General features: G+C 67.1%; 52 protein-coding genes (2 of these 52 running past the window's edge). 21 read left to right on the top strand and 31 right to left on the bottom strand.

The window, feature by feature from the left end; genetic code table 11:
• A protein-coding gene (locus IEV87_RS09835) for a TetR/AcrR family transcriptional regulator (protein WP_188477516.1) crosses the window boundary here: on the bottom strand, nucleotides 1-202 show its 5' end (the start). The gene continues 389 nt to the left of window position 1, outside the view; only the first 202 of its 591 coding nucleotides appear in the window; it begins with the start codon at nucleotides 200-202; its stop codon lies off the left edge, out of view.
• Nucleotides 203-295: 93 nt separating this feature from the next.
• On the opposite strand from IEV87_RS09835, the gene IEV87_RS09840 reads away from it, so the two are divergent.
• Both IEV87_RS09840 and IEV87_RS09845 read left to right on the top strand, forming a co-directional pair.
• Nucleotides 296-757 (top strand): (2Fe-2S)-binding protein, encoded by a 462-nt coding sequence (locus IEV87_RS09840; protein ID WP_188477517.1) that lies wholly within the window; start codon nucleotides 296-298, stop codon nucleotides 755-757.
• 3 nt (nucleotides 758-760) lie between these two features.
• Nucleotides 761-3004 carry a xanthine dehydrogenase family protein molybdopterin-binding subunit gene (locus tag IEV87_RS09845; RefSeq protein ID WP_188477518.1) on the top strand — a complete coding sequence of 748 codons (2244 nt, stop codon included), beginning with the start codon at nucleotides 761-763 and terminating at the stop codon, nucleotides 3002-3004.
• 141 nt (nucleotides 3005-3145) lie between these two features.
• Here IEV87_RS09845 and IEV87_RS09850 read toward each other — a convergent pair whose 3' ends face one another.
• Together IEV87_RS09850 and IEV87_RS09855 are read right to left on the bottom strand one after the other, a co-directional pair.
• Nucleotides 3146-3925 (bottom strand): gamma-glutamyl-gamma-aminobutyrate hydrolase family protein, encoded by a 780-nt coding sequence (locus IEV87_RS09850; RefSeq protein ID WP_188477519.1) that lies wholly within the window; start codon nucleotides 3923-3925, stop codon nucleotides 3146-3148.
• Between the two features lie 238 nt (nucleotides 3926-4163).
• Entirely contained in the window at nucleotides 4164-4358 is a 195-nt protein-coding gene (locus tag IEV87_RS09855) for a hypothetical protein (protein ID WP_188477520.1), read from the bottom strand.
• Nucleotides 4359-4542: 184 nt separating this feature from the next.
• Here IEV87_RS09855 and pepN point away from each other — a divergent pair, with 184 nt between their 5' ends.
• From pepN to IEV87_RS09870, 3 genes are all read left to right on the top strand, one after another.
• Nucleotides 4543-7092, top strand: a complete 2550-nt coding sequence (gene pepN, locus IEV87_RS09860; protein WP_188477521.1) for an aminopeptidase N — start codon at nucleotides 4543-4545, stop codon at nucleotides 7090-7092.
• Nucleotides 7093-7293: 201 nt separating this feature from the next.
• Entirely contained in the window at nucleotides 7294-7521 is a 228-nt protein-coding gene (locus tag IEV87_RS09865) for a hypothetical protein (RefSeq protein ID WP_188477522.1), read from the top strand.
• A gap of 111 nt (nucleotides 7522-7632) precedes the next feature.
• Nucleotides 7633-8097, top strand: coding sequence for a VPLPA-CTERM sorting domain-containing protein (locus tag IEV87_RS09870; protein ID WP_188477523.1), 465 nt, complete (start codon nucleotides 7633-7635; stop codon nucleotides 8095-8097).
• A gap of 54 nt (nucleotides 8098-8151) precedes the next feature.
• Here the strand turns inward: IEV87_RS09870 and IEV87_RS09875 are convergent, their stop codons facing one another.
• Entirely contained in the window at nucleotides 8152-8895 is a 744-nt protein-coding gene (locus tag IEV87_RS09875) for an SDR family oxidoreductase (RefSeq protein ID WP_188477524.1), read from the bottom strand.
• Between the two features lie 241 nt (nucleotides 8896-9136).
• On the opposite strand from IEV87_RS09875, the gene IEV87_RS09880 reads away from it, so the two are divergent.
• Together IEV87_RS09880 and gatB are read left to right on the top strand one after the other, a co-directional pair.
• A complete protein-coding gene (locus IEV87_RS09880) occupies nucleotides 9137-10342 on the top strand; it encodes a hypothetical protein (protein WP_188477525.1) in 1206 nt (401 codons plus the stop codon).
• A 73-nt stretch (nucleotides 10343-10415) separates the two neighbouring features.
• Complete coding sequence (gatB, locus tag IEV87_RS09885; RefSeq protein WP_188477526.1) at nucleotides 10416-11930, top strand: Asp-tRNA(Asn)/Glu-tRNA(Gln) amidotransferase subunit GatB; 1515 nt, start codon at nucleotides 10416-10418, stop codon at nucleotides 11928-11930.
• 203 nt (nucleotides 11931-12133) lie between these two features.
• Here the strand turns inward: gatB and IEV87_RS09890 are convergent, their stop codons facing one another.
• On the bottom strand, nucleotides 12134-12364 hold the full coding sequence (locus IEV87_RS09890) for a DUF2798 domain-containing protein (protein ID WP_188477527.1): 231 nt from the start codon (nucleotides 12362-12364) through the stop codon (nucleotides 12134-12136).
• A gap of 3 nt (nucleotides 12365-12367) precedes the next feature.
• Nucleotides 12368-12664 (bottom strand): putative quinol monooxygenase, encoded by a 297-nt coding sequence (locus IEV87_RS09895; protein WP_188477528.1) that lies wholly within the window; start codon nucleotides 12662-12664, stop codon nucleotides 12368-12370.
• 96 nt (nucleotides 12665-12760) lie between these two features.
• On the opposite strand from IEV87_RS09895, the gene IEV87_RS09900 reads away from it, so the two are divergent.
• The 4 genes from IEV87_RS09900 to IEV87_RS23035 all read left to right on the top strand — a co-directional run bounded on the left by IEV87_RS09900 (nucleotide 12761) and on the right by IEV87_RS23035 (nucleotide 15584).
• Complete coding sequence (locus IEV87_RS09900) at nucleotides 12761-13669, top strand: LysR family transcriptional regulator (protein ID WP_188477529.1); 909 nt, start codon at nucleotides 12761-12763, stop codon at nucleotides 13667-13669.
• A 112-nt stretch (nucleotides 13670-13781) separates the two neighbouring features.
• Complete coding sequence (locus tag IEV87_RS09905) at nucleotides 13782-14291, top strand: acyl-CoA thioesterase (RefSeq protein ID WP_229737513.1); 510 nt, start codon at nucleotides 13782-13784, stop codon at nucleotides 14289-14291.
• Nucleotides 14288-14758 (top strand): thioesterase family protein, encoded by a 471-nt coding sequence (locus IEV87_RS09910; protein WP_229737514.1) that lies wholly within the window; start codon nucleotides 14288-14290, stop codon nucleotides 14756-14758. Before IEV87_RS09905 ends, IEV87_RS09910 begins: the two co-directional genes overlap by 4 nt.
• 157 nt (nucleotides 14759-14915) lie before the next feature.
• Nucleotides 14916-15584 (top strand): DUF4177 domain-containing protein, encoded by a 669-nt coding sequence (locus tag IEV87_RS23035; RefSeq protein ID WP_188477531.1) that lies wholly within the window; start codon nucleotides 14916-14918, stop codon nucleotides 15582-15584.
• Between the two features lie 6 nt (nucleotides 15585-15590).
• Here the strand turns inward: IEV87_RS23035 and IEV87_RS09920 are convergent, their stop codons facing one another.
• Nucleotides 15591-15848 (bottom strand): BolA family protein, encoded by a 258-nt coding sequence (locus IEV87_RS09920; protein WP_188477532.1) that lies wholly within the window; start codon nucleotides 15846-15848, stop codon nucleotides 15591-15593.
• 73 nt (nucleotides 15849-15921) lie between these two features.
• Here IEV87_RS09920 and IEV87_RS09925 point away from each other — a divergent pair, with 73 nt between their 5' ends.
• Nucleotides 15922-16551, top strand: coding sequence for a J domain-containing protein (locus tag IEV87_RS09925; protein ID WP_188477533.1), 630 nt, complete (start codon nucleotides 15922-15924; stop codon nucleotides 16549-16551).
• A complete protein-coding gene (locus tag IEV87_RS09930) occupies nucleotides 16552-17583 on the top strand; it encodes a trans-3-hydroxy-L-proline dehydratase (RefSeq protein WP_188477534.1) in 1032 nt (343 codons plus the stop codon).
• 6 nt (nucleotides 17584-17589) lie between these two features.
• Here the strand turns inward: IEV87_RS09930 and IEV87_RS09935 are convergent, their stop codons facing one another.
• Both IEV87_RS09935 and IEV87_RS09940 read right to left on the bottom strand, forming a co-directional pair.
• Nucleotides 17590-18279, bottom strand: a complete 690-nt coding sequence (locus IEV87_RS09935; RefSeq protein ID WP_188477535.1) for an anti-sigma factor — start codon at nucleotides 18277-18279, stop codon at nucleotides 17590-17592.
• Complete coding sequence (locus IEV87_RS09940; RefSeq protein WP_188477536.1) at nucleotides 18276-18818, bottom strand: sigma-70 family RNA polymerase sigma factor; 543 nt, start codon at nucleotides 18816-18818, stop codon at nucleotides 18276-18278. Before IEV87_RS09940 ends, IEV87_RS09935 begins: the two co-directional genes overlap by 4 nt.
• 135 nt (nucleotides 18819-18953) lie before the next feature.
• Between IEV87_RS09940 and cobS the strand changes: the two genes are divergently transcribed.
• Nucleotides 18954-19937, top strand: coding sequence for a cobaltochelatase subunit CobS (gene cobS, locus IEV87_RS09945; RefSeq protein ID WP_188477537.1), 984 nt, complete (start codon nucleotides 18954-18956; stop codon nucleotides 19935-19937).
• A gap of 132 nt (nucleotides 19938-20069) precedes the next feature.
• On the opposite strand, the gene IEV87_RS09950 is transcribed toward cobS, so the two are convergent.
• On the bottom strand, nucleotides 20070-20675 hold the full coding sequence (locus IEV87_RS09950) for an NADPH-dependent FMN reductase (RefSeq protein ID WP_188477538.1): 606 nt from the start codon (nucleotides 20673-20675) through the stop codon (nucleotides 20070-20072).
• 208 nt (nucleotides 20676-20883) lie between these two features.
• Between IEV87_RS09950 and IEV87_RS09955 the strand changes: the two genes are divergently transcribed.
• The 4 genes from IEV87_RS09955 to IEV87_RS09970 all read left to right on the top strand — a co-directional run bounded on the left by IEV87_RS09955 (nucleotide 20884) and on the right by IEV87_RS09970 (nucleotide 25625).
• Nucleotides 20884-21267 (top strand): hypothetical protein, encoded by a 384-nt coding sequence (locus tag IEV87_RS09955; protein WP_188477539.1) that lies wholly within the window; start codon nucleotides 20884-20886, stop codon nucleotides 21265-21267.
• Nucleotides 21268-21415: 148 nt separating this feature from the next.
• Nucleotides 21416-23290: a cobaltochelatase subunit CobT gene (gene cobT, locus IEV87_RS09960; protein WP_188478396.1), complete on the top strand. Its 1875-nt coding sequence runs from the start codon at nucleotides 21416-21418 to the stop codon at nucleotides 23288-23290.
• Nucleotides 23291-23417: 127 nt separating this feature from the next.
• Nucleotides 23418-25208 (top strand): aminopeptidase P family protein, encoded by a 1791-nt coding sequence (locus IEV87_RS09965; protein ID WP_188478397.1) that lies wholly within the window; start codon nucleotides 23418-23420, stop codon nucleotides 25206-25208.
• 75 nt (nucleotides 25209-25283) lie between these two features.
• Nucleotides 25284-25625 (top strand): DUF427 domain-containing protein, encoded by a 342-nt coding sequence (locus tag IEV87_RS09970; RefSeq protein ID WP_188477540.1) that lies wholly within the window; start codon nucleotides 25284-25286, stop codon nucleotides 25623-25625.
• A gap of 75 nt (nucleotides 25626-25700) precedes the next feature.
• Here the strand turns inward: IEV87_RS09970 and IEV87_RS09975 are convergent, their stop codons facing one another.
• Nucleotides 25701-27389, bottom strand: coding sequence for a chloride channel protein (locus IEV87_RS09975; RefSeq protein ID WP_188477541.1), 1689 nt, complete (start codon nucleotides 27387-27389; stop codon nucleotides 25701-25703).
• 112 nt (nucleotides 27390-27501) lie between these two features.
• On the opposite strand from IEV87_RS09975, the gene IEV87_RS09980 reads away from it, so the two are divergent.
• Both IEV87_RS09980 and IEV87_RS09985 read left to right on the top strand, forming a co-directional pair.
• A complete protein-coding gene (locus tag IEV87_RS09980) occupies nucleotides 27502-28878 on the top strand; it encodes an FAD-binding oxidoreductase (protein ID WP_188477542.1) in 1377 nt (458 codons plus the stop codon).
• 119 nt (nucleotides 28879-28997) lie between these two features.
• Nucleotides 28998-30833: an alpha/beta fold hydrolase gene (locus IEV87_RS09985; RefSeq protein WP_188477543.1), complete on the top strand. Its 1836-nt coding sequence runs from the start codon at nucleotides 28998-29000 to the stop codon at nucleotides 30831-30833.
• A 146-nt stretch (nucleotides 30834-30979) separates the two neighbouring features.
• Here the strand turns inward: IEV87_RS09985 and recN are convergent, their stop codons facing one another.
• The 12 genes from recN to IEV87_RS10045 form a co-directional block, all read right to left on the bottom strand.
• Entirely contained in the window at nucleotides 30980-32626 is a 1647-nt protein-coding gene (gene recN / locus IEV87_RS09990; protein ID WP_188477544.1) for a DNA repair protein RecN, read from the bottom strand.
• A gap of 90 nt (nucleotides 32627-32716) precedes the next feature.
• Entirely contained in the window at nucleotides 32717-33580 is an 864-nt protein-coding gene (locus IEV87_RS09995) for an outer membrane protein assembly factor BamD (RefSeq protein ID WP_373284052.1), read from the bottom strand.
• A gap of 177 nt (nucleotides 33581-33757) precedes the next feature.
• Nucleotides 33758-34681 (bottom strand): UDP-3-O-acyl-N-acetylglucosamine deacetylase, encoded by a 924-nt coding sequence (lpxC, locus tag IEV87_RS10000; RefSeq protein WP_188477546.1) that lies wholly within the window; start codon nucleotides 34679-34681, stop codon nucleotides 33758-33760.
• A 263-nt stretch (nucleotides 34682-34944) separates the two neighbouring features.
• Nucleotides 34945-36609: a cell division protein FtsZ gene (ftsZ, locus tag IEV87_RS10005; RefSeq protein WP_188477547.1), complete on the bottom strand. Its 1665-nt coding sequence runs from the start codon at nucleotides 36607-36609 to the stop codon at nucleotides 34945-34947.
• A gap of 498 nt (nucleotides 36610-37107) precedes the next feature.
• A complete protein-coding gene (gene ftsA / locus IEV87_RS10010; protein ID WP_188477548.1) occupies nucleotides 37108-38442 on the bottom strand; it encodes a cell division protein FtsA in 1335 nt (444 codons plus the stop codon).
• Nucleotides 38442-39401, bottom strand: coding sequence for a cell division protein FtsQ/DivIB (locus tag IEV87_RS10015; RefSeq protein ID WP_188477549.1), 960 nt, complete (start codon nucleotides 39399-39401; stop codon nucleotides 38442-38444). Before IEV87_RS10015 ends, ftsA begins: the two co-directional genes overlap by 1 nt.
• A complete protein-coding gene (locus IEV87_RS10020) occupies nucleotides 39389-40324 on the bottom strand; it encodes a D-alanine--D-alanine ligase (RefSeq protein ID WP_188477550.1) in 936 nt (311 codons plus the stop codon). The genes IEV87_RS10015 and IEV87_RS10020 overlap by 13 nt, the downstream gene beginning before the upstream one ends.
• 78 nt (nucleotides 40325-40402) lie before the next feature.
• Nucleotides 40403-41338: a UDP-N-acetylmuramate dehydrogenase gene (gene murB, locus IEV87_RS10025; protein WP_188477551.1), complete on the bottom strand. Its 936-nt coding sequence runs from the start codon at nucleotides 41336-41338 to the stop codon at nucleotides 40403-40405.
• 67 nt (nucleotides 41339-41405) lie between these two features.
• A complete protein-coding gene (locus IEV87_RS10030; RefSeq protein WP_188477552.1) occupies nucleotides 41406-41699 on the bottom strand; it encodes a hypothetical protein in 294 nt (97 codons plus the stop codon).
• Between the two features lie 220 nt (nucleotides 41700-41919).
• Entirely contained in the window at nucleotides 41920-43317 is a 1398-nt protein-coding gene (murC, locus tag IEV87_RS10035) for a UDP-N-acetylmuramate--L-alanine ligase (RefSeq protein WP_188477553.1), read from the bottom strand.
• Nucleotides 43318-43337: 20 nt separating this feature from the next.
• The gene (locus IEV87_RS10040) at nucleotides 43338-44459 is read right to left on the bottom strand and encodes a UDP-N-acetylglucosamine--N-acetylmuramyl-(pentapeptide) pyrophosphoryl-undecaprenol N-acetylglucosamine transferase (RefSeq protein ID WP_373284040.1); all 1122 of its coding nucleotides are present in this window, start codon (nucleotides 44457-44459) and stop codon (nucleotides 43338-43340) included.
• The gene (locus tag IEV87_RS10045) at nucleotides 44456-45622 is read right to left on the bottom strand and encodes a peptidoglycan glycosyltransferase FtsW (protein WP_188477554.1); all 1167 of its coding nucleotides are present in this window, start codon (nucleotides 45620-45622) and stop codon (nucleotides 44456-44458) included. Before IEV87_RS10045 ends, IEV87_RS10040 begins: the two co-directional genes overlap by 4 nt.
• A gap of 140 nt (nucleotides 45623-45762) precedes the next feature.
• Between IEV87_RS10045 and IEV87_RS10050 the strand changes: the two genes are divergently transcribed.
• Nucleotides 45763-46944, top strand: coding sequence for an NAD(P)/FAD-dependent oxidoreductase (locus IEV87_RS10050; RefSeq protein ID WP_188477555.1), 1182 nt, complete (start codon nucleotides 45763-45765; stop codon nucleotides 46942-46944).
• A gap of 394 nt (nucleotides 46945-47338) precedes the next feature.
• Here the strand turns inward: IEV87_RS10050 and murD are convergent, their stop codons facing one another.
• The 8 genes from murD to rsmH form a co-directional block, all read right to left on the bottom strand.
• Nucleotides 47339-48745 (bottom strand): UDP-N-acetylmuramoyl-L-alanine--D-glutamate ligase, encoded by a 1407-nt coding sequence (gene murD / locus IEV87_RS10055; protein WP_188477556.1) that lies wholly within the window; start codon nucleotides 48743-48745, stop codon nucleotides 47339-47341.
• A 51-nt stretch (nucleotides 48746-48796) separates the two neighbouring features.
• Entirely contained in the window at nucleotides 48797-49645 is an 849-nt protein-coding gene (locus IEV87_RS10060; RefSeq protein WP_188477557.1) for a leishmanolysin-related zinc metalloendopeptidase, read from the bottom strand.
• Nucleotides 49646-49731: 86 nt separating this feature from the next.
• On the bottom strand, nucleotides 49732-50814 hold the full coding sequence (mraY, locus tag IEV87_RS10065; protein ID WP_188477558.1) for a phospho-N-acetylmuramoyl-pentapeptide-transferase: 1083 nt from the start codon (nucleotides 50812-50814) through the stop codon (nucleotides 49732-49734).
• A gap of 24 nt (nucleotides 50815-50838) precedes the next feature.
• Complete coding sequence (locus IEV87_RS10070; protein ID WP_188477559.1) at nucleotides 50839-52269, bottom strand: UDP-N-acetylmuramoyl-tripeptide--D-alanyl-D-alanine ligase; 1431 nt, start codon at nucleotides 52267-52269, stop codon at nucleotides 50839-50841.
• A complete protein-coding gene (locus IEV87_RS10075) occupies nucleotides 52266-53759 on the bottom strand; it encodes a UDP-N-acetylmuramoyl-L-alanyl-D-glutamate--2,6-diaminopimelate ligase (RefSeq protein ID WP_188477560.1) in 1494 nt (497 codons plus the stop codon). Before IEV87_RS10075 ends, IEV87_RS10070 begins: the two co-directional genes overlap by 4 nt.
• Before the next feature lie 18 nt (nucleotides 53760-53777).
• Nucleotides 53778-55571 (bottom strand): peptidoglycan D,D-transpeptidase FtsI family protein, encoded by a 1794-nt coding sequence (locus IEV87_RS10080; RefSeq protein ID WP_188477561.1) that lies wholly within the window; start codon nucleotides 55569-55571, stop codon nucleotides 53778-53780.
• A complete protein-coding gene (gene ftsL, locus IEV87_RS10085) occupies nucleotides 55568-55927 on the bottom strand; it encodes a cell division protein FtsL (protein ID WP_188477562.1) in 360 nt (119 codons plus the stop codon). The genes IEV87_RS10080 and ftsL overlap by 4 nt, the downstream gene beginning before the upstream one ends.
• Nucleotides 55924-56890: the 3' portion of a 16S rRNA (cytosine(1402)-N(4))-methyltransferase RsmH gene (rsmH, locus tag IEV87_RS10090; protein WP_188477563.1), read on the bottom strand. The gene runs 41 nt beyond the window's last position; only the last 967 of its 1008 coding nucleotides appear in the window; its start codon lies beyond the right edge, outside the window; its stop codon occupies nucleotides 55924-55926. Before rsmH ends, ftsL begins: the two co-directional genes overlap by 4 nt.

The raw sequence follows: 56890 nt of genomic DNA on the forward strand, positions 1-56890 counted from the left end.
CGAAGAAGATGCGCACACCGGTCGAAAGGATGTCTTCCTTGTTTCGGAAGTGCTGGTAAAGCGCCGCGCGGGACATGCCGGCGGCCGCCGCGATATCCTCCATCGACGAGCGTTTCAGCCCGTAGGCCGCAAAGACGCCAAGCGCCGCATTCAGGATGCGCGCCTGTTTTTCATCAATGTCATCGGGCAGTTGCAGGAACATCCCTGATGATCTGACAGATCCCGTAGATTTTGTCAATTGACACACTGACACTTTCGCCACATTTTGTCATCACGTTCAACCGGAGGCGATTCCATGGCCAATCTGACGATCAACGGCACCGCGCACAGCGTCGACCTGCCCGACGAGGTGCCCCTGCTCTGGGCGCTGCGCGACGGGCTGAACATGACCGGCACCAAGTACGGCTGCGGCGTTGCGGCCTGCGGGGCCTGTACCGTGCATATCGACGGGGAAGCCGTGCGGTCCTGCCAGGTCGCGCTTGGCGATGTCTGGGGCGAGGTCACGACGATCGAGGGGCTCGGCACGCCGGAAGACATGGCGATCCTGCAGCAGGCCTGGGTGGATCATCAGGTGGCACAGTGCGGCTACTGCCAGTCCGGGCAGATCATGCAGGCGGCAGCGCTACTGGCAGTAACGCCCGAACCGACGGACGAGGAGATCGACGAGGCGATGGCCGGCAACCTCTGCCGCTGTGGAACTTATCCGCGGATACGTTCTGCTATCCACGACGCCGCCAAGCAGATGCAGGGAGCCTGAGCCATGAGCCGCATCGGCAAGATCGCCCGCCGTTCCTTCCTGATCGGATCCGCCGCCATCGCCGGCGGCGTGGCCTTCGGGGTCTACGCCGCCCGCCGCCCCGCGCCCAACCCGCTTGTGCCGGGGGAGGGCGAGGTCGCGCTGAACCCCTTCGTGCTGATCGACGGCGAGGGCGTCACGGTGATCGTCCCCAAGGCCGAAATGGGTCAGGGCGTGCGCACCACCTGGGCCACGCTGGTGGCAGAGGAGCTGGACATCGCGCCCGACGCCCTGCGCATCGAACACGGTCCTCCGGGCAAGGCCTATTACAACCGGGGCATGGGCGCGCAGGCGCTGCCGATGCCGGAATACAAGGTGTCGGGCTGGGCCGAGACGATCGGCAACCAGCTGACCGTGGTCGGCAAGTTCTTCGACATGCAGGTCACCGGCGGATCGACCTCCACCGTCGACGGGTTCGAAAAGATGCGCCACGCCGGGGCCTCTGCCCGCGAGACGCTGAAGGAGGCTGCGGCGCGGCGGTTCGGGGTGTCCCGGTCATCGCTGAAGACCGAGGATGGCGCCGTGGTCGCGCCGGACGGCACCCGCCTGCCCTACACGGAGCTGGCGGTTGAGGCCGCAGAGCTTGACCCGGTGACGGCCGATCTGCGGCCCCGGTCCGACTGGCGCTACCTTGGCAAGAGCCAGCCGCGCGAAGACCAGATGCCAAAGGCGACCGGGACGGCTGAGTTCTCCATCGACGTACGCCTGCCGGGCATGAAGTTCGCGGCTCTCAAGCGGAACCCGTACCAGGGCGGCGCGATGAAGGGCTTCGACCCGGCGGCGGCGCTGGAGGTGCCGGGGGTCGAGCAGGTCGTGGACCTTGGCGACGGGGTGGCGGTGGTCGCGACGAATTCGTGGTCGGCCATGCAGGGGGCGGAGGCTGTGGTCTTCGACTGGGCCGAGGGCCCCTACCCCGCCACGACGGAAGAGATGTACGACGCCTTCGCCCGCGCGATGGAGGGCGACGCGAACTCTGCCCTGCTTGACAACGGCGATGCAGACACGATGCCCGAGGGCGCAACGGAGGTCCTGGCCGACTACCGCGTGCCCTACCTGAGCCATGCGCAGATGGAGCCGCTGTCGGGCACCGCCGTCTACCATGGCGACCGGATGGAGATCTGGTCGGGCAACCAGCTACCCATCCACTGCCGCCGCGCCGCCGCTGCCGAGGCCGGTCTGCCGGAGGAAGCCGTGACCATGCACACCACCCTCATGGGCGGCGGGTTCGGGCGGCGGGGCTACACGGATTTCACCGCCTATGCCGCGCGGCTGGCGGTGAAGCTGCCGGGCGTTCCGGTCCAGCTGCTCTGGTCGCGGGAGGAGGACATGACCCACGGCTTCTACCGGCCCGGCGCGATCGCCTCGTTCCGGGGCGGGGTGAAGGACGGGACGGCCGTGCTGCTGGACGGGAAGATCGCCGGGCAGTCGGCGACGGCGTCCTACATGGAGATCCTCGTCGGCATGGCGCCTCCGGGGCCGGACAAGATCCACGTGGAAGGCGCATTCGACCAGCCCTATGCGATCCCGAATGCGCGGGTACGCGGGTACTTGGCCAAATTCGGCCTGCCGGTCGGCCCGTGGCGGTCGGTCGGGGCCTCGGTCAACGGCTTCTTCCTGGACAGTTTCATGGATGAGATGGCGCATGCCGCCGGAGCCGACCCGCTGGAATTCCGGCTGGCGCTGATGCGGGGCGAGGACGCGCGGTCAGCAGGGGTGCTTGAGGCGGTCAGGGAGGCCTCGGGCTGGACCGGGGCGACGCCGGAGGGCGTGGGACGCGGCGTGGCCTTCTGTTATTCCTTCGGCACGCCGGTGGCGGAGGTGATCGAGGTGCACCAGACCGACGCCGGGATCAGGATTGCCAAGGCCTGGATCGCGGCGGATCCGGGGCTTGCGCTGGACCCGGACAACGTGAAGGCGCAGCTGTTCGGCGGTCTTGCCTACGGGCTGTCAGCGGCGCTGCACCAGCAGATCACCTTCGCGGACGGCGCGGCGGAGCAGCTGAATTACTACGATTATGACGCGATCCGGATGCACACGATGCCCGAGGTTGTGGACATCCGGATCGTGGAGAGCGGCCACCGGATCAGCGGGATCGGGGAACCCGGGACCCCTCCGGCAGCGGCGGCGCTGGCGAATGCGCTGTTCGACCTGACGGGGAAGCGGGCGCGGACCCTGCCGCTCGCGGGGGAATTCGATTTCGTGACGTGAGGGGGTGCCGGGTGCCGGGCTGAAGCCCGGCCTACGCGGAGTGTTGGGGAGCGGGATGGTGGATGGTGGCCTACTGGCCGTCGCGGCGCTTGCCGCATGCGTAGGGTGGGCTTTCAGCCCACCACCGTTCCCGGAACCCGCTCATGCACTCCTTGCCAGCCGCAGGGGCTGGCGGCGTTCCATCCACGCCCGCGCGGCCTCGCCGAACGCGGCGAAAAGCGGCTTGGACACCGGGTCCTCCGCCGCCTTGTATTCCGGGTGCCACTGAACGGAGAGAGTGAACCCCGGCGCGTCCTTCACATAGGCGGCCTCCGGCGTGCCGTCCGGGGCGGTGCCGTCGATGACGAAGCGTTCGCCGGCGCGGATGACGCCCTGGCCATGCAGGGTGTTGGTCATGACCTCCGTCGCGCCGAAGACACGGTGGAAAGGCCCGCCTTCAGTCACCGTCACCTTGTGGCGCAGGGCGAATTTCTCCTCCAGCGTGCCGTCCGGAGGCATGCGATGGTTCATCCGGCCCGGCAGGTCGCGGATTTCGGGATGCAGGCAGGAGCCCATGGCGACCGCGACCTCCTGGAACCCGCGGCATATGCCAAGAAACGGCTGTCCGCGCTCCACGCAGGCCCGGACCAGCGGCAGGGTTATCGCATCCCGGCAGCGGTCGAAGGTGCCATGTGCGGCGGTTTCGCATTCGCCGTATTCCTCGGGGTGCACGTTCGGGCGGCCGCCGGTCAGGACGAAGCCGTCGAAGGTGTCGAGCAGGTCCTCGACCGTCACCATGGCAGGGTCGGCGGGGATCAACAGCGGCATCCCGCCCGAGGCCTCGGCCACGGCGGCAGAGTTCATCACTCCGCCGGCATGGGTGCGGTAGCTGTCGTTGACGATATGCAGATTGGTGATGATGCCGATGCGGGGGCGTGACATGTTGGGTCCGGGGCTGTTTCTGTCACAAAATATATACAGAAACAGGCCTCCGGGAAATGGCCGACACTGTGCGCAGGTGCAGATGCCCCTGTGAAGGCCCGTCAAATGTGCAAAGGGCGGGCGTTCGTGCTTGCGCAGGCAGCTATCGTCCCTTGGGCCGGGAACGACGGGGGATGTGCGTGATCCTCGGGTCGCACCCGAGGATGACTGTTATTCGGGACGAAGTGCGGGCTACCCGTCAATCGGCGGGTTCGGTAGCCCCCGTGCGCCCGTCGATCTGGACATCGGACCCTGAGGGGGCGGAACCGTCGGTTGCGGCCACGGTGATGGCGGCACCCATGATGCCGCCGAACAGCAGCGCGGCGATGATGCCCCAGATCGGTCCGCGGTGGCGGCTGGCCTGACGTTCGACGTTGGTGGTAGGTGCGGACATGGCTGTCTCCTTTGCTCTGTGCTTGGGAGGACAACGCGCGTCGGGGCGATGAGGTCCACCGCCCCCTCGGATCGCGGTATCGTGACAGTACCCCGCCTTCGCCACCCCCCTGCCCGCCGCCCTCCCCTTGCATCCCTCCCGCCGGGCTGGGACAACGGCGCCAACCGACAGCAGGAGCAGCGCCATGAAGGACGCCGAAAGCCCGACGATCTACCTCGCAGACTATACACCTCCGAACTGGCTGGTGGAGGAGGTGCATCTGACCTTCCGCCTCGCCCCGCGTTCGACCCGCGTTCTGTCGCGCGTCCGGTTTGCACCGAACCCTGCGGCCATGTCGCGCGCGTTCTTCCTTGAGGGGGAGGAGTTGACGCTGATCTCCGCCAGGATCGACGGTGCGGAGGTCAAGCCGGAGGTGACGCCGGAGGGCCTGACCTGCGCGGTGCCGGACGGGCCCTTCCTCTGGGAAGCCGAGGTGGAGATCGCGCCGGAGGCCAACACGGCGCTCGAGGGGCTCTATCTCTCCAACGGGATGTACACGACCCAGTGCGAGGCGCAGGGGTTCCGCAAGATCACCTACTACCCTGACCGGCCCGACGTCATGTCGGTCTTCACCGTCCGCATCGAATCCGATCTGCCTGTCCTGCTGTCGAACGGCAACAGGGTGGCGCAGGGCGACGGCTTTGCCGAATGGCACGACCCCTGGCCCAAGCCTGCCTACCTGTTCGCGCTGGTCGCTGGTGACCTGCTGGCGCTGCCGGGGTCATTCACGACGCGGTCCGGCAAGGCGGTGGAGCTGAACGTCTGGGTCAGGAAGGGCGACGAGGACAAGTGCGACTTTGCCATGGAGGCGCTGAAGAAGTCGATGAAGTGGGACGAGGACGTCTACGGGCGGGAATACGACCTCGACATCTTCAACATCGTGGCGGTCGACGATTTCAACATGGGGGCGATGGAGAACAAGGGGCTGAACATTTTCAACTCCTCGGCCGTTCTTGCGTCCCCCGAAACCGCGACGGACGCGAATTTCGAGCGGATCGAGGCGATCATCGCGCATGAGTACTTCCACAACTGGACCGGCAACCGCATCACCTGCCGCGATTGGTTCCAGCTGTGCCTGAAAGAGGGGCTGACAGTCTTCCGCGACGCCCAGTTCACCGCGGACATGCGATCGGAGCCGGTGAAGCGGATCAGCGACGTGCTGGACCTGCGGGGTCGACAGTTCCGCGAGGACGGGGGACCTCTGGCGCATCCGGTACGGCCGGAGAGCTTCAAGGAGATCAACAACTTCTACACCGCGACCGTCTATGAGAAGGGGGCCGAGGTGATCGGAATGCTCAAGCGGCTGGTCGGGGATGACGGGTACGGCAAGGCGGTACAGTTGTATTTCGACCGGCACGACGGGCAGGCCTGCACGATCGAGGACTGGCTGAAGGTGTTCGAGGATGCCACGGGCCGCGACCTGACGCAGTTCAAGCGCTGGTACAGCCAGGCCGGGACCCCGGTCGTGACGATGACGGATTCCTATGCGGACGGCACCTACACCGTGACGTTGAAGCAGACCCTGCCCGACACGCCCGGCCAGACCGACAAGCAGCCGCAGGTGATCCCCTTTGCCATCGGGCTTCTCGACCCCTCTGGGGCGGAGGTGGTGCCGACCACCCTTCTCGAGCTGACCGAGCGGGAGCAGAGCTTTGCGTTCGAGGGGCTGAAGGCGCGACCGGTGCCCTCGCCCCTGCGCGGTTTCTCCGCTCCGGTCGTACTGGATCACGCCACGGATAATGCGGCGCGGGCCTTTCTGCTGGCGCATGACACCGACCCCTTCAACAGGTGGGAGGCCGGGCGGCAGCTGGCAAAATCCGCGCTGGTGGCGATGATCGGCGGCGGGCAGTCGCCGGACGCGGCCTATCTCGACGGACTGCGTGCGCTGGTGACGGATGAAACGCTGGACCCGGCCTTCCGCGCGCTGGCCCTGTCGCTGCCGTCGGAGGACGACCTCGCGCAGGCCTTTGCCGATGCCGGGCGCACCCCCGATCCGCAGGCGATCTGGGAAGGACGCGAGGCAATGCGCTCTGCCGTGGCAGAGGTGCTGGCCGACGCGCTTCCCGCGCTTTACGCGCGCCATCTGGTCACCGGACCCTACAGCCCGGAGGCGGGGCCCGCGGGCAAGCGGGCGCTGACGAACGCCCTGCTGGCCCTGATCTCCCGCACCGACGGGGGCGCTGCGGCACGGGCGCAATACGCCGCTGCCGACAACATGACACAGCAGCTTGGCGCGCTGTCGGCCCTTCTGGGCGCGGGACAGGGGGCGGAGGAACTTGCCGCCTTCGCGGATCAGTGGCGCCACGAACGGCTGGTGATGGACAAGTGGTTCATGATCCAGGTGGCCCAGGCCCGGCCCGAAGCGGCGGCGGCCACCGCGGCCGCGCTGGCGGAGCGGGATGACTTCACCCTGACCAACCCGAACCGCTTCCGCGCGGTCTTCGGTGCGCTGGCGATGAACCAGGCCGGTTTCCACCATGCGTCGGGGGACGGATACCGTCTGCTGGCAGACTGGCTGATCCGGCTCGACCCGCTCAACCCGCAGACGACGGCGCGGATGTGTTCGGCCTTCCAGACCTGGCGGAGATACGATGCGGACCGGAAAGAGATGATGCAGGCGCAGCTGGAACGAATTGCCGCGCTGCCGAAACTGAGCCGGGACACCGGGGAAATGGTCGGACGGATACTCGGGTAATCATTCGATATTCCGACGGGGCGCCGGGACAATGAATCCCGCGCCCCGGCATTGTATCCATTGGAAGAACTGCCGCATTGCAGAAAGACATTTATTGCACATGCATCTTTGCAATTCGAAATATTGATGCATCTCAATTGTCGAATTTACGGTCCTGAGGGTGCATTTGCATTCGAGTAACTTTTATCGGGACAATAAATCATGTTCAGACTATCCATTTCCGCCGGCCTTGTCGGCGCAGCCCTTCTTCTGCCGGGCGCAGCCATGGCAACGCAGACCTATTTCGAAGGTTTCAACGGACCGGGCCACAGCTTTTCCAGCGGCGGCAACTACGGCACCGTCACCCTGACCGACGAAGCGACCACCGGCATCGCCGCCTTCGAGGGCATCGGTTTCGCGGGCATCACGGAATCCCCCTACGGCCCCTAAACGACCTTCTCGGGCGGGTCCTCGGTCTTTCCGGGCGCGTTCACGACCTCGGCTGCGATCTACCTGGACACGGGCTGGGCAGCAGGGTCGGGCTTTGACTATTCCGTCGCTATGAACCAGCAGTCCGGTAGCCACCTGCGCGATTTCATCTTTCACGTGACGCAGGACAGTTCGACAGGCGCGCTCCTCGTCGGCGGGTCGAACAATACGGACTTCATCCCGAAAGAGAGCATCGAGGCCGGCAACCACTACACGGTCACGACATCGGGCTGGTACGTGTTCGAGCACAGCTTCTACGATCTCGGCGGGTCGCTTGCGGTGGACCTGAACCTCTACGACTCTGCCAGCAACCTGCTGTTCACTGAAACGCGCAACAACCCGGGCGACCTGATGGCGTCTGTCGTGGGTGGTAACCGTTACGGCTGGTTCACATCGGTCGAGGTCGGCGGCGATCTTTATGTCGACGCGGTGAGCATGGATGTCACCGCGCCCGCCGTGCCGCTGCCGGCCGGCCTGCCGCTGATGATCGGCGCCTTCGCCGGGTTCGGCCTGCTGGCGCGCCGCCGCAGGGACTGATCCGGCCCATGGCCAATGCGCGGCCCGTCGGGACACCGGCGGGCCGTCTGACGTTCAGCGCCCGCCGGCGACGTCGACGATGGTCCGGGTGACGTAGCTGGCCTTGTCCGAGAGGAGCCAGAGGATCGACTCCGCCACCTCCTCCGCCGTGCCGGGACGACCAAGCGGGACCTCGTGCCCGATCCTTGCCATGCGGTCGGGTTCGCCGCCCTTGGCGTGAATCTCCGTTTCGATCAGACCGGGGCGGACGGCGTTGACGCGGATGCGCTCGGGGGCGAGTTCATCGGCCAGCCCGATGGTGAAACAGTCGATCGCGGCCTTGGAGGCGGCGTAGTCCATGTACTGCCCGCCCATCCCCTTGCGCGCCGCGACGGAGGAGACGTTGACGATGGAGCCGCCCCGCCCCTGCCTCCGCATCAGCGCCACCGCCTGCTGCGCCACGAGGATCGCGCCGATGGTATTGACGGCGAACATGCGCGTCATCCGTTCCGCCGTCAGATCTTCGAGGGAGGCACGGGCATCGACGATCCCGGCGTTGTTGATCAGGTGGAACGGCAGGGCGGGGTCGCTTTCCGCCGCCTCCTGCCCAAGCCGTTCGATCTGGGCGGGGTCGGACAGGTCGGCACCAATCAGCGTGACCTCGGCCCCGTTGATGCGGGCGGCATCTGCCACGTCCTCCGCCCCGGTCCGGTTGCGGCCATAATGCAGTATGAGATGCGTATCGCGGGCAGCCGCGAGGCGCGCGCAGGCCGCGCCGATGCCGGAACTTGCCCCGGTGATGAGGATCGTGCGTTTCATGGTGGCCCCTTTGTCCGGTCGCGCTGCCAGCCTAGCGGTCGCGGGACAGGCGGGGAAGGGCCTGCGATGCGGGCCGGACCGGCGGATTCCGGCCGGGTTTTGGCCCCCTTTGCGGCAGGTGCCCCGGTTCCGCCGCGGTCGCGCCGGATGTGGTCCGGCAATTCCGCGCAATCTCCTCCTCCGCGCCCTCTTTCGGCCGGAATGGAGCGGCAGGTTCAGCATAACAGAACCGGAGACCGAAATGCTTGGCTTCACCCGCCCCGCCCGCAAGACGAACCGACCCGACGCCGTCCCGGCCGCGACCGCTGCCGCCGCACCCCGGGGGACGCCGACGCAGGTGCCGGTGCAGCAGGAGACCCGGCAGGACCGGGGGCGGAACGTCTATTTCTCCAAGGGGCAGTACCTCGCCCGGCAGGATCGGTGGGACACGCTGGCCCGGCTGATCGCAGAAACCGACCGCAATCGCGCGGCCACGCTGTCCGGCGTGTCCATGGCGGCGCTGCTCGCGGACGGGGCGCGGTCGGATGCGGTGCGCCACGCGCGCGGAGAGATCGCGGACGGCGCGGAGGGCGTGCCCTCCGGCATCCTCGCGCTTGAGGACATCGCGGGCGATCATGCCGACCACTGGGGCGTGGCGCTGGTGGTGGCACGGGCGCAGATCGACTGTGCCTGGGCCTACGAGGGTCAGGTCGATCCGTTTGCACTGCCCGACCGCCCGTCCGAGGCCTTCATCACCCGGTTCGCCGCCGCCGCCGACCTGATCGCCGCGGCCGAGACCCGCGCGCCCGACAGCGCGGAGATCGCCGCAATCCGCTGCGACCTGCTGGCCGCCGATCCCGCCGGACACGCCAAGGTGGAGGCGCTGCACGCGGCCTCCATCTCCTCCGACCCGGCCAATCCGGGACGGCTGCGCGCCTACGGCGTCCACCTTCTGCCGCGCTGGTTCGGGACGCTCGACCAGCTCGACCTCGCCTCGCGCTGCCTGTCGGCGGACCTGCGCGACCACTGGGGCGACGGGGCCTATACCTGGATGTGGTTCGACGCGCTGCGGCTGGACCCGGCGGCGGCGGAATATCTTGAGCCAGGCCGGTTCATCGCCGGCATGCATGCGATCCTTGCAAAACGGCCCGATCCGCATCTGGCCAACCTGATGTGCGCCTATGCCGAGGGCATGGCCCCCGACACCGCACCTGACGACCTGTCCGACAGTGCGATGCGGACCCGCGCGCTGATCCACGACGCCCTGCCCGACCTGGCAGAGCGGCACCTGACCGAACTGCATCCGCAGGTCTGGGCGCGGGCCGACGCGCTGCCCGGCGCCTCCCACCCCGGCCCGCTGAGCCTGGGTCGGATCCAGGCGGCGACGGCGCAGGCGAAGGCGGCGGTGGAAACCGCGCTGACCGCCCGTGTGCGCGCCGCAGGCACCGAGGTCCGCGCCGCCGGCTGATCGCACCGCGCGCCCTTGCCCCCCTGCCCCCGCTCGCCTAGAACGCCTGTCGTAGCTTAGCGAGAGGTGGGTCATGCTGGACCTGACATACGAGACGCCCAAGCCCAAGGTCATCGCCGGGGCCAAGCACGACTGGGAACTTGTGATCGGGATGGAAATCCACGCACAGGTGTCGTCCAACGCCAAGCTGTTTTCGGGCGCCTCCACCCGCTTCGGGGCGGAGCCGAACGCCAACGTCGCCTTCGTCGACGCGGCCATGCCGGGGATGCTGCCGGTGATCAACGAATTCTGTATCGCTCAGGCGGTGCGAACCGGACTGGGGCTGAAGGCGGCGATCAACCTGACCTCGGCCTTCGACCGGAAGAACTACTTCTATCCCGATCTGCCGCAGGGCTATCAGATCTCTCAGCTTTATCATCCCATTGTCGGCGAGGGCGAAGTGCTCGTCGAGATGGGCGCCGGCGTCGCGCGGCTGGTGCGGATCGAACGCATCCACCTGGAACAGGACGCGGGCAAGTCGATCCACGACATGGATCCGGCGATGTCCTTCGTCGACCTCAACCGCACCGGTGTCGCGCTGATGGAAATCGTCTCGCGCCCCGATATCCGCGGGCCGGAGGAGGCGGCGGCCTATGTCACCAAGCTGCGCCAGATCCTGCGCTATCTCGGCACCTGCGACGGCAACATGCAGAACGGCAACCTGCGGGCGGACGTCAACGTTTCGGTCTGCCGTCCGGGGCAGTACGAGAAGTATCAGGAAACGCAGGATTTCTCGCATCTCGGGACACGGTGCGAAATCAAGAACATGAACTCCATGCGGTTCATCCAGGCCGCCATCGACTACGAGGCGCGCCGCCAGATCGCCATTGTCGAGGCGGGCGGAGAGGTCGTGCAGGAAACGCGGCTCTACGATCCCGACCGGAACGAGACCCGCTCGATGCGGTCCAAGGAAGAGGCGCATGATTACCGCTACTTCCCCGACCCGGATCTCCTCCCGCTCGAGATCGAGCAGGGTTGGGTGGACGATATCGCGGCCTCCCTCCCGGAACTGCCGGATGCCAAGAAGGCGCGGTTCGTCGGGGAACTCGGCCTGTCGGACTACGACGCCTCCGTCCTGACTGCGGATGTGGAGAACGCGGATTTCTTCGAACAGGTCGTTGCGGTCTGCGACGACGGCAAGGGCGCGGCGAACTGGGTCATCAACGAACTTTTCGGTCGGCTCAAGAAGGACGACCGGGAGATCGGGGACAGCCCGATCTCCCCCGCACGGCTGGGTCAGATCGTGGCGCTGATCAAGAAGGGCGACATTTCCGGCAAGATCGCAAAGGACGTGTTCGAGATCGCGTATACGTCGGACCGCGACCCGGAGGAGATCGTCGAGACCGAAGGCATGAAGCAGGTCACCGATACCGGCGCGATCGAGGCGGCGGTGGACGAGGTGATCGCGGCCAACCCCGCACAGGTGGAAAAGGCCAAGGCCAACCCGAAGCTGGCCGGGTGGTTTGTCGGACAAGTCATGAAGGCGACGGGTGGCAAGGCCAATCCGGCGGCGGTCAACCAGCTGGTGACGTCTAAGCTGGGGCTCTGACCGGGGATTCTGCGGGTCGGCGTGCGTGGTTGCGCCGGTGAAGCCGGGCTGAAAGCCCGGCCTACGGATGCTGTTCTTGCGATGCGTCATCCTCCGGCTTGACCGGAGAACCCCGTGCCGCAGAGATCCTCCGGTCAAGCCGGAGGATGACGGCCCGCGGGGTGGCGACCGGCGTTCAGGTCACGCCGGCGGATGGCCCCGACCTACCGCGCGACCGGCGCGATGCGTGCCGCGAGCGCGTGGCTGACCCGCAGGATCCACGGTGCCGTCACGAAAGAGATCAACGCCGCCGCCGGCCAGGCGGAGCGGAAGGCGATCATCCAGCGGGCCACGAAATCCGGTGTCCAGCCCAGTGCAAGCCAGGTCACCCAGGCGGTCATCAGGAAGGCGAGCACCGCCGACATCAGGACGGCGAAGATTGCACGTTGCAACATGGGTCATTCCTCCGAGGGGGTGAGGTCTTTCAGGACGTCCACCGTTACCACGCGCGTCATGCCCTGGTCGATGACATGGCGGGTATGCGCATATGTGAAGTGATCCTTCAGGGCCTGCTCGTCCGTCCAGATCTCCCACAGGGCAAAGCGGGTCGGGGTGGTGGCGAACTGGCGCACCCCGAACATGAGGCAGCCGGGTTCGGCTTCGGTGGCCGTGGCGAGCTCGGCCAGGGCGGGGATGACGGTGGTGAGGTCCCAGCCTTCGGCCACTTCGATGACGGCGCTGACGATATGGGTCATGTCTGTTCCTTTCGGGTTGCGATGGCCGGAAGGTAGGATTGCCCAAATCCGGAATAAATGGCACAGATCGGAAGCTTTATTTCCGGATTTGGAACCATGCTTGATGATGTCTCGCTCTTCGTCCAGATCGTGCGCGCCGGGGGGCTGGCGGCGGCGGGGCGGCGGCTTGGCATCCCTCCGGCGACGGTCACGCGGCGGCTGGCGGGGCTGGAGGCGCGGCTTGGCTGCAAGCTGATCCACCGTTCGGCCCGGCGCTTCGACCTGACGGCGGAGGGGGCGTCCTACTACGACACGCTCGCGCCCCAGATCGCGGCGATGGAAACCGCGCTCGCCGGGCTGCACTCCGGCACCCACGATCTGCGCGGGCCATTGAAGGTCGCCGCGCCCTCTTCGGTGTCGGTGCGACTGCTGGCGCCGATGTGGTCCTCCTTCGTCGCGCGCCACCCCGAGATCACGCTCGACCTGCGCCTCTCCAACACCCGCATCGACCTTGAGCAGGAGCGCATCGACATCGCCCTGCGCATCGGCCCGCAGGAGGACTCCGGCTTTCACCAGCAGCGCGTCGGCTGGATCCGAACGGTAGTGGTGGCCTCGCCGGCCTATCTGGCGGGCCGTGCGGTCACGACGCCCGAGAATCTGCGCGACCACCGGATCATCGCCCGCGCCCCGCTCTCCGCCTGGGTGCTGGAGCATGACGACGGAGGCGTCCCCGTCCGGCTCGACCTCGCCGCGCGGGTGGCGGTGGACGACACGGCCATGGCGCTCGCCCTGGCGCGGGACGGCATCGGCGTCGCGCTGGTCCCGGCCTCCGAGGTGCGCGAGGCCTTCGCCGCGGGCGCGCTGGTGCCGCTGCTGCCGGGCTGGCACGGGCCACGGCGCGAGGTCTTCGTCGTCTGGCCCACGGGCCGCATGCTGAGCCGCCGGGCCCGGGCCTTGAAGGAGCATGTGGAGGACTTCGCGCGGGCGGAAGCGGTGCTGAGGGGCGGGGTGCCGGGGGTGGGGTGATGCATATTCCTGAGCTGTGAGCGGAGATTTTCCGTTCCCGCGCCGGGCATAACCGATTTACTCCCCCGTCCACCCCACCTACGGTCCGGCCGAACCGCAGACCGGAGGCCCCATGACCCACGACCCGCAGCCATCCCTGACCGGGGAGGTCATCGAAAACCGCTACCTTGGCGTGGAGATGGAGATCCGGCCGGAGTGGATCGACTTCAACGGGCATCTCAACATGGCCTATTACGGCGTGCTGTTCGATACTGGGAGCAATCACGGGTTCCGGGCGCTCGGCTTCGGTGCGGACTATCGCGAGAGCCACGGGTTCACCACAATGACCGCCGATTTCCGCATCCGTTACCTGCGCGAACTGCATCTGGGCGACGTGGTGCGCTGTTCCTTCCGCGTGGTGAAAGTGGGGACGCGGGCGTTTCACTATTGCCAGGAACTGATCCACAGGGACGGCTGGATCTCGGCCACCGCGGAAACGGTGAACCTGCATGTCGACATGAAGGCGCGCAGGGTTGCACCCTATACAGAGGCCCGTAAGCTGGCGCTGCAGGCGATGGCCGCCGAACATGCGAAATGGCCCCTGCCCGACTGGGTGGGGCTGCCCCTTGGAGTAAGATCTTGACCGAACCCTACCTCTCCCCGCCCATGGAACTGCAACCCGACTGGATCGACCAGAACGGGCACCTGAACATGGCCTATTACGGCGTGCTCTTCGACATGGGAGTGGACGAGGCGGCGCGGATGTTCGGGCTGGGCTGGGACTATACCTCCAAGGGCACGCACACGACCTATTCGGCCGAGTTCCGGATCCGCTATGTCCGGGAACTGCATCTGGGATCGACGGTGCGGGCCTCTTTCCGGCTGCTCGACGTGGGGCCGAAGGCCTACCATTTCTGCCAGGAACTGATCCATTCGGAGGGCTGGGTCGCCGCCACTGGCGAGGGGATCAGCCTGCACATCGACCAGTCCGGCCCGAAGGTCGCGCCCTATCCTGCTGAGGTGAAAGCGAAACTCGACGAGGTTCTGGCGCAGCACGCGGCGCTGCCCGTGCCCGACTGGGTCGGCGCACCGATGCGGATCCGCAAATAAGGTGCGGTAGAGGGTCCCCGGAGGTTAACCCCGAGGCCCGAAGACCAGGGAAATGCCAAGTTTCCTATCGTTTTTGACCCGAAAACCCGGTAATGTCCTGTTAACACTTGCTGCAGCCGGGTAAACCTGCGCGGCTGAGGCGTCAGACAGGAATGCCATGGGCAGTTACGAATACAAGGTGGTTGCCGCGCCGACGCGCGGAACGCGCGGTCCGGGCGCGAAAGGTGCCGAGGGACGTTTCGCGCTGAGCCTCGAGGACGTCATGAACCGCATGGCCGCCGAGGGCTGGGAATACCAGCGGGCCGAGACCCTGCCGTCCGAGGAACGCGCCGGCCTTACCAACGTGCAGACGGTCTATCGCAACGTGCTGGTGTTTCGGCGGGCACGCAGCGGCGACATCGCCGCCTTTGCCCCGCGCGCCATCGGGGACGAGACCCCCGCACCGCTGCTGCTGCCCGCCGCCGAGGGGCTGGAGCCGGTGACGGGCCAGGATCACGGGCTTGCCTCCCTGCTGCGTCGCCGGGCGGCGCGGCTGGTCGGGTCGTCTGCCCCCGTCGCGGCCTCGCACACGCCGGTGGCTGAGGCCGCGCCGGAGGTCGCACCTGCCGCGGGCCCGCTGCCCGTGGTGATGGACGCGGATGACGAGCCCGAACCGGCACCGAAGTCCGCCGAACTCGCCGCCCGTTTCGCGGAGGAGGACCGGCCACGGCCGGCGCGTGGTCCCGCCGATTTCTTCGGGTCTGATACGCTGGAATTCCACAGCTCCGGCGACCGCAGGTTCAACCAGATCGCGCCGCAGGTCCGTACCCCGTCCGCCGCCGAATAGGCGCGTTCAGTCCGTCAACTCCAGCGCGAGCGCGTGGATCCTGCCGATCAGATCCGGGCCGAGCGCGGCATGCACGGCGCGGTGACGCTGAAGTCGCGACATTCCCGCCATACGACCGGCGCGCATGCGCACACGAAAATGGCTTTCCCCGCCCTCACGGAAACCTGCGTGACCCCGGTGGCTTTCGCTTTCGTCAATGACTTCAAGCGCCTCGGGGGCAAAGTCGTTGACCAGTCGCTCGCGTATCTCCGCCGTTACCGACATTTTTATCTCCTCGCCTCTTCAATCTCGGGAAAGTCAGTCTAAACTGCATCGCCTGACTCGGAAAGGACAACGCATGGCCAAGACGGACCCCTTCGGATTCGACATGTCGATATCTTCCGCAAAGAAGAAGACCAATCGCGGGCGGCGGGGCATGTCGGGCGCGTCGGAGACCTCGACCAAGGTCTGCGAACATCCGGGCTGCGAGGAGGCGGGGCTGTACCGCGCGCCCAAGGCGCCGGACGTGCTGGACGAGTATTACTGGTTCTGCCAGCAGCATGTGCGGGAATACAACCTCAAGTGGAACTTCTTCGACGGCACGACCGAAGCCGAGATGAATGCCCAGATGTCCAAGGACAAGGTCTGGGAACGTGACACCAAGCCGCTTGGGGACCCGGAAGCGCGGGCCTGGGCGCGGCTCGGCATCGACGATCCGCATCAGGTTCTGGGGTCGAATGCCACGCGCAATCCCGGGCGCGGTGCGGACAGTGTCACGACAAAACGCCTGCCCTCGACGGAGCGTCGCGCGATCGAAATCCTGGAAGCCAAGGATCACTGGACGAAGGCCGAGGTCCGCAAGAGCTACAAGGCGCTCATCAAGGTGCTGCACCCGGACATGAACGGCGGCGACCGGAGCCAGGAGGAACAGCTGCAGCTGGTCGTCTGGGCCTGGGACCAGATCAAGGACAGCCGGAACTTCAAGTAGATGCGCAGTTCGCGGGTGATCCACGTCGTCTCTGCCCATGCCGAGGGCGAGGTCGGGGATGTCATCACGGGCGGGGTCTCGCCGCCCCCGGGCGCGACGCTCTGGGACCAGCGGCGCTGGCTGGCGGAGGATCAGCGGCTGCGGCGCTTCATGCTGAACGAACCGCGCGGCGGGGTGTTCCGGCATGTGAACCTGCTGGTGCCGCCGAAGACCCCGGGCGCGGATGTCGGCTTCCTTATCATGGAGCCGGAGGACACGCCGCCGATGTCCGGTTCGAACTCCATCTGCGTTGCCACGGTCGTTCTGGATACCGGCGTCGTGCCGATGCAGGAGCCGGTCACGGAACTGGTGCTGGAAGCCCCCGGCGGTCTGGTCCGCGTGCGCGCGGAATGCCGGGACGGCAAGGCTCAGCGGATTTTCGTCGAAAACCTCCCTTCCTTCGCCGGGCGGCTGGCGGAACCGCTCGACGTGCCGGGACTGGGACGGATCACCCTGGACACGGCCTTCGGCGGGGACAGCTTTGTCGTGGTGGATCCGGAGAGGCTGGGCGTCAGGCTTGAACGTGCCCGCGCGCGGGAGATCGCCGAACTTGGCATCCGCATCACCAATGCCGCCAACGCCGCCTTCCGCTTCGATCACCCCGAGCGGCCGGACTGGCAACATCATTCCTTCTGCCTCTTCGCCGGGGCGGTCGAGCGTGACGGAACGGCCCTGCGCGCCCAGTCCGTCGTGGCAATCCAGCCGGGCAAGCTGGACCGCTCTCCGACCGGCACGGCGGTTTCGGCCCGCATGGCGCTGCTGCACGCACGCGGAGAGATGACGGAGGCCGACAGTTTCACCGGCGTCTCGATCATCGGATCGGAATTCAGCGGCCGCATCCTCGGAACCACAAACGTCGGCGGCCTTGACGCGATCCGGCCCGAAATCGGCGGACGGGGCTGGGTGACTGGCATTCATCAGCACATGCTGGACCCCTCGGATCCCTGGCCCGAAGGCTACCGCCTGTCGGATACCTGGCCGGAGCGGCAATAGCGCGCTTCAGATCGCCTCAACCTGCCCCACGGCGACAACCGCGCCGGTCGGCTGGCCGGTCGGGGAGCCGCCGCCGGGTTCGTCGGAAATCGCCAGGACGGCATTCGGCACCCGTGCGGCGAGATCGGCGGGCAGGGTGATGACCTCGTGCGCCGATCCGTCGGGCCACACGATGACCGACACCGGTGCCGCGCCTTCCGAAATCAGCCAGAATTCAAGCGACCGGCCCGGCGGATGGCCCCCTGTCTGGTGGCGCAGGTCCAGCGTGCCGGTGTCGGCGTCATAGGCGGCGGCGAATATCAGGCTGTTGTCCTCTGCCGCGATGCGGGCGGTGAATTCCGGTGCGGCGGGCGACATCAGGCCGGACGTCATGACCACCCAGGCGAGTGTGGCCGCCAGCAGGCCGCCGATCGCGTAGCCAAGCAGGCCGAAGCGACGACGCGGCGCGGTGGTGACCGGCGTGTCCAGAGCGGCCTCGATCCCGCGCCACAGGGCGGCGGGCGGCGCAACCTCGGGTGCGTCGTCGGTCAGGCGCACGAAATCCTCGGCCCAGGCGGCGACCTCGGCGCGCAGGGCCGCGTCGCCACCGAGCCGCGCCTCGAAGGCGCGACGCTCGGCCGCGGGCATCAGCCCAAGGACGTATTCCGCCGCGAGGATGCGGTCGTCATCGTCTCCGGTGTCGGGCGCGTCGATCATTCCGACAGACATTCCTTCAGCTTCATCAGGCTGCGGCGCAGCCAGGTTCTCATCGTGTTGAGCGGCACCTCGAAACGGGCGGCCAGCTCGGCATAGGTTTCGCCTTCCAGATAGGCACGGCGCACGGCCTCGGCCCGGTCCGGCGGCAGGCGGGTGAAACAGTCGACGATCCGTGCCCGGTCCGACGACGCCATGGCAAGCGCCTCGGGTCCCGGTGCGGCATCGGGCAGCGCCTCCGCCTCGTCAAGATCGCCGCCGCTGAACCGGCGGGCGCGCAGGCGGTCGATCGCATGATTGCGCGCGATGGTGATCAGCCAGGTCATCGGGGAATACCCGCCCGCCCTGTACCGGTCGGCATTGCGCCAGATCTTGACGTATATTTCCTGCACGGATTCTTCTGTTTCTGCTTCCGACTTCAAGATACGCAGCACGGTCCCGAAGAGTTTCGCAGAGGTCCGACGGTACAGATCGGCAAAGGCCGCGCGGTCGCCGGCGGCGGTCGCGTCGATCAGCGCCTCGATCTCCTCCCGAGTGGTCATCGTGCTCCTTCATCCGGGACGCCGCCCGAATTGGACGCGGGACAACCCATTTTTGCCCTTTCCCTCACTTTCGGCTTCGATATGTTGCACCACGGGCCGCGTGCAAGGCCCGTGCGAGGAAAGGACAGAGCGACCATGGCCGAGGCAATGACCGATATCAACGCTAAACCGACCGAGGAAATCTCGGTCCGCGAAGTCTTCGGCATTGATACCGACATGGTGGTCAAAGGGTTCGACGACCGCACCGACCGGGTGCCGGAGATCGACAGCACCTACAAGTTCGACCCGGACACGACGCTCGCCATCCTTGCCGGGTTCTCCCACAATCGCCGCGTCATGGTGCAGGGCTACCACGGCACGGGCAAGTCGACCCATATCGAACAGGTGGCGGCGCGGCTGAACTGGCCCTGCGTCCGGGTGAACCTCGACAGCCATATCTCGCGGATCGACCTGATAGGGAAGGACGCGATCAAGCTGAAGGACGGCAAGCAGGTCACCGAATTCCACGAAGGCATCCTGCCCTGGGCCCTGCGCAACCCGACCGCCATCGTCTTCGACGAATATGACGCGGGCCGGGCGGACGTGATGTTCGTGATCCAGCGCGTGCTGGAACATGACGGCAAGCTGACGCTCCTCGACCAGAACGAGGTCATCACCCCGAACAAGTACTTCCGCCTGTTCGCAACGTCCAACACCGTGGGCCTTGGCGACACGACGGGCCTTTACCACGGCACGCAGCAGATCAACCAGGCGCAGATGGACCGGTGGAGCCTTGTCGCCACGTTGAACTATCTCTCCCACGACGCGGAAACCGCGATCGTCCTCGCCAAGGCGCCGCATTACAACAACGAGAAGGGCCGCAGGCATGTTTCCCAGATGGTGCGCCTGGCGGACCTGACCCGGACGGCCTTCATGAACGGCGACCTGTCGACCGTGATGTCGCCCAGGACCGTCATCACCTGGGCCCAGAACGCGGAGATTTTCCGCAATATCGGCTATGCCTTCCGCCTGACCTTCCTCAACAAGTGCGATGAGCTTGAACGCCAAACGGTAGCCGAATTCTACCAGCGCTGCTTTGACGAGGAACTGCCGGAAAGCGCCGCCTCCTCGGCCGCCTGATCCGCCCCGCCACATGACAAAAGGGCCGCATCGCGCGGCCCTTTTTTAGTTTCATCTTGCCGAAAATATCCCGGGGGGAATTGCTCCGCAGGAGCAAGGGGGGCAGCGCCCCCCCCTGCCCTGCGTCCGGGCTCAGGCCGCCTTGGCCTGATCCGCGTCGCGCGCGGTCATCGTGGCATTGGCCCACCAGACCAGATCGTCCAGCGCCGTCTTGGCCGACGGGGCGATATGCGCCTCGATGTCCGAGATCGGGCCGTTCTTGCCCATGGGATGCACGGCCATGAAGTCGCCCCCGCCGATGTGCACGGCGTGACGGATCGGCACCATCTGCAGCTCCACCGCGATACCGCGCAGATGCTCCAGCGCACGGGCACCGCCGGTGCCGCCGTAGGCAATTGCGGTCATCGGCTTGCGCACCCACTGGGTGTAGGCCTGATCCAGCGCGTTCTTCAGCGCCCCGGTGATCGAGTGGTTGTACTCCGCCACCGTGAAGATGTAGCCGTCGAATTCATCCATCTTCTCCTGCCAGGCCACGGCCTTGGGATCCGAAGAGGGCATCCACATGTTCGACGCCGCTTCATTGAACAGCGGCAGGTCGAAATCCTTGAGGTCGACCAGTTCCACGTCCATGTCGGTGCGCGCCTGCGCCTGTTCCAGCATCCACTGGGCGGGCTTTTCGGCGAAACGGGTGTCACGGGTGGAGCCGATGACGAGGGCAATCTTGGGTTTGCGGGACATATGTTGTCTCCCTGTGCTTGGTGTCTGATACGGTGAATATCCGGTGTCGCTGCCGTGCAGAAAACGCCGATACCCGCACACGGGCTGTGCATTGACGAAGGTCGGGTGCAGGGAACTTCCGTGGACTTCGAGGATTTTGCACAACAGGCCCCTGCAAATTGTGGGGCGCCCGCTCGGGAATTCAACATATATGGTGTAATCTCTTTCCATGGACCATATGCGCGCTTTCCTCGTCGCCCTTGGCCTGGCTGCTCCGGCAACCGGGACGGCGGCGCCGGGGGAACCGGGCGATACGGTGGCGCTGTTTGCGACCTGCGCGGGTCGCTATTCGGCCGAGATGGAACACCGCTGGCTGATCGGACATGACGCGACCGAGATCACGCGCCACCGGCGCGCGATGATCGACCTCGTCGATGCCGTGCGCACCCCCGACCAGGGTCCGCGCGTGCTGGCCTGGCGGGTGGAGGCGAAGGTCGCGCAGGCCATGCTGTTGCAGCGGGCGGACTTCAACACCGACCCGGCGGATGCCGGACGGGCGCGGGATCTGGCGCGGCTGGCGTTGTCGCAATGCGGGGCGCTGATCGTGGGCTGAGGGGACTTGACCCGTCACCCGGCGCCGTGCGCAATCGGCTCATGAAACATGTCGGCATCTGCTGGACGGGGAGATGAGCGGACTCGGCCAGCCGTTTTCGCGCCGCGACCCGCTTGCCGAGGACGGCGCGGAGTGCTTTACCTCTGCCATGAGCAAGTCCAGCGACAATCCCGCCGATCCGTTCAAGAAGGCCCTCGCCGAGGCCACCAAGGTCATGGCCGACGACCCGGACCTGACGGTCAGCTATTCGGTCGACCCATCTGGTACGTCCGGCGACAACATGCGCCTGCCGCAGGTCTCGCGCCGGATGACGAAGGACGAAGTGCTGCTGGCGCGCGGCACCGCCGATGCGCTGGCCATGCACCGCCGGTACCACGATGCGGGCACGCATTCGAAATATGCCCCCGCCGGTCAGATGGCGCGCGATCTCTACGAGGCGATGGAAACGGCGCGTTGTGAGGCCATGGGCGCGCGCGACATGCCGGGCACCGCCGGAAACATCGACGCCAAGATCGGTGCGGAGGCGAAGCGCGCGGGCTATGAAGGCGTCACGCAGGCCGCCGACGCGCCGCTGCCGATCGCCGCAGGCTACCTGATCCGCCACCTCGCCACCGGCCGCGACATGCCCGCGGGCGCGCAGAACGTCATGGAACTGTGGCGCGGGTTCATCGAGGATCAGGCTGGCGGGACGCTCGAGGATCTGTCCGAGAAGCTTTCCAACCAGACCGAATTCGCCCGTTTCGCGCGGCGCATCATCGAAGATCTCGGCTACGGCGATCAGCTTGGCGAGGACCCGGACGGGTCGGACGACGCGCAGGATGATGCAACCGAGGACGGGCAGGAGGAAGAGGAACAGCCCGACTCCACCGGTCAGTCGGAGGAGGAAGAGGACGCCGAGGCTTCCCCGGAACAGTCGCAGGACGAACAGCAGGACCCGTCGGAGGCCACCGTGTCGATGGACGACATGGCCGAGGACGAGATGGGCGAAGAGGCGGAGATGCCCGAGGGCGAGGCCCCGCTCGAACCGCCCCCCCCGCCGCCCTATTCCGAGGCCGACCCGAACTACACCGTCTTCGCCGCCGATTTCGACGAGGAGGTCGCGGCGGAGGATCTGGCCGAACCCGTCGAACTGGAGCGCCTGCGCGCCTATCTCGACCAGCAGCTCGAACCGCTCAAGGGCGCGGTCGGACGACTGGCGAACAAGCTGCAGCGCCGCCTTCAGGCGCAGCAGAACCGCAGTTGGGAATTCGACAAGGAAGAAGGCGTGCTCGACGCCGGACGGCTGGCCCGTGTGGTCGCCAACCCGACGACGCCGCTGTCCTTCAAGGTCGAGAAGGACATGGAGTTCCGCGATACCGTCGTGACCCTCCTGCTGGACAACTCCGGCTCCATGCGGGGCCGCCCGATCTCCATCGCGGCGATCTGCGCCGACGTTCTGGCCCGCACGCTGGAGCGGTGTTCGGTCAAGGTCGAGATCCTCGGATTCACCACCCGCGCCTGGAAAGGCGGGCAGAGCCGCGAACGCTGGCTGAACGACGGCCGCCCGCAGCAGCCCGGCCGCCTGAACGACCTGCGCCATATCGTCTACAAGTCCGCGGATGCACCATGGCGTCGCGCGCGGGAAAACCTCGGCCTGATGATGAAGGAAGGTCTGCTGAAGGAAAACATCGACGGTGAGGCGCTGGAATGGGCGCATCGCCGGATGGTCGGGCGGCGCGAGGCGCGCAAGATCCTCATGGTGATTTCCGACGGGGCGCCGGTGGATGACTCCACGCTCTCGGTGAACCCGGCGAACTACCTCGAGAAACACCTGCGCGACGTGATCGCCATGGTCGAGAAGCGCAAGCAGGTCGAACTTCTCGCCATCGGGATCGGGCATGACGTGACCCGCTACTACAATCGCGCCGTGACGATCACCGACGTGGATCAGCTGGCCGGAGCGATGACCGAACAGCTTGCCGCGCTTTTCGACAGCGACCCGCGCGCGCGGGCGCGTTTCGCGGGGATCCGAAAGGCCTCCTGATCTTCATCTTGCCATAAGCACCCCGGGGGGCTAGCCATGTTCGCGCCATTGGCCCGAGGGGCCATGGCGACAGGGCAGCGCCCTCCGGCGCCCGCCAACAGACCGGAGGCCCGTCATGAAAAGCGACATGTTCCAGACCTTCGACAGCCCGACCTCTCCCGAACAGGGGCCACCCCGGCTGGCCGCCCTGCGCGCGCTGATGGCGTCGGAGGGCTGGGATGCGCTGCTCATTCCCCGCGCCGACCGGTTCCAGGGCGAATATGTCGCGCCGCGGGACGACCGGCTGGCCTGGCTGACGGGTTTTACCGGGTCGGCCGGCTTCGCGCTGGTCACGGCGGATCACGCTCTGGTCTTTGTCGACGGGCGCTACCGGGTGCAAGTGCGCGCGCAGGTCGCGCCCGAGTTCACGCCGATGGACTGGCCGGCGCAGACCCATGTCGCCTGGTTGGCTGAGGCCTTTCCCGCGGGTGCGGTGCTGGCCTATGACCCCTGGCTTCATACGATGGAGGAGATCGGTCGCCTGACCCGCGATCTTCCGTCCATCACCTTCCGGCCGGTGGCAAATCCGATCGACCGTATCTGGCCCGACCAGCCCGCGCCGCCCTCTGCCTCGATCTTCGCGCATCCGCTGGAATTCGCGGGCGAAAGCCATGCGGACAAGCGGAACCGCCTTGGCCGCGAACTGGCCGCGAAGGGCGAGGCGGCGTCGCTCATCACCCTGCCGGATTCCGTCGCCTGGCTGTTCAACATCCGGGGCGCGGACATTCCGAGGAATCCGATTGCCCATGCCATGGCGCTGCTGCGTGCGGATGGCACCGCGGTGCTGCTGACCGATCCCGGGAAATGCGCGGAGGTGGCGGATCACCTCGGCCCCGACATCGCGGTCCGACCCGAAAGCGATCTGGCACAGGTACTGGCCGATACCAGCGGGCCTGTCCGGATCGACCCGCAGTCCACCCCGCAGGCGGTTGCGGACATGCTGGCGGCGGCGGGGATCCCGGCGCGGCACAGCATGGATCCCTGCCGCCTGCCCAAGGCCTGCAAGAATGCGGGCGAACTGTCGGGCATGCGCGACGCGCATCTGCGCGACGCGGTGGCGATGTGCCGGTTCCTTGCCTGGTTCGAGGGGGCCAGCACGACGGGCCTGAGCGAGATCGACCTCGTCACGCGGCTCGAGGGGTTCCGCCGCGACACCAACATGCTGCGCGAGATCTCCTTCGACACCATCGCCGGGGCCGGGCCGAACGGCGCCCTGCCCCATTACCGCGTGACCAGAGAAACCAACCGCAGGCTGGAAGACGGCGCGCTGATCGTGCTCGACAGCGGCGGGCAGTATCCAGACGGCACCACCGACATCACCCGCACGCTGGTCGTCGGGGATGCAGGGGCGGAGGAGAAACGGGCCTTCACCCTCGTGCTCAAGGGCATGATCGCGATTTCCCGCGCCCGGTTTCCGCGGGGCGTGGCCGGGTCGCATCTGGATGCGCTGGCGCGCTATCCGCTCTGGCTGGCGGGGATGGATTACGACCATGGAACCGGGCACGGGGTCGGGGCCTATCTCTGCGTGCACGAGGGACCGCAGCGGCTGGCCCGGGGCGGCGACGTGGCGCTGCAGCCGGGCATGATCCTGTCGAACGAGCCGGGATATTACCGCGAGGGTGCCTTCGGTATCCGGATCGAAAACCTGATCGCCGTGCAGCCGGCCGCCCCCTTGCCGGGGGGAGATTCCCGTGACATGCTGGATTTCGAAACCCTGACCTGGGTTCCGATCGACCGCCATCTGATCGACCCCGCACTGCTGTCGCAAGACGAGCGGGACTGGATCGACAGCTATCACGCCACCTGCCGCGACAAGCTGGGCCCTCTGCTCCCCGAGGATTGTGGAGCATGGTTCGCCGCCGCGACGGAAAAACTCTGATTTCGTAACAGAACCGTCGCAGGGCTGTCGCAAAGTCGGGACGAGGCCATCACCGCCTGCTTGGGAGGGCAAGACATGACCGATATCACTATTCGCAAGGCCGAGGGGACCTGGACCGTGCGCTCCGGCGGGGCGGTGCTTGGGGAAAGCCGCAACGCGCTGGAACTGACCGAGGGCAGCTATCCGGCCGTCATCTATTTTCCGCGCGACGACATCGCCATGGCCTTTCTCGACCGGACCGACCACACCACCCATTGCCCGAAGAAGGGCGACGCGAGCTATTTCTCCATCGTCACCAAGAGCACCACGCACGAGAACGCGGCCTGGTCCTATGAAACCCCGCTGGCGGGGATGGAGCAGATCGCGGGTCACATCGCCTTCTACGCCACGGACTACGTGACGGTGGAGCGGGTCTGAGGCGCCGGCACCAGGGGGGCGTTGCCCCCCGTCCTTGCGGACTCCCCCCAGGATATTTCAAGCAAGATGAAAGCGTCAGCTGTGCTCTTCGGCCGCCGTGGCCGCGAGGGCGCGGTTGTAGGCGCGCAGGGCGTCGACGTGGTAGAGCGCGCCGAGCAGTTCGGGCGGCTGGTCGGCCCTGGTGAGCTGGATCACCGGCAGATAGGCCGCGCCGGTGCGGTCAAAGACCGGCAGGGCGGATTCCAGCGTGGCGCTGGCGTCGAGGTAGTCCCCGGCCTCGATCCGGTCCCAGCAGGCCTCCTCGGGCGGTGATTTCTCGTGCCCGCGCGGGCGCATCACGTCCCCTGCGCGGAACAGGCCGAGCAGATAGGCCTGGGGTCCGGCGGCGACATGGGTACCGCGCCGTTCCAGCTGGGTCAGGAAGAAGGAGCGGTCGACCAGCCGCGTGCCGATGGCGGTTGAGATGGAGACGGTGACCATCACCGCGAGGCCGGTCGCCCAGTCCCCCGTCAATTCGAAGACGATCAGCGTGGTGGAGATCGGCGCGCCAAGCACGGCGGCGGCGACCCCGCCCATGCCCGCCAGCGCGTAGAGCGAAGAGGAGCCGGAGACCTCGGGGAAGACCGAGGTTGCGATCAGCCCGAAGGCCAGCCCGGTCAGTGCACCCACCATGAGGGAGGGCGAGAAGACCCCGCCACCCATGCGCCCGCCGATGGTGATCGCCACCGCGACGGTCTTGAGCATGGCGAAGACGATGGCCTCGCCGAGGCCGATGCGCCCTGTCAGGGCGAGCGAGGTCGTCTCATAACCGACGCCGATGATATGGGGGAACCAGATCGCCATGAGCCCGAGCATCGCGCCCGCCAGCGCCGGGCGCAGCCAGCGGGGGATCCCGGCGCGGGTCTGGATGTGGGTGGCGATGTCCTCTGCCGCGAAGATGGCGCGCATCAGCAGGCCGGCGACGATGCCGCAGACCGCGCCGAGGATCAGGAAGGCGGGGAGTTCCTCGTAGAACTGGAAGAGGGAGGTGCCCGGCAGGGTGAATTCCGTCACGCCGCCGAATTCCAGGCGGTTGATGACCGTGCCCGCGACGGAGGCGATGACGATCGGGGCGAAGGCGTGGATGGCGAAATGTCTCAGCACGACCTCTAGCGCGAAGAGCGCCCCGGCGATCGGAGCGTTGAAGGAGGCGGAAACGGCGGCGGCGACCGCACAGCCGAGCAGGTCGCGCCCGGTCATCCCGTCGGCCTTGATCCATTTCATCACCTTCGAGGAAATCACGGCGGCAAGGTGCACCACCGGCCCTTCCCGGCCCGAAGACCCCCCGGTGCCGAGCGTGATGAGCGACGCGGCGGCGGAGGCGAGGCCGGCCCGCCCCTCCACCCGGCCGGCGTTCAGGGCGGCACCCTGGATCACGTCGGCAACGGAGCGGACGCGGCCGTCCGGGGTAAAGACATGGAGGATCAGCCCGACCAGCAGCCCGCCGAAGATCGGAATGCACAGCACCCAGTACCACGGCAGGCTGCCCGCCCAGCTATGAAGGTGGGTGATGTCGTCGGCGCGGTAGAGCAGTTCCTGAAGCGCCTCGATCCCCTTGCGGAAGAACAGCGCGGCAAATCCGCTGGCGATACCGACGGCAAGCGCGATCAGCCAGAACTGCACTTGGTTCGGGCCGCGTGTGCGGATCACGTGCCAGCCGTCGGTCAGCTCGCACCGGACCCGGTCGGCTGCCGCTGCCAGCACTGAAGCGTTGTCGCCGGGCATGTCCTTTCCGCCTTGCTGATCGCGTTTCGGGGCCACGGGGGGCGCAGCCTGCCCTTCCCTGCGCCGCCTCCCTATCATATGACAGACCGACCGTTTTACAGGGGGGCGGACAATGACGCTTGACACGGCCTGGTCCGAACTTTCGGAACTCTTAGGCGATCGCATCACGCGGTCCAAGCCGGATCTGGCCGCGCATGGCGGGTCGGAGAGCTATTTTCCGGCGACTCCGCCCGAAGCGGTGGCCTATCCGGAGGCTACGGCCGAGGTGTCGGCGCTGGTGCGCATCTGCGCGGCGCACGGCGTACCGGTGACGGGCTGGGGCGCGGGGACATCGCTGGAAGGTCAGGCACAGGCGTTCTCGGGCGGGGTGGTGGTGGACTTCGCGCGGATGAACCGGGTTCTCGGCGTCGGACAGGCGGACATGGACGCGCGGGTGCAGCCCGGCCTCACGCGCGAGGCGCTGAACGAGGAACTGCGCGCGACGGGGCTGTTCTTTCCCGTGGACCCCGGGGCGAATGCCAGCATCGGAGGCATGGCCTCCACCCGGGCGAGCGGTACGACGGCGGTGCGGTACGGCACGATGCGGGACAATGTGCTTGGGCTGGAGGTCGTGCTGGCGGACGGGCGGGTGATCCGGACCGGAACGCGGGCGCGCAAGTCCTCGGCCGGGTACGACCTGACCGGGCTGTTCATCGGGGCGGAGGGGACGCTTGGCCTCATCACCGAACTTACGCTGCGCCTGCATGGCCAGCCGGAGGCGGTGAGCGCGGCGGTCTGTGCCTTCGATTCCATCGGCGATGCAGTGAGGGCGGTGGTCGATACGATCCAGATGGGGATCCCCATGGCGCGGATCGAATTCGTCGACGAGGGCACGGTCGCGGCGGTCAACGCCTATTCCGGCAGCGAGATGGCGCTGGTGCCGCATCTGCTGGTGGAATTCCACGGATCGGACTCGGCGGTGGAGGAACAGGCGGAGGCCTTCGGCACCATCGTTGCGGATCACGGCGGGCACGGGTTCCAGTGGGCAGCAAGCGCGGAGGACCGCCGCGCGCTCTGGACCCTGCGCCATCACGCCTACTGGGCGATCCTTGCGGCGCGGCCGGGCACCCGGGCGGTGGTCACGGACATCTGCGTGCCGATTTCCCGGCTGGCAGAGGCGGTGGAGGCGACGCAGGCGGACCTGCAGGAACATGGGATCACGGGGCCGATCCTCGGCCATGTGGGGGACGGCAATTTCCATGCCATCCTGCTGTTCGATCCAAGTGACGTTGCGGAACTGGAACGGGTCAAGGCGGCCTCTGACCGGATGGTCGCGCTGGCGCTGTCCATGGGCGGAACATCGACCGGGGAACATGGCGTAGGCGTTGGAAAAAAGGCGTTCATGGCGCGCGAACACGGGGATGCCTGGCAGGTCATGGGGCTGGTGAAACAGGCGCTGGATCCGCAGAATCTGATGAACCCCGGCAAGCTTGCGCCTGACGCCAATTAGAGTCATCCTGCGGTTGCGCGGTCGGCGGCCCGCTGCACGGCCGGAGCGGGGCCGCGACAGGGTACTGCCGATCTGTTACCCTGACTGGCGTCGCAGCCGATAAGGTGGATCAAGCTGCCGTGACCGACCCGACCAAGGACCAGCCAGCCCCTCCGGGCGCCGATCACGGCGATCCGGCGCTTCAGAGTGAAGTCGTGGACCGGCTGTACGGGGCCGCGCTGGAACCCGAAAAGCTTGGGGATCTGATCGACCACTGGGATGCGCTGATGTCGCCCGGCTGGCGCAGCCCGGCCCCGGCGCGGCGGGCGATGATCGAACGGACGGGTCTGCTGCGTCATGTGCGGCGGGTGGAGCAGATTCTCGACCGGGTGCGCCCCGGTCAGGGCAACCGGGCGGAGGAGGCAGAGCTGCGCCCCTACCGCAACACCGCCGCCTTCACGCTGGACGGCGCCCTTAGGGTGTCGGCGATGAACCGGGCCGCTTCGAAGACGCTCGGCGCGGCGCTGGCGGGGCCCCTGTCCTGTCTGCGAGTCCGGGAGGAGGACCTCGCCGTGCTGGCACGGGTCGCGCTGGCGATGCTCCGGCGTGACGGCGCGGGGGCCGTCGAGACCTCGCGACTGATCCGGGCGCGGCGGCTGGCGGATGACCGGCTGGTGCTGTTGCAGACACGGCTGGTGCAGACCGGCGGGCAGGCGGATTTCGTGCTTGTGGTGACCACCGAACTGCACTGGCCCGAAGGTGCTGCGGACACGCTGCGCGCGGCCTTCGGACTGACCCGGACCGAGGCCGAGGTGATGATGGCCCTGACCGAAAGCCGCACACTGCGCGACATCGCGGCCAGCCGGGGCCGGTCGGTGGACACGATCCGGTCCCAGATCAAGGCGATCCAGACCAAGACCGAGGCGCGCGGGCAGAACGATCTGCTGCGTCTTGCGATGACGGCCATGGACATCGCGCCGCTGGAGGCGCGCGGGACCCGGGCGGATGCGGTGGCCGAGGCAAGGGTCGCACGCGGCGGAACCGACCTGCCACCCCTGCCCTTCCGCAGTCTGCCGCGCCCCGAGGGGCGGGTGATGGACTATCTCGAATTCGGCGACCCGCGCGGGCGGCCGGTGGTCTATTTCTGCTCCAACTTCGGGCTCTGCCGCTGGCCGGGGGCGGCGGAACGCGCGGCCGTGCGGGCCGGACTGCGCATCGTGGTGCCGATCCGGCCGGGCATGGGCGGTTCCGATCCCCTGGGCAAGGCGGAGGACCGGACCGGCACGGTCGCTCGGGACATCCTGGCGCTGATGGATCATCTTGGTATCGGGGCCGCGCACATGCTGGTGCTGGACGAGGACATGATCTTTGCCGCCCGCCTGTTCATGCTGGCACCCAAACGGGTGCGCGGGGTTCTGGGCGTGGCGGCGGTACTGCCGCTGACGCGGCGCGAACAATACGAACGCATGGGCCGATGGCACCGCTTCGTGCTGGGCACCGCCCGGTTCACGCCGCAGATGCTGCCGGTCCTGGTTCGGGCCGGTTTCGCCATGGCACGTCATATCGGCAGGGCGGAGTTCATCCGGCTGGTCTACGCGGGGTCGGAGGCCGATACCCGCATGACCCGCGACCCGATGATCTTCGACGCCATCGACAGCGGGGCGGATGTCGTGCTCAGCGATACCCGTGACTCCGCGCGGGCCTATGGGCAGGAGGTGTCGGCTGTGCACCGTTTCGACTGGCGGCGGGAGTTCGAGCAGATGCGTGACCGCGTGCCGGTGATCGACCTGATCGGCGATCAGGACCAGGCAATCTCCGCCGCGACCCTGGCGGAGTTCAGGGAGGATTACCCTTGGGTGGAGATCGAGGTGTTCGCGGGCGCCGGCTCCTTCCTCTTCTTCCAGAAATGGCCCGAGATCCTGCGCCGGCTCGAACGCTTCATGGATGGTGACGTACCGGCACTTACCGCCGACTGACCCCTGTACTGACCCTGCAGACAGGGCTTTCACCCATATGGGGTATGACCTGACGCCGCAGTCATCATACGATCGAACCCAGTAAGCGGTATCCTGTTCAGGCCCCGCGTCGCCTTCGCGCGGCGCGGGGCCGTTCCGTTTTCGCCCTAGCCCAGCAGCGCCAGCGCGGCGGCGCGCGCTTCTTCCGTGACCCGGTCGCCGGAGAGCATGCGCGCGATCTCATCCACCCGTGCGTCGCGGTCCAGCGGGGTGACGGTGGAGAGGGTGGCGTCCTGTTCCACCCGTTTCGCGACCCGCCAGTGATGGGCACCAAGAGCTGCGACCTGCGGCGAATGGGTCACGACCAGCACCTGCCCGGTAGCGGCGAGCGCAGCAAGGCGGCGTCCGACGGCATCGGCGGTGGCCCCACCCACGCCGCGGTCGATTTCGTCGAAGATCATAGTGACCCCGGGCGTATCGCCGGACAGGCAGACCTTGAGCGCCAGCAGGAAGCGGGACAGTTCCCCGCCGGACGCGATGCGGTTCAGCGGGCCGGAGGGCGCGCCGGGGTTGGTGGCGACGGTGAAAGTCGCAGCGTCCAAGCCTTCGGGTCCGGGTTCGGCGGGGGCCAGTTCGGTGCGAAAGACCGCACGCTCCATCTTCAGGGGGGCGAGTTCGGCCATGACGGCCGCGTCCAGCCGTCCGGCGGCCTCTGTCCGGGCCTCCGTCAGGGTGGCGGCGGCGGCGCGATAGGCCGCGTCGGTGTCGCGCTGCGACTTTTCCAGCGTCGCGATGTCGTCGGCGCCCCGGTCCAGGCGGTCGAGCCGTTCGCGCAGGGTCTCCGCAAACCCGGCGAGGTCGTCGGCAACGATGGCGTGCTTGCGGGACAGGCCGCGGATGGCGAAGAGCCGTTCCTCCGTCCGCTCCAGTTCCAGCGGGTCCACGTCCAGCGCGTCGAGGCAGCGTTCCACCCCGTCCGCCGCCTCCCCCAGTTCGGTCAGGGCACGGGACAGGGCGGCCAGCGGGGCGTCGAGCCGGTCGCCGGTATGCTCTGCCGCGCCTTCCAGCCAGCGCTGCGCGTCGGTCAGCATGGATTCGGCACCGTCCGGGCCAAGCGCGGCGAAGGCGCGGGCGACATCCTCGCGGACCTTACCGGCGGATTGCATCAGTCGGCGGCGGGAATCGAGCTCCGCCTCCTCTCCCGGCTGCGGGTCGAGCTTGTCGAGCTCTCCGACCGCGTGCCGCAGGAATTCCTCCTCCGCCTTCACCTCCTCCAGCGCGGCGCGGGCGGCATCCAGCGCCTTTACCGCCGCGCGCCGGTCGCGCCAGGCGGTGCGTACGGCATCGGAGAGGTCGGGGCGGTCCATGTAGGCATCCAGCAGCGCGAGGTGCCCGCGCGGGTTCAGCAGGCCGCGGTCGTCGTGCTGGCCGTGCAGTTCCACCAGCGTATCCGAAAGCGCGCGCAACACTTCACCCGAGGCGCGTCGGTCGTTGATCCACGCGGTCTTGCGCCCGTCGGCGGTGTTCACCCGCCGCAGCAGCAGTTCGGGACCAGAGGGAATCCCCGCCTCCTCAAGCACGGAATGGGCGGGGTGCGTGTCCGGCAGGTCGAACCAGGCGGCGACCTCCCCCTGCTCCGCCCCCTGGCGGACCAGGTCGGCACGGCCGCGCCAGCCGAGAACGAAGCCGAGCGAGTCGAGCAGGATGGACTTGCCCGCCCCGGTTTCCCCGGTCAGCACGTTCAGGCCGGGCTGGAAGGCCAGTTCCAGCCGGTCGATGATAAGCATGTCCCGGATGTCCAGCCCGCGCAGCATGGGGCAGTTGTCCTCAGGTTGTCGTGTGATGGGTGACAGGTACCCACCCTGCGCCCGTGCCGCAGGACAGGTGCTGCGCACCCGCTGTGGTCAAAGCCATTTGCCCTGAATCATCTGCCGGTAGACGGCCGACAGCCAGTTGTCGCCGCGCACCTTCATTTCCAGCCCCTGACGGGTCAGCAGGGCATAGCTGTCCTCGTACCATTCCGTCGACTGGAAGTTGTGGCCAAGGATCGCGCCCGCCGACTGCGCCTCGTCCGTCAGGCCGAGCGACAAGTACGCCTCCACCAGGCGGTGCAGGGCTTCGGGGGTGTGGGTCGTGGTCTGGAAGTCTTCCACCACCACGCGGAACCGGTTGATGGCCGCGGCGAAGTGATCGCGCTTGAGGTAGTAGCGGCCGATCTCCATCTCTTTCGCGGCGAGATGATCGAAGGCGAGGTCGAACTTCAGAATGGCGGAGCGGGCGTATTCGCTGTCCGGGTAGCGTTCGATCACCGTGCGCAGGGATTGCAGCGCCTGGAAGGTCAGGCCCTGATCGCGGCCGACCTCGTCGATCTGGTCATAGTAGGACAGCGCCAGCAGGTACTGGGCGTAGGCCGCATCCTCATCCGTCGGATAGAAATCGATGTAGCGCTGCGCGGCAGAGCGGCTTTCCTCGTAGTTCTTGTCGGAATGGTGCGCGAAGGCCTGCATGATCAGGGCGCGCTTGGCCCATTCGGAATAGGGGTACAGGCGTTCGACCTCACCGAAATAGGTGGCGGCGCGGTCGTATTTGCGGCGCTCCAGCTCAAATTCGCCGCGGCCATAGATCTGGTCGGCGGAAAATGTCTCGATCGGCTGGCCCCGAAGGCCAAGCCCGTCATCCGCGGTTCCGCCGCCGCCACAGGCCGCCACGGCAAGGCACAGCAGCAATGGCGTCACGAGCCTGCCTGCCCGACGCGCCCCGCCTGCCAATCCGAAGTTCACCACTCGCCGCCTCATTCGTCTTTTTGGGCCTGACCAAATCGCATGTCGCCGGGGCCGGTGGTCCGGCCCCGTGGTCGTTTACGGTCTATCACAGAAAATCCGGGGGGCAAATCGAACTTCACCCCGCGCCGAGAGGTCGCGGCCGGGTGTGGCCCTGCTTCCCCGTCAGGCGACGGCAGGGATTTCAAGAAGATGCACGCCCGCGCCCGGCAGACGCGCGGCCTGTGCGGCGGTGCAATCCACGAGCCGCAGGTTCGCCGGGTCATCGAACACCTTGCGCAGAAGGGTGTTGGTGACGCTGTGCCCGGCACGGATGCCAGTGTAGCGGCCCAGGATCGGCCCGCCCGCAAGGGTCAGGTCGCCAAGTGCGTCCAGCATCTTGTGGCGCACGGGTTCATCGGCGCGACGCAGTCCACCGGGCGACACAACGCGGTCACCGTCGAAGACCACCGCATTTTCCCCCGCGATCCCGCCAAGCGCCAGACCCTGCGCCTGCATCGCGTCCACATCCGCCTGGCGGCAGAAGGTCCGGCAATCGCAGAGTTCGCGCACGAAGCTGCCGTTTTCCAGCGTCAGCTGTTTTTTCTGCGCACCGATGGCCGCGTCCGCGAAGTCGATCTCGAAGGCGATTTCCATGACGCTGTTCGGTTCCAGCCGGGCGACCGCCTCCCCGACACGCACCTCAACCGGACGGAGGATTTCCACTGCGCGGATCGGTGCGGACTGGACCTGCAGACCCCGCTTGAGGAACCCGCGCACGAAAGGCGCGGACGACCCGTCGAGGATCGGAACCTCGGGCCCGTCGATGTCGATCATCGCGTTATGGATGCCGCAGCCGGCCAGCGCCGCCATCAGGTGTTCCACGGTGGAGACGGAGGCACCGGCAGCATTCACAAGCTGGGTGCAGAGCGGAGAGCGATCGACGACGTCCCAGCGGGCCGGCACCAGCGCATCGCCGACACGGATGTCGGTGCGGCGGAACCAGATGCCCTGACCGGCGGCGGCGGGGCGCACGACAAGCGTCGCGGGCTGTCCGGAATGGAGCCCGACACCTTCGAAACGAACCGGCGATTTGATCGTCTTTTGCACGAATTCCTCGTCTTCCCCGGACGGTCTCTCTGCCATGCCGCATTGGCGCGGTCTTCCGGCACGTCCTTGTGACCCTGTAATTAGGGGCTGGGGCGGCGCGGCTCAAATCACTGTTTGCAACGAAATGAAACATCATGCTGCAGCTGCGGCGCTTTTTGGCCGGAGCTGTATACGGGCGCGGCCATCACCTTGTCCTGCAACGCAAAAAGCCACCCTTCCGGGTGGCTTTCCGCGATCACATTTGACGCTGCGGCAGGGGCGTTTCAGTTCGCCTGACGGCGCAGGAAGGCCGGGATTTCGATGCGCTCCTGCTCCGGATCCGGGGTCGGCTCGGGCTGGCGCGCGGCTTCCTGGCCGCGGAAAGCGGGCTGCTGGCGCGGGGCCTGCGGGGCTGCCTGGGGCGCAGGCTGCGCGTGGTGCTTGCCCTCGCCGGTCATCCGGTTGATGAGCGAGTTGATCCCGAAGCGCGATTTCTCCTCGGGCTGCGGCGCGGGCTGGCGGCCGGGGGCCTTGCTGATCGCGGCCTGCAGACGCTGCAGCGTTTCGGCAGAGGGCTGACCCATGCGGGGACCCTTCGGCGCGACGAAATCGGCGGCATCCTCGGTGCGGGTCCGGGCCTGCGTCTGCGGCGCGGGGGCCGGAGCGGGCGCAGGTGCGGGCTGCACGGCGGCGGGACGATAGGCCGGGGCGGGCAGGCCGTCGTCGGTCTCGTCCTCCACATAGGTCTGCGCGGGTTCCTCGGCATATTCGGCGAAGAGTGAGGGTTCTTCCTCTTCCTCGATCATGGCCGCGGGTTCTTCGTAGACCGGTTCGGGACGCGGTTCAGGACGCGGCGCGGGGGCCGGTGCCGGGCGAACGAAGGCCTCCACCGGTGCCGGGGCGGGCTCGGCGACCGGCGCGGGCTCTGCCGGGCGGACATCGGCCATGCGGCGGCGCGGGGTCGGGATGTCATGCGCGATCTCGCTGGCGTCGATGCCGGTCGCCACGACGGAGACACGCATCCGGCCCTGCATGGAGGTGTCGAGGGTGGAGCCGACGATGATGTTCGCGTCGGGGTCGACTTCCTCGCGGATGCGGTTGGCGGCCTCGTCCAGCTCGAACAGGGTGAGGTCGTCGGAACCGGTGATGTTGATGAGCACACCCTTCGCACCACGGAGGGAGATTTCGTCCAGCAGCGGGTTCGCGATGGCCTTCTCGGCGGCCTGGATGGCGCGATCTTCGCCCTCAGCCTCGCCGGTGCCCATCATGGCCTTGCCCATCTCGTCCATCACCGCGCGGACGTCGGCGAAGTCGAGGTTGATGAGACCCGGACGGACCATCAGGTCTGTCACGCCCTTGACGCCCTGGTAGAGCACGTCGTCGGCCATGGAGAAGGCTTCGGTGAACGTGGTCTTCTCGTTGGCAAGGCGGAACAGGTTCTGGTTCGGAATGATGATCAGCGTATCGACCATCTTCTGCAGCGCATCGACGCCTTCCTCGGCCTGGCGCATCCGCTTGGCGCCTTCGAACTGGAAGGGCTTCGTGACGACGCCGACGGTCAGGACACCAAGCTCACGCGCGGCCTGAGCGATGATCGGCGCGGCGCCGGTCCCGGTGCCGCCACCCATGCCGGCGGTGATGAAGCACATATGCGCCCCGGCCAGCTGGTCGACGATCTGTTCGATGGACTCTTCGGCGGCGGCGGCCCCGATGGAGGCCTTGGCCCCTGCCCCGAGCCCCTCCGTCACCTTCACGCCAAGCTGGATGCGGTGTTCGGCCTTGCTCTGCTGAAGTGCCTGGGCATCGGTGTTGGCCACGACGAAATCGACGCCGTCCAGCTCCTTGTCGATCATGTTGTTGACCGCGTTGCCGCCAGCCCCGCCGACACCGAACACGGTGATACGGGGTTTCAGTTCGTCCTGTCCCGGGACCGAGAGATTCAATGCCATGGTTTCTTCCGCCTGTGGAGCCATCTTGGTGTGCATTTATTCATGCCTATCGTTGATGACTGTAACGTGAGTCTGCGTGGAGGTCACGGGTTAATATTAGGTTTAAGCCCGAAATCTGGGGAGGTTCTCAGGAAATCCAGCGTAATATTGCCGTTACACCCATATCTTGATGTGCAAGATCGCGCAAGAATAGTCCGGACAGAGGCAAGAATAGTCCGATCACGCAACGAATCTCGCACCTTAAGGGCGCACCGATTCCCGATTTGAGGTGAGTGGTCACTGCCCGCGCCGACTCAGTGCGATCTCTGCCGCTTGGAAGGAGTGTCGCACACGGCGCCGCCCGCGCCAACCCGCCGTGCGCAGGCGGACGGGTAACTTCATCGTGGGATCAATGGGTTGGCAAGGGACCGCCCGCGGGCGATCCGGCGATGCAAGATTGCGTTACCTGGTGATTGAAAAGGCCGCCCGAAGGGCGGCCTGACGTGGTATTCCAGCGGCCTACCAGTTGTCCTTGAACCAGCGGACGGCACGGCGCAGGCTCTTGTTCGGGTAGCGGTCGACTGGCAGGTCGAAGTCCCACCATTCGTCCTGGGGCCGTGCCGCGAAGAGACACATGCCGACCGATGACGCAAAGCTTGGCCCTGTCGCGGCCTGCGGCAGGCCATGCACGCGGAGCGGACGGCCGAGGCGCACGCGCTGGCCAAGAATGCGCGAGGCCAGCCCGTCGAGCCCGGGGATCTGCGACCCGCCGCCGGTCAGAACGATCTGCTGGCTCGGCAGGTGGTCGAAGCCCGCCGCGTCGAGACGATGGCGAACCTCTTCGAGGATCTCCTCCACCCGCGGCCGCATGATGCCGATCAGCTCCGCAACCGACACGTCGCGGCGGTCATGGTTCCAGTCGCCGGTGTCGCTCTTCAGCTCGATCCGCTCAAGATCGTCGCGGCCGGTGGCGACAACGCCGCCGTAGAAGGTCTTGATCCGTTCGGCATGGGCAGTCGGGATCTGCAGCGCCATGGAGATGTCGCCGGTCACGTGATCCCCGCCCATCCTGACGGTATCGGCGGAAATCATGTGCTTTTTCATGAAGATTGAGATGCCGGTCGTGCCGCCGCCCATGTCGATGCAGGCGGCGCCAAGCTCCTGCTCGTCCTCCACCAGCGCGGAAATCCCGGTGACGTAGGCCGATGACGCGATCCCGGCGAGTTCCAGGTCACAGCGCTTCAGGCAGTAGGCGAGGTTCTGCACGGCGGTCGCATCCACCGTCAGCATGTGCAGGTCGGTGGACAGCACCTGCCCGATCTGCCCGCGCGGATCCGACAGACCGGATCGGTGGTCGAGCGCGAAGTTCACGGGCTGGGCGTGCAGGACCTCGCGGTGGTGGCCGTAATCCGGCACGTCGCAGGCTGCCAGCACGCGGGAGATATCCTGTTCGCTGACCGCCTGATCCTCTATCTCCACCTGCCCGGTCAGGCCGTAGCTGCGTGGCTGCGCGCCCGAGAAGCAGGCGATGACATGGTCTACGCGGATGTTGGCCATCTTCTGCGCGGCCTGAACGGCGGTGCGGATCGCGCGCTCCGCCTCGGGCATGGAGTCGATCTCGCCGAAGCTGACGCCGCGGGAACGGGTCGTCGCGGCGCCGATCACGCGGAAGCCAACCTGCCCGGCCAGGGACCCTGCCCCGTCACCCTGATAGGTCGCGCCGGACTGGTCGATCCGAAGGACAAGGCAGGCGATCTTGGAACTGCCCACGTCCAGCACCGCCACCACGCCGCGCTGCATTGCCGCCTTGCGCATTCCGCGCATCGCCCGTTGCGTTTCATAGAGCATCGTCATCAGTTGCCGGTCTCCACAACCATATCTTTAATCTGCCGCCAGCGGTCGAGCGCCCCGGCGTTCATTCGTATCGTCGGCCGTGCGGCAAGGCGCAGGTCCAGCGCCGACACGTCGCGGTTCAGCACATCCTGGGCCTCGTGCAGGGCGATCGCGCGTTCCAGCGCAAGATCGGGCCTGTCGTCCGGCAGCATGATCCGCAGGTCCGGGTCCAGCACGACGTCCCATCTCCGCTCTCCGATCCGCACGAGACCACGCAGGCGGTCCTGAAGCGGTTCGGCGATCCGCAGAAGCTCCAGCGCCTCGTTCACCGCCCTGTCGGCGCCATGCCCGGCGATGAGCGGCAGGTCGGGGCGGAGGGTGCGGCTGCCGAGGTCGCCGATCACGATGCCGGTCTCGTCAAGCACCTGCACGCCATTGCGCGACCGCCAGAGCAGCGCGGGCTGGCGTTCGGTCACCGTGACCTCAAGCACGCCAAGCTGTTTCACCCGGACGCCGACATCCGCCACCGCCGGCAGGCCGAGGATGGAGGTGCGCAGGGTTTCGAGATCGAGGTCGAAGGTCGAGACCGGGAAATCGATCTGGGAGATCTCTCGTATGTCCGCCTCGACCTCCGTGGAGGCCCCGTCGATTGCCATCAACTTGACCATGAATTCGGGGCGCGTCTCGATCTGGTTGCGCAGGTCCTGAAGGCCCAGCACCACGGCATCGCGCCGGTCGGCGTCGGACATGTAGACCGCGACGACGGACATGGAGATCACGAACGGCAGCAGCACCCGCAGCGTCAGCCGGTAGGCCGGGGTCAGCATGACCCGCTGCATCCGGTAGGCGGCGCGCGACGGCGCGGGATCGACGCGGGGCTTTTCGGCCTCGCGGCGGGACGGCGGTTTGGGCGGTGCCTTGGGCGAGGGCTTGACCGCAGTCACGGGCGTGGCCTCACGGGTCGCGATCAGCGGTTGCATGATGCGTCCTCCACCAGCCAGCGGCACAGCTGGCCAAAGCTCATGCCCTTCGCCTGCGCCTGTTCGGGCGACAGGGAGGTCGGGGTCATGCCGGGCTGCGTATTGGTTTCCAGCAATATCAGCCCGTCCAGCCCGCGCGCCTCGTCCCATCGGAAATCGGTGCGGGACAGGCCGCGGCAACCGAGCGCCTTGTGGGCGCGCAGGGCGTAGTCGAGACAGGCGGAGTCGATCTCCCGCGGCAGGTCTGCGGGGCAGACGTGGCGCGATCCGCCGACGGAATACTTGGCGGAATAGTCATACCAGCCGTCCGTCAGGATGTCGGTGACGCAGAGCGGGCCGGGATCGCCCTCACCCGTGCCCAGCACCGATACGGTCAGTTCCCGCCCCGGCGCAAAGGTTTCGACCATCACCGTGTCGGGCATGTCGGCGGACAGCTGCGGCGGCGTGTTCGCCCCGTCGTTGACGATGTAGACCCCGACGGAGGATCCTTCGTTATAGGGCTTCACCACGTAGGGCGGTTCCATGAGGTGACGGGCGGAGACCTCTTCACGCGCGGCCAGCAGGCTGGTGACACAGGGCAGACCGGCGGCGCGGTAGACGCCCTTGGTCTTTTCCTTGTCCATGGCAAGCGCGGAGGCCAGCACACCGGAATGCGTGTAGGGGATCTTCAGCCATTCCAGCAGACCCTGGACACAGCCGTCCTCGCCCCATCTTCCGTGAAGTGCATTGAAAACGACATCGGGGGCAATGTCCGCCAGACGCGCGGCAAGGTCGGGGCCGGCATCGACCTCCACCACCTCGTATCCCTCGCCCCGCAGTGCGGCCGCGCATTCGCGCCCTGTGGACAGCGACACCTCACGCTCGGCCGAGGGGCCACCCAACAGTAAAGCCACTTTCGGGGATGTCCTGCTCGACACACCCACTTTAGCGCCTCAGTCCGGGGCTTTTGCCCCTGTTAAGCTATTGAACCGGATTGGTCCTGTATTCTGCCCTGCGCGCCGCTAGTCCTCTGACGGGACGTGTTCACCGATGCGCATGATTTCCCATTCTAGCGTCAAACCCGCAGATTGGAACACCCTATTTCTGACTTCCTCGCCCAATCCTTCCAGATCGGCGGCAGTTGCGCCGCCAGTGTTGATGAGGAAGTTGGAATGCTTCTCGCTCATCTGCGCCCCGCCCCGCCGTGCGCCGCGCATTCCGGCGTCGTCGATCAGCTTCCAGGCCTTGAGGTCGTGCACGTCATCCGCCCGCCCGGTGGAGGAGAAGCCAGCCGGGTTGCGGAAGGTCGACCCGGCAGAGCGGTCCTTCACCGGCTGTGTCTCGTCGCGCTTTTTGAGCTGCGTTCCCATGCGGTTGGCCAGTTCTTCGGGGTCACCTTCCGGCCCTTCGAGGGTGACTTCGGTGACGACCCAGCCTTCCGGCAGGTCGGTCTGACGGTAGGCGAACTGCAGGTCGTCGCGGGTCAGGGTGACGATCTCTCCGGCGCGGGTGACGGCGCGGGCGCTCACGAAGTGATCCGCGGTGTAGCTGCCGTAGCACCCGGCGTTCATGCGCAGGGCCCCGCCGAGCGATCCGGGGATGGTGCGGAGGAAGGTCAGGTCGACGCCCGCCTCTGCCGCTTTTTTCGCCACATGCGCGTCCAGCGCGGCGGCACCGGCGGTGACGGGGGTGCCGGTGACTTCGATGCCGTTGAAGCCGCGCCCGAGGCGGATCACCACGCCCCGCAGACCGCCGTCACGCACGATCAGATTGGACCCCACGCCCATGGGAAAAACCGGGACCGACGGGTCCAATTGGCGGAGGAAATCGGCAAGATCCCCGGTGTCGGCTGGCTGGAAGAACCACTCCGCCGGGCCACCGACCCGCAGCCATGTCAGGTCAGAGAGCGGGCGTGCGGCGGTCAGCCGCCCTCGGATCTCGATCTGGTCGGGGTGCATGGACTCTCCGGGTTGGGTCCGGAGGGGGATAGCAACGCCCCGCCCTTTCGGCAAGGCACGGGCGAGGTCAGAGCAGGCGCGGGATGCGCGCGTCGCGGCGGATCTGCAGGATCACGCCAAGCGCCAGGCCAAGCACGCTGCCCGCGATCAGGGTCGCGCCGATCGCGCTGACCAGCAGGGAGTCCGAGCCGGGGATCGGCAGGTAGATCGTCTGCAGCAGCAGGCCAAGGCCAACGGCTGGAAGGATCATCCCCTTGGGCCAGATCCGGTGCTGTGTGGTGGCGAGACAGACCGAAAAGCCGGTCAGGAAAGCCAGGATCGTCACGATGAAGAAGTAGTAGGTCTGCGCGAAGATAAGCATTGATGTCGTCCCCACCTCTAGATGTCTCTGATGGTGGGGCATCTATATCTGTGGGGCAAATGCTTTTGGTTGGGGTAAGGCGGTGTCTGGCGGAGAGAGTCGTTTGTGCAACACCGGGGGCGACGGCGGAGCCGGGCAGAGGCCCGGCCTACGCCTTTGCCTTTCGGTGACGCATCCGTAGGGCGGGCTTCAGCCCGCCAGTCCCGCCATGCCCCCCGTGTTATCCCTGCAGACGCGCCGGCAGCCCGTTGGCCCAGGCAGAGATCGTGCCGGCGCCGAGGCAGACCACCATGTCGCCCGGCTGCGCCTGTTCGCGCACCAGCCGCTCGAGGTCGTCCTCGGAGGTGATGGCGCGGGCGTGGCGGTGGCCGTGGCGGATCAGCCCGGCGACCAGATCCTCGCGGGTGGCGCCGGGGATCGGGTCCTCTCCGGCGGCGTAGACCTCGGCGATGGCCACCACGTCGGCCTCGTTGAAGCAGGCGCAGAAGTCCTCGAACAGGGAATGCAGGCGGGTGTAGCGGTGCGGCTGGTGCACGGCGATCACGCGGCCTTCGGTCGCCTGCCGCGCTGCCTTGAGAACCGCAGCGATCTCAACGGGATGGTGGCCGTAGTCGTCGATGACGGTGACGCCGTTAACCTCTCCGACCTTGGTAAACCGGCGGTTCACCCCGCCAAAGGCGGCCAGGGCGGTCCGGATTTCGTCTTTCTTCATACCCAGGTGGCGCGCGACAGCTACGGCCGACAGGGCATTGGAAACGTTGTGATCTCCGGGCATGGGCAGGGTGCAACCGTCGATCCTGTCGCCTTCGGCCTGCAGCAGGATGTCGAAATGCGCCACCCCCGCCTTGTAGGTCAGGTTCACCGCGCGGATGTCGGCCTGGGCGTTGAAGCCGTAGGTGGTGACGCGGCGGTCGGTGATCTTGCCGACCAGCGCCTGGACCTCGGGGTGATCGGTGCAGCAGACGGCGAGCCCGTAGAAGGGGATGTTCGACACGAAGTCGAGGAAACCCTTGCGCAGCGTGTCGAAATCGCCCCAGTGGTCCATATGCTCCGGGTCGATGTTGGTGACGATGGCGATGGTTGCGGGCAGGCGGTTGAAGGTGCCGTCGCTTTCATCCGCTTCAACCACCATCCATTCGCCGAGGCCGACGCGGGCGTTCGACCCGTAGGCGTGGATGATGCCGCCGTTGATGACGGTCGGGTCGAAATTGCCGGCGTCCAGCAGCGTGGCGACCATGGTGGTGGTCGTCGTCTTGCCATGGGTCCCGGCGATGGCGACGTTGGACTTCAGGCGCATCAGTTCGGCCAGCATTTCGGCCCGGCGGACGACCGGAAGGCCGCGCGTGCGGGCTTCGTCCAGTTCCGGGTTGCCGCGCTTGATGGCCGAGGAGATCACCACCACCTGCGCATTGTCGAGGTTTTCCGCCTTCTGGCCGACAAAGACTTTCGCGCCCAGCTTCTCCAGCCGTTCGGTAATTTTGGACGCCTTCAGGTCAGACCCCTGGACGGTATAGCCGTGGTTCAGCAGGACCTCCGCGATACCCGACATGCCGATGCCGCCGATGCCGACGAAATGGATGGCGCCCACGTCGCCGGGAAGTTTGGTTGCTGCGCTCACGTCGATCCGTCCTTCAAAAGTCATGGCTTCTGCCCGTCCCCGTTGTTCTTTTTCGTTGCAAGGTATTCGACCATCCCGGCCAGGTCTTCGGCCGCGTCCGGCTTGCCGACCGAAAGGGCGGCGCGGGCCATATGCTCTGCCGCCTGCGGGTTGGACAAGATGGACGTCACGTGCTCGGCCAGGGTTTCCACGTGGAAATGGCTTTCCGGCATCAGTATCGCGGCCTCTGCCTGTACCAGACCGCGCGCGTTGGCGGTCTGTTCGTCGCGGATCGCCGCGGCCAGCGGCACGAGGATCGACGGGCGGCCGATCACCGTCAGGTCCGCCACGGTCGAGGCACCGGCGCGGGCGATGACAAGCTGCGCCTCGCTCATCCGCTTGGGCACGTCGTGGAAGAAGGGTTCCACATCCGCATCAATGCCGTTCTCGGCGTAGAAAGCGGCGACACGTTCGATGTCTTCTTCCCGCGCCTGATGGCTGACGCGGACATGGCGCAGCAGATCGGACGGCAAGGCGGCCAGAGCGGGCGGAACCACGTCGGACAGGATACGCGCGCCCTGCGAGCCGCCCATCACCAGGATCGACATCGGGTAATCGCCCGGCGGAATGTAGCCCGCGCCGGCGCGGTCGTGGATGGCGGCGCGGACCGGGTTGCCGGTGTGGTGGCCCTCCACCCCCTCGGGCAGGGTCGTGGGCCAGGTGCCGCAGGCGACAAGGTCCACGCGCTTGGCGAAGATCTGGTTCACGCGCCCCAGCACGCCGTTCTGTTCATGGATCATGCGCGGCTTGCGCAGGATCGTCGCGGCGGCCACGGCGGGGATCGCCGGGTAGCCGCCGAAACCGACGATGACGGAAGGACGGTCCAGCATCATGCGCCAGACCGACTTGATCACACCGCCCGCGACCCGCAGCGGCACCAGCGCGCGGGCGATCAGGCCGCCACGCGCGAAGGTGGCGGAGGAGATGACTTCGATCTCCACCCCCGGCGGGAATCCCCCGGTGTAACGGGCGCCGCGCGCATCCGTGGACAGCTTCACCCGCCAGCCACGCGCCAGCATCGTCTCGGCCAGCGCCTGTGCCGGGAACATGTGTCCGCCGGTGCCGCCAGCCGCGATGACGAGAAGCGGGGCGCTCAGGTTCATCGCGCCCTCCCGGCGAGCAGGTCGTTGATTTCCCCCTGCGGCCGGGTGCGGGTGAGGGCCAGAAGCATGCCGACCGCGATTCCCGAGGCGATGACCGAGGAACCGCCGTAGGAGATGAAGGGCAGCGTCATGCCCTTCGCCGGCAGCAGCCGGACCGCCACGCCGAGGTTGATCATCGCCTGCACTCCGAAGGTCGCCGCAAGGCCGACACCGGCCAGGCGGACGAAGGAGTCCCGCTCATGCGTCAGGCGCAGGAACGACCGCAGCACGAGGCTGAGGTAGAGCAGGATGATGACCGCGACGAGCGCAAGCCCGTATTCTTCGGCCGCAACGGCGATGATGAAGTCGGTATGCGCGTCCGGCAGCGACATCTTCACCTCCCCCTGCCCCACGCCGACGCCGAACAGCCCGCCCTCGCGGATCGCGTTGGTGGCATAGCCGATCTGGGTTGTCGGGTCGATTTCCGAAGTCAGGAAGCCGTCGATCCGCCGCGCGAAGTGTTCGGACGAATTGTAGGCCAGCACGCCAAAGACCACCACGCCACCCGCCATGCAGAGCAGGAGCGTCAGCGGCGCGCCGGCGACGAAATACATGACGCCCCAGCCGAAGAGCACAAGGCTGGCCTGCCCGAAGTCGGGCTGCGCGGCGAGGAAGCCGACGATTACGGTCATCAGCATGAAGGACCAGAGCCGCCCCGGCGGGCCGTTCAGATCCTGCGCCGCCGCCAGCAGCCATGCCGTCACGACGATGAACACGGGCTTGAGGAACTCCGACGGCTGGAGCGAGGCGAAGCCAAGCGAATACCACCGCGTCGCGCCCTTGCCGAAGTCGGTGCCGAAGACCGGCAGCAGGGCAATGGCGACGAAGGCGACAAGGAAGCCCAGCACGGACAGGCGCCGCACCGCCTGCGGGGTCATGATGGAGGTGACGATCATCGCGATCATCGCCATCACGCCAAAGGCCGCCTGCCGCGAGACGTAGTAGAAGGGCGGATAGCCGTTGCGCTCGGCCAGCGGCGGCGACGCGGCGAGGCCGAGAAGCAGGCCGATGCAGAAGAGGATGAGAACCGTCGTCAGGGACCATCTGTCGATGGTGCGCCACCATTTGGGAAGGATCGGCTCTCCGTCCGGGACGGGGAGCGCGCCGTAAACCATTTCAGTCATGGGACTGCTGCCTTCTGCCTCTGTCCGCCCCGTTTTTCGGGGTCTGGTGCCACAGTTTAGCCAAAATTTCGCGCTCTGGCCAGTCTGAATGCATCCTGCCCGGATTGCGCCACAGGACGGATTCAGGCAAGGCGCGGGGGATGAATTTCGACACGATCATCCTTGGCGCCGGAGCCGCCGGCCTGATGTGCGCCGCGCATTGCGGCGGGCGGGTGCTGCTGGTCGATCACGCGGCAGCGGCGGGCGAGAAGATCCGGATTTCGGGCGGGGGGCGGTGCAACTTCACCAACACCGGATGCGAGGCGGGCAACTTCCTGTCGGCCAATCCGCATTTCGCCAAGTCGGCGCTCGCCCGCTACACCCCTTGGGATTTCGTGTCGCTGGTATCGGACCACGGCATCGCCTGGCACGAGAAGACGCTTGGCCAGTTGTTCTGCGACGGATCGGCCCGGCAGATCGTGGCCATGCTGACCGGCATGGTCGCGGATGCGGGGGCGGTGCTGCGCCTGTCGACCTCCGTCACCGGGGTCGAGGCGCTGCCGGGGGGGTACCGCGTCGTGCTGGAAACGGCGGGCAAGGTATGGACAGCAGAGGCCGCGTCACTGGTCATTGCGACGGGCGGCAAGTCGATCCCGAAGATGGGGGCGACGGGGTTTGCCTATGATATCGCCCGGCAATTCGGTCTGGAGGTGACGGAGACGCGTGCCGGTCTGGTGCCGTTCACCTTCCCGGAGGGGCGGTTTGCCGACCTCTCCGGCGTGGCGCTGCCGGTGCGCGCCACCGCTGCCACGGGGCCGGGTTTTCCCGAGGCGCTGCTGTTCACGCATCGCGGGCTGTCGGGGCCGGCGGTGCTTCAGGTCAGTTCCTACTGGCGCGAGGGCGAGGCGGTGGAGGTCGACCTGTTCCCCGGCGACGATGCGCTCGCGACCCTGCGTGCAGCGCGGGCGGAGGCGGGGCGACGCGGTCTTGCGCGGGAACTCGCCACGATGCTGCCCGCGCGACTGGCGGATGCGGTGGCGGCGGAACTGGCACTGCCCGGCAACCTCGCCGACATGTCGGACGTGGTTCTGGCGCAGGTGGCCGAGAGGCTGCACCGCTGGCAGGTCGTGCCCGGCGGAACAGAGGGTTACCGCACGGCGGAGGTGACGCTTGGCGGGGTGGCGACAGACGGGCTGTCGAGCCGGACGATGGAGGCGCGGGCGCAGCCGGGGCTCTACTTCATCGGCGAATGCGTGGACGTGACGGGGTGGCTGGGCGGCTACAACTTCCAGTGGGCCTGGGCCTCCGCCATGGCGGCGGCGGAGGGGTTACGCGGGCGTTAACCCTTGTCCGGCCAGAGGGTTAGGCTGCAAAGCTGGAGCGGCGCAATGACTGACTGCGCAAGTCGGATGCGGGTTTGTTAACGGAAAGTTGCTGGAGTTCGGCGTCCGAAAGATTTCGTTAACCAGAGATTTCCGGGGAGGAAATGTGGGTTAATGACAAGTGACGTTTCGTTTGTGCGATGGTTAAGGAGTTCCTTGCGTCCCGGTCACCCCCGCGACGTCATCCTCGGGCTTGACCCGAGGAACTCGTGCCACATGCCGCGCCCGAAACCGAGATCCTCGGATCAAGCCCGAGGATGACGGACCCTTGGGGTCGTTGGTATTTCGGTGGTATCGATAGAACCGGGGGAACCGGGGGAACCGTGCCACACCGCCAGCCCCGATTCCGCCGGCGTCACCCCCCGGCCGTCACCTTGGCCACCTGAGCGGTAAAATCCTCGCCCCGCCGTTCGAAGCTGTCGTACTGGTCGAAGGACGCCGCGGCGGGGGCCAGAAGGACGGTGTCGCCCGGCTCCGCCTCCGCGCTCGCACGGGCGACGGCGGTGGCCATGTCGGTGCAGACCTCGCTCTCCACCCCGCGCAGCTGGACGGCGAACTGCGCCGCCTCGCGGCCGATGACATAGGCCTTCAGCACGGACTTTGTCGACGGCAGCAGCCCCTCCAGCCCGCCCTCCTTCTCCAGACCGCCACAGATCCAGCGGATGCGGGTGAAGGCCTCCAGCGCCTTGGCTGCCGAATCGACGTTTGTCGCCTTGGAATCGTTGACGTATCGCACACCGCCATGCTCCGCGATGGTCTGGGAGCGATGCGGCAATCCGCCAAAGCTGTGGAACGCGGTCTCGATCGCGCGCGGGGCAAGGCCAAGCGTGCGGCAGGCTGCATAGGCGGCGCAGGCGTTCTGGTGGTTGTGCGCGCCGGGCAGGCCCATCACCTCGCGCAGGTCGATGGAGCCGACCTGCCGACTTTTGCGCCATTCGGTCAGGAAACCCTTGCGGGCATAGACCAGCCAGCCCGCGCCGGTCAGCTTGCGCGCCGAAGATACGCGGATCACCCGGTCATCCCCCGGCCCCTCCGCCATCTGGTTGGCGAGGTAACGCCCCTCCATCTCGTCCACGCCGATCACCGCGCGGTCCGGCCCGCCTTCGGCAAACAGACGGCGCTTGGCCGCGAAATAGCCGCCCAGTCCCGCGTGTCGGTCCAGATGATCCGGGGAAAGGTTCGTGAAAACAGCAACATCCGGGGTCAGCGCCCGCGCCAGATCAGTCTGGTAACTTGACAGTTCCAGCACCACAACACCGCCGTCGCCCGGCGGGTCGATGTCCAGCACACCGCGCCCGATGTTGCCCGCCAGCTGGCTCTCGCGGCCCGCAGCGGTCAGCACATGGTGGATCAGGGCGGAGGTGGTGGATTTGCCGTTCGACCCGGTGACGGTCACGACCTTCGGCTCCACCTCGTAATCGCTCCAGTCTGTCTCTCCGACGGACCGGAAGAACAGGCCGATGTCGTTGTCGACCGGAATGCCTTCGTCCAGCGCGGCGGCGATCACCGGGTTGGGCTGGGGGTAAAGATGCGGAATGCCGGGGCTGACGATCAGCGACGCGATGCCTTCGAACGCGCCGGGGCGGGACAGGTCGGAGGTGGCGAAACCCTCCGCTTCGGCCTTGTCACGCGCTGCGGGGTTGTCGTCCCAGCAGACCGGTTCGGCCCCTCCGGCCCGCAGCGCGCGCGCCGCGATCAGGCCGGACCGCCCGAGCCCCAGAACCGCGATCCGGAGGCCATCGACACCTTTGACTGCAATCACCTGTTCATTCCCGCTGCTGTCGCGGACCGCGCGGTCCGCCCGCGCACCGGGTTACCGGAGGTCCGCGCCGGACGGAAGCCCCTGCTCCGCCTCTGCCGGCTCTGCCGACCGGCGTCGCAGCGCGGCGGCCGCCCCGAAGGCGGAGATCAGCAACAGCCCGCCCGCCGGAAGAGGGACCGGCGGCAGGACAACGTAGCCGAGATCGGCAAAGGACGCGATGGTGGTTTCGGTCAGCACCGCCGGCTGGTTCAGGTTGATCATCCCGGTCATCACCGCATCGGATCCGCAGGCCCAGCGTTCGTCCCAATGCGCATTCGCGGTGCCCATCCCGCCGGTCAGTTCGACCGGCACGAAGGTGGCGGAGGCGTCGCATTCCTTGCGATAGGCGGCCAGTCCGAAGGCCCCGGTATACTGGCCCGACCCGTTCACGTAGAGATCCTGCCAGGGATAGGGCGACGGCGCGCCGGTGATGCCGGTGCTGTTCCAGAGCGTGCCGAAGCCAAGCGCATGGGCCAGTTCGTGCCCGAAGATCGTGCCAAGATGGCCCTTGTCCTCGAGCCGGGTCAGGTCGGCCGTGTCGAAGGTGACAGAGCCGGAGGACGCGTAGACATAGCTGGCCGAGGTCTTGATACCCGACACGGTGGCATAAGCGAGCGTGCCGGAGGCCGCTTCTGTAAAGGTGTTGACGGCGATCACCGGACCGGTGAAGCCCGCGATCGGCTCAAGGTAGCCGACGATGCGCTTTTCGATCGCGGCGACGATGGAGTTGAAGACCGAGATCTGGTCGGCACTGAACGACGCATCCACCGAAAGGCTGATGTTGAAGGTGCTCGCCCCCGCCGCGCCCGGCACTGCCAGCGTCCCGGCGACCAGCCCTGCGATCAGTGTCTTGCGTGCCATGTGCCCGGCCCCTCCCGTTGCTTTACGCGAGGATACCCCAAGGCATCGTGTGGCACCACACTTTCCTGTGATCCGTCGGCGGGATCCTACCGCAGTTTGAGTGTCGCGAGCCCGATCAGCGCCAGGATCAGCGAGATGATCCAGAAGCGGATGACGATGGTCGGCTCCGCCCAGCCCTTCTTTTCATAGTGATGGTGGATCGGAGCCATGAGGAAGACCCGCTTGCCCGTCCGCTTGAAATACAGGACCTGGATGATGACCGACAGCGCCTCGACCACGAAGATTCCGCCGACGATGCCAAGCACGATCTCGTGCTTGGTGGCGACCGCGATCGCCCCGATGGCCCCGCCAAGCGCGAGCGACCCGGTGTCGCCCATGAAGACGGCGGCGGGGGGCGCGTTGTACCACAGGAAGCCGAGCCCGCCGCCGATCAGGCCCGCGACGAAAATCAGGATCTCTCCGGTGCCTGGGACATAGTGAACCTCGAGATATTCGGAAAAGTCGACGCGACCGACCGTGTAGGCGATAACGCCAAGCGCGCCGGAGGCGATCATAACCGGCATGATCGCGAGCCCGTCCAGCCCGTCGGTCAGGTTCACCGCGTTGGCGGCGCCGACGATGACGAACATGGCGAAGGGCAGGAACAGCCAGCCCATGTTCCACAGCACGTTCTTGAAGACCGGCAGGGCGAGGCGATATTCCAGTTCGACCGGGTGCAGCGTCGCCGCCCAGTAGGAGGCAACCAGCGCGATCAGCAGGCCGAGCGCGATCCGCACCTTGCCCGGCACGCCCTTCACATTCTGCTTGGACACCTTGGCGTAGTCGTCGGCGAACCCGATCAGGCCGAAGCCCATGGTCACGAACAGGACGATCCAGACGTAACCGTTGTCCAGCCGCGCCCACAGAAGGGTGGAGGTGAGCAGCGCCCCCACGATCAGCAGCCCGCCCATGGTCGGCGTGCCGGCCTTGACGAAATGTCCCTCGGGCCCGTCGGTGCGGATCGGCTGGCCCTTGCCCTGACGGCGACGCAGCACATTGATGAGGGGACGGCCGAAGAGGAAACCGAAAATCAGCGCCGTCATGAAGGCACCGCCCGCGCGGAAGGTGATGTAGCGGAAGAGGTTGAAGAGGTCCCCTCCGTCCGACAGCGCGGTTAACCAATACAACATCTTGCGACCTCCTGGTCGGCAGCCTCAATTATCCGGCGCGGGATGCCCCAGTTTCCGGAGCGCGTCAACAACCTCGGAGACCTTCGATCCCTTGGACCCCTTGACCAGCACGACGTCGCCCGCATCCGCGAGACGCGGCGCGACGGCGGCGAGATCGGCCGCCTTTTCCGAATAGCGGCCACGCTTTTCGGGCGGCAGCGCTTCGTAAAGCACCTTCATCCGGCCACCGACGCAGTGCACGATGTCCAGCTTCGCGACCGAGGGCAGGTCGGCCAGGCCCGCGTGCATCGCCAGTTCGTCGGGGCCGAGCTCCAGCATCTCGCCCAGGATGGCGATGCGGCGGCCACGGGCATGGCGGCCCAGGTTGTCGCGGGGACGCGCGGCGGCGATGACCTCGAGCGAGGCGGCCATTGAGACGGGGTTCGCATTGAACGCATCGTCGATCAGTTCGAAGGACATGCGGTCGTCCACCGGGTCCAGCAAAAGCCGTTCCCGCATCCCCCGCCCCGCTGGCGGCGCCCACTGGCCAAGATCGGCGCAGGCGACGGCACGGTCCAGGCCAAGCGCACGTACCACGGCCAGCACGCCAAGTGCGTTCAGGGCATAGTGGCGCCCGGCGGCGGCGACCTTGAACAGGGCCTTGGCGCGCCAGATGCGGGCTTCGGCCACCGTGGTGTCGTCGACGATCTCGACATGCATCAGGCGGTGGTGGTTTTGCGGTTTCTCCCCGAAACTCAGCAGCTTCGCACCCGCTTCGGCGGCAGCGGCGGCGAGGATGGGGGTGGTCGGCAGGTCACCGTTGTAGACGGCCCAGCCATCGGGCATCAGGCCGGAAAAGATCGCCGCCTTCTCGCGCGCGATGCCGTCGATATTGTCGAAGGCCTCAAGATGCGCGGTGCCGACGGTGGTGATCATAGCGACATGCGGGCGCGCGAGACGGGCAAGCGGCGCGATTTCCCCGGGGTGGTTCATGCCGATCTCGATCACCGCGACCTCGGTGTCCTTCGGCATCCGCGCCAGCGTCAGGGGCACACCCCAGTGGTTGTTGTAGCTCGCCTCCGCCGCATGCACGCGCGCCTGTCCGCCGATGACGGTCTTCAGCATTTCCTTGGTGGAGGTCTTGCCGACCGAACCGGTCACCGCGACGACCTTTCCAGCGATCCGCGCGCGGGCGGCGCGGCCCATGGCCTCCAGCCCCCGCAGCACGTCCGGCACGACCAGCAGCGGCGCATCGGGCGCGACGTCGTCGGGAATGCGGGAGACAAGCGCGGCCCCTGCCCCAAGCTCAAGCGCCTGCCGCACGAAATCATGGCCGTCCCGCGCCGCCGAGAGCGCGACAAACATGTCGCCGCGCTGGATCGTCCGCGTGTCGATGGAGACCCCGGTGACGGACCAGTCGCCCCGCGCCTCGCCGCCGGTGGCCTGCGCGGCCTCCGCCGCCGTCCAGAGCGTCATGGCAGGCGTCCGTCCAGCGCGGACACGGCAACGCTGGCCTGTTCGCTGTCGTCAAAGGGAAAGACCGTGTCGCCGACGATCTGCCCGGTCTCGTGCCCCTTCCCCGCGATCAGCAGCGCGTCGCCCGGTTGCAGGGCATCGACGGCGCGCAGGATCGCCTCGGCACGGTCGGCAACTTCGGTCGCCTCCGGACAGCCGAGCATGACCGCCTGCCGGATCGCGGCGGGGTCCTCGGACCTCGGGTTGTCGTCGGTCACGAACACCACATCCGCATTCTGCGCCGCCGCCTCGCCCATGAGGGGGCGCTTGGTCCGGTCGCGGTCACCGCCGGCACCGATGACGGCGATCAGGCGGCCCATGACATGCGGGCGCAGGGCCTTGAGCGCGGTGGCCACGGCGTCCGGAGTATGGGCATAGTCGACAAACACCGCCGCCCCGTTGGCGCGGCGCGCGGCCAGTTCCATGCGGCCATGCACGGTGACCAGCGCCGGCAGGGCGGCAAAGACCTCGTCCGGGTCCTCACCGGACAGGATCGCCATGCCGGCGGCGACCAGAACGTTTTCCGCCTGAAAGCCCCCGATCAGGTTAAGCTGCACCTGATGCACCTCTCCGTCAAAGCTGAAGCGGATGGTCTGGCTGTCGGCGTCATACCGGCGGTTGAGGATACAGAGCTCCGCCTCCTCATGGCTGCCGACGGTCAGCACGTCGAGCCCCCGTTCCGCCGCCAGTTCCGCCATGTCCTCGCCGCGCAGCCCGTCGATGTTGATGACCGCAGAGGCGTCGGGGGGCAGGACGCGGGTAAACAGCCCGGCCTTCGCCTCGAAGTATTCTTCAAAGTCGTGGTGGTAGTCGAGGTGGTCCTGCGTGAGGTTGGTGAACCCCCCGACCTTCAGCACCACGCCGTCCAGCCGCCGCTGCGCCAGCCCGTGCGACGACGCCTCCATCGCGCCATGGGTGACGCCCTCGTCGGTCACTTCGGCCAGCATGCGGTGCAGGGTGATCGGTTCGGGCGTGGTGTGCATCAGGGGGGCGGAATAGCTGCCCTCGACCCCCGTGGTGCCAAGGTTCACCGCCTCGCGCCCGACCAGCATCCAGATCTGGCGCAGGAAGGTCGCAACCGATGTCTTGCCGTTGGTGCCCGTCACCGCCGCCATCACGCGCGGCTGCCGCCCGAACCAGAGCGATGCGGTATAGGCCAGCGCCTGACGCGGGTCTTCGGCAATCACCACGGCGGCATCACTGTCGGCCAGGTCGTCGGCCGCGATCTTCGCGCCCTCCGCATCTGTCAGCACGGCGACCGCGCCCTGCCGCAGCGCATACTGGATGAATTCGGCCCCGTGGACGCGCGTTCCGGGCATCGCGGCAAAGAGGAAACCGTCGCGCACGTCGCGGCTGTCGACGGCCAGCCCGGTGATGGCCACGTCGCGGCCGCCCTGCGCGGACAGGCCAAGCTGGCCCAGTGTCTGCGTTTGCCCTGCGTCCGCTGCCATCCCCGCTGCCTTTCCGGCTTAGTTCGATGTCAGCGTTATACCAGCGAGGTTGACGGGTGCAATCTCGGGCCGGAGGCCGAGCAGCGGGGCGATCCGCGTGATCATCTCTGCCCCGACCGGCACGGCGGTCCAGCCGGCGGTGCGCCGTGGCTTGTCGCCCGAGGTCTCGACCGCTTCGTCCAGCGTCACGATCAGCACGTAGCGCGGGTCGTTCGCCGGGAACATGGAGGCGAAGGTGGTGATCGTCTTGTCCTTGAAATACCCGCCCGTGGGTTTGGGCTTGTCCGCCGTGCCGGTCTTGCCGCCGACCGAGTAGTGGTCGATGCGCGCGAAGGATGCGGTGCCTTCGGTCACAACACGGCGCAGCAGATCCTGGGACATGCGCGCGGCGGCGGTGGACATGACCTGGGGCCCGTCCTGCGGCGCCTTCTGGGTCAGCAGGGTCGGGCGCACGCGCTTGCCGTTGTTGGCGATGGTCGCATAGGCGGCGGCCAGGTGCAGCGGGCTGACCGACATGCCATGACCGAAGGACACGGTCATCGTGGTCAGGTCGGACCAGTTCTTCTGGATCAGCGGCGCGCCGCTCGGGGCCTCGATCATCTCCACCGGCGTGGGTTCGAACAGGCCGAGATCGGCGAGGAACTGCTTCTGGCGTTCGCCGCCGATCTTCTCGGCAATGCGGGCGGTCCCGATGTTGGAGCTTTCGATGATGATCTCCGCCACGCTCATTTCCTTGCCGAGGTAATGGCTGTCGCGGATCGCATGGCGACCCCAGCGGATCGGGCCGCGGATGTCGATGATCGTCTCGGGACTGACCAGCCCCATGTCCAGCGCCTGTGCGGCGGTGAAGATCTTGAAGGTGGAGCCAAGCTCGTACACCCCCTGCACCGCCCGATTGAACAGCGGGCTGTCGTCGGGGTGGCCCTTGGTCGGCAGCGGCGGGCGGTTGTTCGGGTCGAAGTCGGGCAGCGACACCATCGAGATGATCTCGCCCGTCTTCACATCCATCAGGACAGACGCGGCGCCCTTGGCGTTCATCACCCGCATCCCGCCGTAAAGCACCTGTTCGGCGGCCGCCTGCACGGTCAGGTCCAGCGACAGCTGCAGCGGACGTCCGCCGTTGGCCGGATCGGTGAGATAGTCGTCGAACTTCTTCTCGACCCCGGCGGTGCCGCGGATCTCGGCCGCATCCACGCCCTCTTCCCCGTAGCCCGCGCCGCCGAGGATATGGGCGGCAATCGCGCCGTTCGGGTACAGCCGCATCTCGCGCGGGCCGAACAGCAGGCCGGGCTCACCGATGTCATGCACGGCCTGACGCTGTTCGGGGCTGATGTTGCGGCGGATCCAGACGAAACGGCGGGATCCGGTGAAATCCTTCTCCAGCCGCTCGCGGTCGAGTTCCGGGAAGATCTCTGCCAGTTCGCGGGCGGCCTTCACGGGTTCGACCATCTGGTGCGGGTGTGCGTAAAGCGCAAAGGTGTCGAGGTTGGTGGCCAGGATCCGCCCCTGCCGGTCCACGATATCCCCGCGCTGCGCCACGATGGCCGAGCCGGCGGAGGAGGTGCGCGGTTCGGCGGGTTCGGATTCCGCCACGACCCACATCTTGACCCCGATGGTCACGAAGGCGAGCGCGAACATCGCGCCCAGCACAAGGATCCGTCCCTCGGCCCGGACACGGGCGCGATCGCGCATCTCCTCGTGACGCAGACGCAGGTTCTCCTTCTCGATGCTGTCGGGGTTCTCGCCCTTCTCGCGGGCTTCGAGGATACGGGCCAGCGGACGCAGCGGGATGCGGAGGGGCGTGTTGCTCACAGCTTTTCCTCCGCCATGGAAAGGGTGGAAACCTCGACCGGGTTGGTGACGACCAGCGGCGCGACCTCGCGCTGCGGATAATCGACCTGGTCCATACGGCCGAACTGGTCTGGGGTGATCGGCAGCAGGGCGAGGGAGTCGAAGTTCAGTTCCGCCAGTTCGCTCAGACGGTCGGGGCGGTTCAGATAGGCCCATTCCGCGCGCAGGACGCCAAGCCGGGCACGGGCCTGCGCGATCTGATCCTGCAGGCGTTCGGCCTCGTTCACGATCTGCTTGGTGCGGTAGTTTTCCTGGTAGGCCCAGAAGCCAAGCCCGATCAGGGCGGCAAAGGACAGGATATAGAGCAACGTTCTCATTGCAGTCTTCCCTGGAATTCCGGCATTCCCAATGCCTTGCGGTCAATCTTTTCGGCCGGCGCCTCGGTCCGGCGGGCCACCCGCAGCCGGGCAGAGCGGGCGCGGGGGTTTGCGGCCAGTTCCTCGTCATCCGGGCCGACGGCCTTCCGGGTGACGGCGGCGAAGCGGGGCGCGTCCTCGGGCGCTTCGGGGGCATAGCGGTTCGACCGCCCTGCCCCGCCCGAGCGCATCTGGATGAAGCGTTTGACCATCCGGTCCTCGACCGAATGGAAGGTGACGACGGCCAGCATGCCGCCGGGCTTCAGCGCACGCTCGGCGGCCATCAGCCCCTCGGCCAGCGCGCCGTATTCGTCATTCACCGCGATGCGCAGCGCCTGGAAGGTGCGGGTCGCGGGGTGGGACTGGCCGGGCTTTGCGCGTGGCAGGCAGGACTCCACGATGCCGGCCAGGCGCAGGGTGGTGGTGATCGGGTCGGCGGCGCGTTCGCGCACGATGGTCCGCGCGATCCGGCGGGAGGCACGCTCCTCTCCATAAAGGAAGATCACGTCGGCAAGGTCGCCCTCCTCCATGCCGTTGACCAGATCGGCGGCGGTCGGTCCGCTCTGGCTCATCCGCATGTCGAGTGGACCTTCCTTCATGAAGGAAAACCCGCGTTCGGCAAGGTCCAGCTGCATCGACGATACGCCGAGGTCCAGAACCACGCCGTCCAGCGGTTCGCCCGCGATCTCGTCCAGATCGGCGAAGTTGCCCTGCCTCAGGTCGATCCGGCCCTCGTAGCCGCCGATCCAGCCTTCCGCCATCTCCGCCGCCAGCGGGTCCTGATCCACACCGATCACGCGGTCGGCCCCGGCCTCGACCAGCCCGCGGGCATAGCCGCCCGCGCCGAAGGTGCCGTCAAGCCAGACGCCGGAAACCGGCGCGACCGCTTTCAGCAGGGGACGCAGCAGCACCGGGACATGGGGC

The sequence above is a fragment of the Primorskyibacter flagellatus genome, from assembly GCF_014638275.1.
GTDB classification, from domain to species: Bacteria; Pseudomonadota; Alphaproteobacteria; order Rhodobacterales; family Rhodobacteraceae; genus Pseudooceanicola; species Pseudooceanicola flagellatus_A.

Coding starts and splice junctions, on each gene's coding strand:
- IEV87_RS09840 (WP_188477517.1), top strand. CDS start 296: ATGGCCAATCTGACGATCAACGGCACCGCGCACAGCGTCGACCTGCCC.
- IEV87_RS09845 (WP_188477518.1), top strand. CDS start 761: ATGAGCCGCATCGGCAAGATCGCCCGCCGTTCCTTCCTGATCGGATCC.
- IEV87_RS09850 (WP_188477519.1), bottom strand. CDS start 3,925: ATGTCACGCCCCCGCATCGGCATCATCACCAATCTGCATATCGTCAAC.
- IEV87_RS09855 (WP_188477520.1), bottom strand. CDS start 4,358: ATGTCCGCACCTACCACCAACGTCGAACGTCAGGCCAGCCGCCACCGC.
- pepN (WP_188477521.1), top strand. CDS start 4,543: ATGAAGGACGCCGAAAGCCCGACGATCTACCTCGCAGACTATACACCT.
- IEV87_RS09865 (WP_188477522.1), top strand. CDS start 7,294: ATGTTCAGACTATCCATTTCCGCCGGCCTTGTCGGCGCAGCCCTTCTT.
- IEV87_RS09870 (WP_188477523.1), top strand. CDS start 7,633: ATGAACCAGCAGTCCGGTAGCCACCTGCGCGATTTCATCTTTCACGTG.
- IEV87_RS09875 (WP_188477524.1), bottom strand. CDS start 8,895: ATGAAACGCACGATCCTCATCACCGGGGCAAGTTCCGGCATCGGCGCG.
- IEV87_RS09880 (WP_188477525.1), top strand. CDS start 9,137: ATGCTTGGCTTCACCCGCCCCGCCCGCAAGACGAACCGACCCGACGCC.
- gatB (WP_188477526.1), top strand. CDS start 10,416: ATGCTGGACCTGACATACGAGACGCCCAAGCCCAAGGTCATCGCCGGG.
- IEV87_RS09890 (WP_188477527.1), bottom strand. CDS start 12,364: ATGTTGCAACGTGCAATCTTCGCCGTCCTGATGTCGGCGGTGCTCGCC.
- IEV87_RS09895 (WP_188477528.1), bottom strand. CDS start 12,664: ATGACCCATATCGTCAGCGCCGTCATCGAAGTGGCCGAAGGCTGGGAC.
- IEV87_RS09900 (WP_188477529.1), top strand. CDS start 12,761: ATGCTTGATGATGTCTCGCTCTTCGTCCAGATCGTGCGCGCCGGGGGG.
- IEV87_RS09905 (WP_229737513.1), top strand. CDS start 13,782: ATGACCCACGACCCGCAGCCATCCCTGACCGGGGAGGTCATCGAAAAC.
- IEV87_RS23035 (WP_188477531.1), top strand. CDS start 14,916: ATGGGCAGTTACGAATACAAGGTGGTTGCCGCGCCGACGCGCGGAACG.
- IEV87_RS09920 (WP_188477532.1), bottom strand. CDS start 15,848: ATGTCGGTAACGGCGGAGATACGCGAGCGACTGGTCAACGACTTTGCC.
- IEV87_RS09925 (WP_188477533.1), top strand. CDS start 15,922: ATGGCCAAGACGGACCCCTTCGGATTCGACATGTCGATATCTTCCGCA.
- IEV87_RS09930 (WP_188477534.1), top strand. CDS start 16,552: ATGCGCAGTTCGCGGGTGATCCACGTCGTCTCTGCCCATGCCGAGGGC.
- IEV87_RS09935 (WP_188477535.1), bottom strand. CDS start 18,279: ATGATCGACGCGCCCGACACCGGAGACGATGACGACCGCATCCTCGCG.
- IEV87_RS09940 (WP_188477536.1), bottom strand. CDS start 18,818: ATGACCACTCGGGAGGAGATCGAGGCGCTGATCGACGCGACCGCCGCC.
- cobS (WP_188477537.1), top strand. CDS start 18,954: ATGGCCGAGGCAATGACCGATATCAACGCTAAACCGACCGAGGAAATC.
- IEV87_RS09950 (WP_188477538.1), bottom strand. CDS start 20,675: ATGTCCCGCAAACCCAAGATTGCCCTCGTCATCGGCTCCACCCGTGAC.
- IEV87_RS09955 (WP_188477539.1), top strand. CDS start 20,884: ATGGACCATATGCGCGCTTTCCTCGTCGCCCTTGGCCTGGCTGCTCCG.
- cobT (WP_188478396.1), top strand. CDS start 21,416: ATGAGCAAGTCCAGCGACAATCCCGCCGATCCGTTCAAGAAGGCCCTC.
- IEV87_RS09965 (WP_188478397.1), top strand. CDS start 23,418: ATGTTCCAGACCTTCGACAGCCCGACCTCTCCCGAACAGGGGCCACCC.
- IEV87_RS09970 (WP_188477540.1), top strand. CDS start 25,284: ATGACCGATATCACTATTCGCAAGGCCGAGGGGACCTGGACCGTGCGC.
- IEV87_RS09975 (WP_188477541.1), bottom strand. CDS start 27,389: ATGCCCGGCGACAACGCTTCAGTGCTGGCAGCGGCAGCCGACCGGGTC.
- IEV87_RS09980 (WP_188477542.1), top strand. CDS start 27,502: ATGACGCTTGACACGGCCTGGTCCGAACTTTCGGAACTCTTAGGCGAT.
- recN (WP_188477544.1), bottom strand. CDS start 32,626: ATGCTGCGCGGGCTGGACATCCGGGACATGCTTATCATCGACCGGCTG.
- ftsZ (WP_188477547.1), bottom strand. CDS start 36,609: ATGGCATTGAATCTCTCGGTCCCGGGACAGGACGAACTGAAACCCCGT.
- ftsA (WP_188477548.1), bottom strand. CDS start 38,442: ATGACGATGCTCTATGAAACGCAACGGGCGATGCGCGGAATGCGCAAG.
- IEV87_RS10015 (WP_188477549.1), bottom strand. CDS start 39,401: ATGCAACCGCTGATCGCGACCCGTGAGGCCACGCCCGTGACTGCGGTC.
- murB (WP_188477551.1), bottom strand. CDS start 41,338: ATGCACCCCGACCAGATCGAGATCCGAGGGCGGCTGACCGCCGCACGC.
- IEV87_RS10030 (WP_188477552.1), bottom strand. CDS start 41,699: ATGCTTATCTTCGCGCAGACCTACTACTTCTTCATCGTGACGATCCTG.
- IEV87_RS10040 (WP_373284040.1), bottom strand. CDS start 44,459: ATGAACCTGAGCGCCCCGCTTCTCGTCATCGCGGCTGGCGGCACCGGC.
- IEV87_RS10045 (WP_188477554.1), bottom strand. CDS start 45,622: ATGACTGAAATGGTTTACGGCGCGCTCCCCGTCCCGGACGGAGAGCCG.
- IEV87_RS10050 (WP_188477555.1), top strand. CDS start 45,763: ATGAATTTCGACACGATCATCCTTGGCGCCGGAGCCGCCGGCCTGATG.
- IEV87_RS10060 (WP_188477557.1), bottom strand. CDS start 49,645: ATGGCACGCAAGACACTGATCGCAGGGCTGGTCGCCGGGACGCTGGCA.
- mraY (WP_188477558.1), bottom strand. CDS start 50,814: ATGTTGTATTGGTTAACCGCGCTGTCGGACGGAGGGGACCTCTTCAAC.
- IEV87_RS10070 (WP_188477559.1), bottom strand. CDS start 52,269: ATGACGCTCTGGACGGCGGCGGAGGCCGCGCAGGCCACCGGCGGCGAG.
- IEV87_RS10075 (WP_188477560.1), bottom strand. CDS start 53,759: ATGGCAGCGGACGCAGGGCAAACGCAGACACTGGGCCAGCTTGGCCTG.
- ftsL (WP_188477562.1), bottom strand. CDS start 55,927: ATGAGAACGTTGCTCTATATCCTGTCCTTTGCCGCCCTGATCGGGCTT.